Origin of the sequence: Arthrobacter sp. AK01 (assembly GCF_021109375.1) — a bacterium.
Lineage (GTDB): Bacteria > Actinomycetota > Actinomycetes > Actinomycetales > Micrococcaceae > Arthrobacter.
The window spans coordinates 1-57,671 of record NZ_JAJOHP010000021.1; the positions used below are offsets into that span (position 1 = coordinate 1).

The 57,671-nt window shown below is 62.0% G+C and carries 54 protein-coding genes (1 of these 54 running past the window's edge); 19 read left to right on the forward strand and 35 right to left on the reverse strand.

What is annotated here, in order from left to right; genetic code table 11:
• Positions 1–177: 177 nt before the first annotated feature.
• Complete coding sequence (locus LN996_RS09295) at positions 178–471, reverse strand: HPr family phosphocarrier protein (protein WP_231340109.1); 294 nt, start codon at positions 469–471, stop codon at positions 178–180.
• Between the two features lie 177 nt (positions 472–648).
• Here LN996_RS09295 and LN996_RS09300 point away from each other — a divergent pair, with 177 nt between their 5' ends.
• Positions 649–1,437 (forward strand): GntR family transcriptional regulator, encoded by a 789-nt coding sequence (locus tag LN996_RS09300; protein WP_231340110.1) that lies wholly within the window; start codon positions 649–651, stop codon positions 1,435–1,437.
• A gap of 123 nt (positions 1,438–1,560) precedes the next feature.
• Here LN996_RS09300 and LN996_RS09305 read toward each other — a convergent pair whose 3' ends face one another.
• The 4 genes from LN996_RS09305 to LN996_RS09320 form a co-directional block, all read right to left on the reverse strand.
• Positions 1,561–3,234 (reverse strand): ubiquinol-cytochrome c reductase cytochrome b subunit, encoded by a 1,674-nt coding sequence (locus LN996_RS09305; protein ID WP_231340111.1) that lies wholly within the window; start codon positions 3,232–3,234, stop codon positions 1,561–1,563.
• Positions 3,212–4,282: a ubiquinol-cytochrome c reductase iron-sulfur subunit gene (locus LN996_RS09310; protein ID WP_231340112.1), complete on the reverse strand. Its 1,071-nt coding sequence runs from the start codon at positions 4,280–4,282 to the stop codon at positions 3,212–3,214. Before LN996_RS09310 ends, LN996_RS09305 begins: the two co-directional genes overlap by 23 nt.
• A 97-nt stretch (positions 4,283–4,379) precedes the next feature.
• On the reverse strand, positions 4,380–5,168 hold the full coding sequence (locus tag LN996_RS09315) for a c-type cytochrome (protein ID WP_231340113.1): 789 nt from the start codon (positions 5,166–5,168) through the stop codon (positions 4,380–4,382).
• A gap of 88 nt (positions 5,169–5,256) precedes the next feature.
• Entirely contained in the window at positions 5,257–5,895 is a 639-nt protein-coding gene (locus LN996_RS09320; RefSeq protein WP_090821562.1) for a heme-copper oxidase subunit III, read from the reverse strand.
• A 148-nt stretch (positions 5,896–6,043) separates the two neighbouring features.
• Between LN996_RS09320 and trpD the strand changes: the two genes are divergently transcribed.
• Positions 6,044–7,102, forward strand: coding sequence for an anthranilate phosphoribosyltransferase (gene trpD / locus LN996_RS09325; RefSeq protein WP_231340114.1), 1,059 nt, complete (start codon positions 6,044–6,046; stop codon positions 7,100–7,102).
• Positions 7,103–7,138: 36 nt separating this feature from the next.
• Here the strand turns inward: trpD and LN996_RS09330 are convergent, their stop codons facing one another.
• Together LN996_RS09330 and LN996_RS09335 are read right to left on the reverse strand one after the other, a co-directional pair.
• A complete protein-coding gene (locus LN996_RS09330) occupies positions 7,139–7,417 on the reverse strand; it encodes an Lrp/AsnC family transcriptional regulator (protein WP_144648325.1) in 279 nt (92 codons plus the stop codon).
• Between the two features lie 72 nt (positions 7,418–7,489).
• Complete coding sequence (locus tag LN996_RS09335) at positions 7,490–7,879, reverse strand: DUF3054 domain-containing protein (protein WP_231340115.1); 390 nt, start codon at positions 7,877–7,879, stop codon at positions 7,490–7,492.
• 126 nt (positions 7,880–8,005) lie between these two features.
• Here LN996_RS09335 and LN996_RS09340 point away from each other — a divergent pair, with 126 nt between their 5' ends.
• The 3 genes from LN996_RS09340 to LN996_RS09350 all read left to right on the forward strand — a co-directional run bounded on the left by LN996_RS09340 (position 8,006) and on the right by LN996_RS09350 (position 9,484).
• Positions 8,006–8,383 (forward strand): VOC family protein, encoded by a 378-nt coding sequence (locus tag LN996_RS09340; RefSeq protein WP_231340116.1) that lies wholly within the window; start codon positions 8,006–8,008, stop codon positions 8,381–8,383.
• A gap of 142 nt (positions 8,384–8,525) precedes the next feature.
• A complete protein-coding gene (locus tag LN996_RS09345) occupies positions 8,526–8,981 on the forward strand; it encodes a VOC family protein (RefSeq protein WP_231340117.1) in 456 nt (151 codons plus the stop codon).
• A 74-nt stretch (positions 8,982–9,055) separates the two neighbouring features.
• Positions 9,056–9,484, forward strand: coding sequence for a VOC family protein (locus tag LN996_RS09350; protein ID WP_231340118.1), 429 nt, complete (start codon positions 9,056–9,058; stop codon positions 9,482–9,484).
• A gap of 137 nt (positions 9,485–9,621) precedes the next feature.
• On the opposite strand, the gene LN996_RS09355 is transcribed toward LN996_RS09350, so the two are convergent.
• Positions 9,622–10,104, reverse strand: a complete 483-nt coding sequence (locus tag LN996_RS09355; RefSeq protein WP_231340119.1) for a MarR family transcriptional regulator — start codon at positions 10,102–10,104, stop codon at positions 9,622–9,624.
• A 104-nt stretch (positions 10,105–10,208) separates the two neighbouring features.
• Here LN996_RS09355 and LN996_RS09360 point away from each other — a divergent pair, with 104 nt between their 5' ends.
• A complete protein-coding gene (locus LN996_RS09360; protein WP_231340120.1) occupies positions 10,209–11,417 on the forward strand; it encodes an NAD(P)/FAD-dependent oxidoreductase in 1,209 nt (402 codons plus the stop codon).
• A gap of 75 nt (positions 11,418–11,492) precedes the next feature.
• Here LN996_RS09360 and LN996_RS09365 read toward each other — a convergent pair whose 3' ends face one another.
• On the reverse strand, positions 11,493–13,886 hold the full coding sequence (locus tag LN996_RS09365; RefSeq protein WP_231340121.1) for an excinuclease ABC subunit UvrA: 2,394 nt from the start codon (positions 13,884–13,886) through the stop codon (positions 11,493–11,495).
• Between the two features lie 131 nt (positions 13,887–14,017).
• Here LN996_RS09365 and LN996_RS09370 point away from each other — a divergent pair, with 131 nt between their 5' ends.
• From LN996_RS09370 to LN996_RS09380, 3 genes are read left to right on the forward strand one after another with little or no spacing between them, the layout of a single operon-like run.
• A complete protein-coding gene (locus LN996_RS09370) occupies positions 14,018–15,154 on the forward strand; it encodes a type III polyketide synthase (RefSeq protein WP_231340122.1) in 1,137 nt (378 codons plus the stop codon).
• Positions 15,151–15,888, forward strand: coding sequence for a class I SAM-dependent methyltransferase (locus LN996_RS09375; protein WP_374202215.1), 738 nt, complete (start codon positions 15,151–15,153; stop codon positions 15,886–15,888). Before LN996_RS09370 ends, LN996_RS09375 begins: the two co-directional genes overlap by 4 nt.
• On the forward strand, positions 15,881–17,011 hold the full coding sequence (locus LN996_RS09380; RefSeq protein WP_231340124.1) for an NAD(P)/FAD-dependent oxidoreductase: 1,131 nt from the start codon (positions 15,881–15,883) through the stop codon (positions 17,009–17,011). The genes LN996_RS09375 and LN996_RS09380 overlap by 8 nt, the downstream gene beginning before the upstream one ends.
• Here LN996_RS09380 and LN996_RS09385 read toward each other — a convergent pair whose 3' ends face one another.
• Positions 17,012–17,419, reverse strand: coding sequence for a nuclear transport factor 2 family protein (locus tag LN996_RS09385; protein WP_231340125.1), 408 nt, complete (start codon positions 17,417–17,419; stop codon positions 17,012–17,014). It lies immediately after the preceding gene.
• Positions 17,420–17,470: 51 nt separating this feature from the next.
• Here LN996_RS09385 and LN996_RS09390 point away from each other — a divergent pair, with 51 nt between their 5' ends.
• Positions 17,471–18,145: a peptide deformylase gene (locus tag LN996_RS09390; RefSeq protein ID WP_231340126.1), complete on the forward strand. Its 675-nt coding sequence runs from the start codon at positions 17,471–17,473 to the stop codon at positions 18,143–18,145.
• 11 nt (positions 18,146–18,156) lie between these two features.
• On the opposite strand, the gene LN996_RS09395 is transcribed toward LN996_RS09390, so the two are convergent.
• On the reverse strand, positions 18,157–20,178 hold the full coding sequence (locus LN996_RS09395) for a S9 family peptidase (protein ID WP_231340127.1): 2,022 nt from the start codon (positions 20,176–20,178) through the stop codon (positions 18,157–18,159).
• Positions 20,179–20,247: 69 nt separating this feature from the next.
• Here LN996_RS09395 and LN996_RS09400 point away from each other — a divergent pair, with 69 nt between their 5' ends.
• From LN996_RS09400 to LN996_RS09415, 4 genes are all read left to right on the forward strand, one after another.
• Positions 20,248–21,090 carry a methyltransferase domain-containing protein gene (locus LN996_RS09400; RefSeq protein WP_231340128.1) on the forward strand — a complete coding sequence of 281 codons (843 nt, stop codon included), beginning with the start codon at positions 20,248–20,250 and terminating at the stop codon, positions 21,088–21,090.
• 80 nt (positions 21,091–21,170) lie between these two features.
• Positions 21,171–21,632 carry an NfeD family protein gene (locus LN996_RS09405; RefSeq protein ID WP_231340129.1) on the forward strand — a complete coding sequence of 154 codons (462 nt, stop codon included), beginning with the start codon at positions 21,171–21,173 and terminating at the stop codon, positions 21,630–21,632.
• Between the two features lie 92 nt (positions 21,633–21,724).
• Positions 21,725–22,702 (forward strand): SPFH domain-containing protein, encoded by a 978-nt coding sequence (locus LN996_RS09410; RefSeq protein WP_231340130.1) that lies wholly within the window; start codon positions 21,725–21,727, stop codon positions 22,700–22,702.
• Between the two features lie 255 nt (positions 22,703–22,957).
• Complete coding sequence (locus LN996_RS09415) at positions 22,958–23,305, forward strand: RNA polymerase-binding protein RbpA (protein ID WP_011774875.1); 348 nt, start codon at positions 22,958–22,960, stop codon at positions 23,303–23,305.
• Between the two features lie 278 nt (positions 23,306–23,583).
• Here LN996_RS09415 and LN996_RS09420 read toward each other — a convergent pair whose 3' ends face one another.
• The 18 genes from LN996_RS09420 to LN996_RS09505 form a co-directional block, all read right to left on the reverse strand.
• Entirely contained in the window at positions 23,584–24,327 is a 744-nt protein-coding gene (locus tag LN996_RS09420) for a polyprenol monophosphomannose synthase (protein WP_231340131.1), read from the reverse strand.
• 430 nt (positions 24,328–24,757) lie between these two features.
• Entirely contained in the window at positions 24,758–26,422 is a 1,665-nt protein-coding gene (locus tag LN996_RS09425; RefSeq protein ID WP_231340132.1) for an amidohydrolase, read from the reverse strand.
• A 50-nt stretch (positions 26,423–26,472) separates the two neighbouring features.
• Positions 26,473–29,448: an RNA helicase gene (locus LN996_RS09430; protein WP_231340133.1), complete on the reverse strand. Its 2,976-nt coding sequence runs from the start codon at positions 29,446–29,448 to the stop codon at positions 26,473–26,475.
• A 24-nt stretch (positions 29,449–29,472) separates the two neighbouring features.
• The gene (tatC, locus tag LN996_RS09435) at positions 29,473–30,309 is read right to left on the reverse strand and encodes a twin-arginine translocase subunit TatC (RefSeq protein ID WP_231340134.1); all 837 of its coding nucleotides are present in this window, start codon (positions 30,307–30,309) and stop codon (positions 29,473–29,475) included.
• A gap of 6 nt (positions 30,310–30,315) precedes the next feature.
• Entirely contained in the window at positions 30,316–30,585 is a 270-nt protein-coding gene (tatA, locus tag LN996_RS09440) for a Sec-independent protein translocase subunit TatA (RefSeq protein WP_231340135.1), read from the reverse strand.
• A 36-nt stretch (positions 30,586–30,621) separates the two neighbouring features.
• A complete protein-coding gene (locus tag LN996_RS09445; protein ID WP_231340136.1) occupies positions 30,622–30,972 on the reverse strand; it encodes a hypothetical protein in 351 nt (116 codons plus the stop codon).
• A 9-nt stretch (positions 30,973–30,981) separates the two neighbouring features.
• Entirely contained in the window at positions 30,982–33,000 is a 2,019-nt protein-coding gene (locus LN996_RS09450; RefSeq protein WP_231340137.1) for a YafY family protein, read from the reverse strand.
• A gap of 96 nt (positions 33,001–33,096) precedes the next feature.
• On the reverse strand, positions 33,097–33,492 hold the full coding sequence (locus LN996_RS09455; RefSeq protein WP_011774867.1) for an FKBP-type peptidyl-prolyl cis-trans isomerase: 396 nt from the start codon (positions 33,490–33,492) through the stop codon (positions 33,097–33,099).
• An 87-nt stretch (positions 33,493–33,579) separates the two neighbouring features.
• The gene (locus LN996_RS09460) at positions 33,580–34,500 is read right to left on the reverse strand and encodes an FKBP-type peptidyl-prolyl cis-trans isomerase (RefSeq protein ID WP_231340138.1); all 921 of its coding nucleotides are present in this window, start codon (positions 34,498–34,500) and stop codon (positions 33,580–33,582) included.
• A 129-nt stretch (positions 34,501–34,629) separates the two neighbouring features.
• Positions 34,630–35,994: a Pup--protein ligase gene (gene pafA / locus LN996_RS09465; RefSeq protein WP_231340139.1), complete on the reverse strand. Its 1,365-nt coding sequence runs from the start codon at positions 35,992–35,994 to the stop codon at positions 34,630–34,632.
• Position 35,995: 1 nt separating this feature from the next.
• Positions 35,996–36,703 (reverse strand): proteasome subunit alpha, encoded by a 708-nt coding sequence (gene prcA, locus LN996_RS09470; RefSeq protein ID WP_231340140.1) that lies wholly within the window; start codon positions 36,701–36,703, stop codon positions 35,996–35,998.
• A gap of 1 nt (position 36,704) precedes the next feature.
• Positions 36,705–37,514 carry a proteasome subunit beta gene (gene prcB / locus LN996_RS09475; RefSeq protein ID WP_231340141.1) on the reverse strand — a complete coding sequence of 270 codons (810 nt, stop codon included), beginning with the start codon at positions 37,512–37,514 and terminating at the stop codon, positions 36,705–36,707.
• 78 nt (positions 37,515–37,592) lie between these two features.
• Entirely contained in the window at positions 37,593–37,796 is a 204-nt protein-coding gene (locus LN996_RS09480; protein ID WP_043806102.1) for a ubiquitin-like protein Pup, read from the reverse strand.
• Between the two features lie 119 nt (positions 37,797–37,915).
• Positions 37,916–39,589, reverse strand: coding sequence for a depupylase/deamidase Dop (gene dop, locus LN996_RS09485; protein ID WP_231340142.1), 1,674 nt, complete (start codon positions 39,587–39,589; stop codon positions 37,916–37,918).
• Complete coding sequence (gene arc / locus LN996_RS09490; protein ID WP_231340143.1) at positions 39,586–41,394, reverse strand: proteasome ATPase; 1,809 nt, start codon at positions 41,392–41,394, stop codon at positions 39,586–39,588. Before arc ends, dop begins: the two co-directional genes overlap by 4 nt.
• Before the next feature lie 97 nt (positions 41,395–41,491).
• Positions 41,492–42,556 (reverse strand): tRNA (adenine-N1)-methyltransferase, encoded by a 1,065-nt coding sequence (locus tag LN996_RS09495; RefSeq protein ID WP_231340144.1) that lies wholly within the window; start codon positions 42,554–42,556, stop codon positions 41,492–41,494.
• 115 nt (positions 42,557–42,671) lie between these two features.
• On the reverse strand, positions 42,672–43,835 hold the full coding sequence (locus LN996_RS09500) for a site-2 protease family protein (RefSeq protein ID WP_231340145.1): 1,164 nt from the start codon (positions 43,833–43,835) through the stop codon (positions 42,672–42,674).
• On the reverse strand, positions 43,836–44,555 hold the full coding sequence (locus LN996_RS09505) for an HAD family phosphatase (protein WP_231340146.1): 720 nt from the start codon (positions 44,553–44,555) through the stop codon (positions 43,836–43,838).
• Positions 44,556–44,678: 123 nt separating this feature from the next.
• Between LN996_RS09505 and LN996_RS09510 the strand changes: the two genes are divergently transcribed.
• Positions 44,679–45,584, forward strand: coding sequence for a PAC2 family protein (locus tag LN996_RS09510; protein ID WP_231340147.1), 906 nt, complete (start codon positions 44,679–44,681; stop codon positions 45,582–45,584).
• 88 nt (positions 45,585–45,672) lie between these two features.
• Here LN996_RS09510 and mshC read toward each other — a convergent pair whose 3' ends face one another.
• Both mshC and LN996_RS09520 read right to left on the reverse strand, forming a co-directional pair.
• Entirely contained in the window at positions 45,673–46,950 is a 1,278-nt protein-coding gene (gene mshC, locus LN996_RS09515; RefSeq protein ID WP_231340148.1) for a cysteine--1-D-myo-inosityl 2-amino-2-deoxy-alpha-D-glucopyranoside ligase, read from the reverse strand.
• 15 nt (positions 46,951–46,965) lie between these two features.
• Positions 46,966–47,799: an undecaprenyl-diphosphate phosphatase gene (locus LN996_RS09520; protein ID WP_231340149.1), complete on the reverse strand. Its 834-nt coding sequence runs from the start codon at positions 47,797–47,799 to the stop codon at positions 46,966–46,968.
• Positions 47,800–47,851: 52 nt separating this feature from the next.
• On the opposite strand from LN996_RS09520, the gene LN996_RS09525 reads away from it, so the two are divergent.
• The gene (locus tag LN996_RS09525; protein WP_231340150.1) at positions 47,852–48,784 is read left to right on the forward strand and encodes an aldo/keto reductase; all 933 of its coding nucleotides are present in this window, start codon (positions 47,852–47,854) and stop codon (positions 48,782–48,784) included.
• A 7-nt stretch (positions 48,785–48,791) separates the two neighbouring features.
• Here LN996_RS09525 and rfbA read toward each other — a convergent pair whose 3' ends face one another.
• Positions 48,792–49,658, reverse strand: coding sequence for a glucose-1-phosphate thymidylyltransferase RfbA (gene rfbA / locus LN996_RS09530; protein WP_231340151.1), 867 nt, complete (start codon positions 49,656–49,658; stop codon positions 48,792–48,794).
• 53 nt (positions 49,659–49,711) lie between these two features.
• Here rfbA and rfbB point away from each other — a divergent pair, with 53 nt between their 5' ends.
• The 3 genes from rfbB to LN996_RS09545 all read left to right on the forward strand — a co-directional run bounded on the left by rfbB (position 49,712) and on the right by LN996_RS09545 (position 55,092).
• Positions 49,712–50,710 carry a dTDP-glucose 4,6-dehydratase gene (rfbB, locus tag LN996_RS09535; protein WP_231340152.1) on the forward strand — a complete coding sequence of 333 codons (999 nt, stop codon included), beginning with the start codon at positions 49,712–49,714 and terminating at the stop codon, positions 50,708–50,710.
• Positions 50,711–50,713: 3 nt separating this feature from the next.
• The gene (locus tag LN996_RS09540) at positions 50,714–52,123 is read left to right on the forward strand and encodes a bifunctional dTDP-4-dehydrorhamnose 3,5-epimerase family protein/NAD(P)-dependent oxidoreductase (protein WP_308102712.1); all 1,410 of its coding nucleotides are present in this window, start codon (positions 50,714–50,716) and stop codon (positions 52,121–52,123) included.
• 191 nt (positions 52,124–52,314) lie between these two features.
• Positions 52,315–55,092, forward strand: coding sequence for a WecB/TagA/CpsF family glycosyltransferase (locus tag LN996_RS09545; protein ID WP_231340154.1), 2,778 nt, complete (start codon positions 52,315–52,317; stop codon positions 55,090–55,092).
• Here the strand turns inward: LN996_RS09545 and LN996_RS09550 are convergent, their stop codons facing one another.
• The 3 genes in view from LN996_RS09550 to LN996_RS09560 are tightly spaced (at most 10 nt apart) and all read right to left on the reverse strand, a layout consistent with a single transcriptional unit that may run on beyond the window.
• Positions 55,093–56,436 (reverse strand): hypothetical protein, encoded by a 1,344-nt coding sequence (locus LN996_RS09550; RefSeq protein WP_231340155.1) that lies wholly within the window; start codon positions 56,434–56,436, stop codon positions 55,093–55,095.
• 10 nt (positions 56,437–56,446) lie between these two features.
• The gene (locus LN996_RS09555; RefSeq protein ID WP_231340156.1) at positions 56,447–57,310 is read right to left on the reverse strand and encodes a chain-length determining protein; all 864 of its coding nucleotides are present in this window, start codon (positions 57,308–57,310) and stop codon (positions 56,447–56,449) included.
• On the reverse strand, positions 57,298–57,671 hold the end of the coding sequence (locus tag LN996_RS09560; RefSeq protein WP_231340157.1) for an O-antigen ligase. The gene runs 1,078 nt beyond the window's last position; the window shows 374 of its 1,452 coding nt (coding positions 1,079–1,452); the start codon falls outside the window, past its right edge — the gene reads right to left on this strand; its stop codon occupies positions 57,298–57,300. Before LN996_RS09560 ends, LN996_RS09555 begins: the two co-directional genes overlap by 13 nt.

Sequence of the window (57,671 nt, forward strand, 5' to 3'; positions counted from 1 at the left end):
GCGGGGGGGGGTGCGGGGGGGGGGCGGCCGTCTCTACCCCCCCCCCCCCCCCACCCCCCCCCCTCCCCCCACACAACCACTCGCCCCCCCCCCCCCCGGCGGGGGCCCCCCCATTCTCTTTAAGCTCATGCCGAGGATCCGGCACGAGGTCGTTCAGCCTGGGGCGGGTAGTACCTCTCAGCGGGCCTCTATGGCCTCAAGAACGGCCGAGAGGGCGATCAGCGCATTCTCGGCTCCCGACAGCGTCTGTTCGGCGCTGAGGGCACCTGGTTGCACCTCTAGATAGACTTCACAGCCGTGACCGAAGTCTTCGGTCATGACCTCAAGTAGGGAGCGGGCGTCGACTGGTTGACCACCCTGCTTTCGAATGGTGACCGGCATACCGGTTTCGGTGACGGCGCGGACGAATACCGCGGCTGCCCGGGCGTGCAATCCGATTTCGGCGGCAACGAAGGCCTTCTGCTCCGGCAACCCAACTCCTTTGTTATGACGGTGTCCCGTCTTTGTTATGACGGTGTCCCGTCAGAAAATGATCCATACCAGCGTAGCCTCAGGGGTAGTGCCTGCTCCACATCGCGGTTCAGTGGTCTAGACCTGAAGCCTCACTGAATTATCCTTGATACATGACTCATTTGCTGGACAGCTGCCGTGCCTGAGGCGGCAAACATTGCCGGCGAGATCGACCGCAGCAGCGGCACGCCAATCTATGTTCAATTGCGTGAAATCCTCCGGGCCTTCATTGCGCAATCCTGCCCGCCTGGATCAGCGCTTCCGTCGGAGAGAGATCTTTCGGAACGCTTCGGTCTGGCGCGTATGACCGTTCGTCAGGCCATCGACGCCTTGGTGGGTGAAGAGGTGATCGAGCGCGTAGTAGGGCTTGGAACGTTCGTCAGAAAGCCAAAGCTTGATCTCCAAGTCAAGCTCACTTCCTATAGCGAGGAAATGCAGCGGCGAGGCATGGTCCCTGCGGCCAAGGTGCTGAGTTTCGAACAGATTGGTGCCAGTGCGTTCCTCGCCCGGGAGCTCCAGTTGGAGGAGGGTACCCCGTTGGTTCGCTTCCGACGACTTCTGCTGGCCGACAACGAGCCAATGAGCGTTGACGAGAACTTTATCCCGGCGCACAGGGTTCCGGGACTGCTGGATGAGGCACCACCTACCTCGCTGTACAACGTTTTGAGCGAACGCTTCGGCTTGGTCATGGAGTGGGGTGAGGACATGATTGAGGCCACAGCGGCCTCTCCCTCCACCGCGAGACTCCTCAACGTCGACGTCGGTGCCCCCTTGCTCAAGATTCAGCGCCACGCCTTCGTCGCCCGCGCCATGGTGGACTATTCAGTTTCCTACTATCGGGCAGACCGCTACAAACTTTGGGTTCCCCTGCAGCGACCAGGGGTTCGGCCTACGAGAAACTATTCGTCGGGATACCGAACCCAGTAGCACTCCAAGGGTCGCTCCCGGGCCAAACACCACGGGCTTGGCCCGGACAGTCCATTAAAGAAGACAAAAAAGCAGGGCCCGGTCGGATGGACCGGGCCCTACTTCAATGTTGAGTGCTAAGCGCTAGTGGCTCAGGCTCTTCTGGTCTTCGCCAGCTGCAATGGCCTCGTGGTGGCCGTGTGCGTGGGCGGCTTCGAGCTCTGCCGGAGTTGCCGGGGCAACGCGGTCCTCGAAGAACCACTTGGAAAGTGCCGCGCGGCGCTTTTCCTTGCGGGTGACAACGCCATGTTCGTTCGGTTCGGCTGGCAGGGGAGCCGGCGATTCGAACCCAACGAGCTTGTACCGCTTGTACTCGTCAAGCGGAGCGTGGACCTCAATGAACTCACCGTGGGGGAGCCGGACGATTCGTCCGGTTTCACGGCCGTGCAAGGCAATTTCGCGGTCCTTGCGCTGGAGTGCGAGAGCGATTCGCTTGGTCACGATGAAAGCAAGGATCGGGCCGATGAAGAACAGCGTCCGGAGCCAGTAGGTCACATCGTTCAGCGATACGTGGAAGTGTGTCGCAATAAGGTCGGATCCAGCTGCAGCCCACATCACGCAGTACCAGGTGAACCCTGCAACACCGATCGCCGTGCGGGTAGGAGCGTTGCGCGGACGATCGAGAACGTGGTGTTCGCGGTTGTCCTTGGTGATCCAGCGTTCGATCCACGGGTACATGAACAGCACAGTGAAGATGATTCCGGCGGGTACAAGTGCCGGAAGCAATACGTTCAACGTCAAGGTACGTCCGAAGATGACCCACTCGAAGTGGAAGTCGTTGATGACGCCGGGCATGAGGCGCAGCGCACCATCGACAAAGCCGATGTACCAGTCGGGCTGGGTACCAGCGGAAACCGGAGAGGGGTCGTAGGGCCCGTAGTTCCAGATCGGGTTGATCGTGAAAGCGGCTGCCATGAGCGCCAGGACGCCGAAGACGATGAAGAAGAATCCACCGGCCTTGGCTGCGTAGACCGGGCCGAGGGGGTAGCCGACGACGTTGCCGTCGTTGCGACCGGGGCCGGGGTACTGGGTGTGCTTGTGCACAACCACCATGAAGAGGTGGATCACGATCATCAGCAGGATGAGCGCGGGGACCAGCAGGATGTGCAGGACATAAAGGCGGCCAATGATGGCGGTACCCGGGAATTCTCCCCCGAAGAGGAAGAACGAGGTGTACGTGCCGATGACCGGGATCGACTTGATCACGCCGTCGATGATGCGCAGACCGTTACCGGAGAGCAGGTCATCGGGGAGCGAGTAGCCGGTGAAGCCTGCTGCCATTGCCAGGATGAGCAGGACGCCGCCCACCACCCAGTTCATTTCGCGGGGCTTACGGAACGCACCCGTGAAGAAGACGCGCAGCATGTGAACACCAAGGGATGCCACGAACAGCAGGGCTGCCCAGTGGTGTACCTGGCGCATGAACAGGCCGCCACGGACGTCGAACGAGATGTTCAGCGAAGAGCTGTAAGCAACGGACATTTCGACGTTATACAGCGGAGTGTATGAACCCTGGTAATGGGTTTCCGCCATCGACGGATCGAAGAAGAACGTCAGGAATGTACCTGACATCAGCAGGATGACGAAGGAGTACAGCGCCACCTCACCGAACATGAACGACCAGTGGTCGGGGAACACCTTCCGGCCGAACTCACGCAGGATGCCGGAGCCGCCCACACGCTCGTCCACGAAGTTGGTGAAACTACCAACCTTGGTCTTCGGAACGAAGGGGGCTTCAGCTGTTGATGAGGCGCTCATGCTCGTCACGCTCCCAGTAACTCGGTCCTACAGGTTCTCTGAAGTCGCTCGTGGCGACGAGGTAGCCCTCTGCGTCAACTGCGATGGGCAGCTGGGGGAGCGGACGGCTTGCCGGTCCGAAGATGACCTTGCATTCCTGCGTAAGGTCAAAAGTGGACTGGTGGCAGGGGCACAGAAGGTGGTGCGTCTGCTGCTCATAGAGAGCAACCGGGCAACCGACGTGCGTGCAGATCTTGGAGTAGGCAACGATTCCGTTGTAGCTCCAGCTTTCTCGGCCCTCGGAGGGGTTCAAAGAGTTGGGATCCAGGCGCATCAGCAGAACGACGGCTTTTGCCTTCTCGTTCAGCTTGCCTTCGTGGAGCTCGTTGAGGCCTTCGGGGATGACATGGAAGGCCGAGCCGATGGTGACGTCCGAGGCCTTGATGGGGGTGCCATCGGGGTCGCGGGTCAGGCGCTTGAGTTTTCCGTCCTGGGGAGCCCACATGGTGTGTGCCAAGGCATCGTCAGGACGCGGTCCCAGGTCGCCGAAGATGGCGAGAGCGGGCAGCGGGGCAAGCGCAACGGCACCAAGAAGGGTGTTGCGGATCAGCGGGCGGCGCTTGATGCCGGTCTCATCGACGATGTCGTCGACGATCCGGACTGCTGCCTGCCGATCTTCTTCGGTACGGATAGCGTGGCGCTCTTCAGACACTTCGTGATCGGGCATCAGGGCCTTGGCCCAGTGCACGATGCCGGTGCCGATACCAAGCATCGCGAAGGCCGTACCGAGTCCCAGAAGAAGGTTCTGGGTACGGATGGTCGCAATGGTGGTGTCGTCGCCAAGGTCGATGGCAAAGTATGCCACCAGGAAGACCAGCGTACCGATGACGGAGGTGCCAAACAGAATGGCTACCTGACGCTCGGCGCGCTTTGCGGCTACCGGGTCCGTGTCAGCCAGGCGCAAACGATGCGGAGGGAGTCCAGGATCCTGGAACTTCTCCACCTCATTCTGACCAGCCGTAGCTACGGTGCCCGAGTGGTTCGGACTGCCGTCACTATGGTTGCCCATAATTCGCCTCATCCTTCTCTCGTTGTCCCGGCCGGAGCCGAGTTATTTTCAGTTTCAAACTGCTGACCATGCAGCAGAAGTTTTTGTGGTGTCCGGATCAGGACGTACGGGACGTCAGCCAGATCGTGAATGCGATGATGACACCCAAGCCGGCAACCCAAACGAAGAGGCCTTCGGATACGGGTCCAAGTGAACCCAGGTCGGCGCCACCGGGTGAACCGTCGGCTTCGATGGTCTTCAGGAAGGTGATGATGTCGCGCTTGTCTTCAGGCGTGATGTTGGAATCATTGAAGACGGGCATGTTCTGCGGGCCGGTCGCCATGGCTTCGTAGATGTGCTCTGCGCTGACACCTGCCAACGCGGGGGCAAACTTACCGCGGGTCAGGGCGCCGCCGGCAGCGGCAGCGTTGTGGCACATGGCGCAGTTGACTCGGAAGAGTTCGCCACCGTTGGCTGCATCTCCCTTGCCGTCCAGGAGGTGTTCCTCGGGGATGGCCGGGCCTGCGCCGAGGGAAGCAACGTAAGCAGAGAGCTGCTTGGTCTGCTCCTCGTTGAACTGGGCGGGCTTCTGCTGGGCCTGCGGTCCGCTCATCTGCATGGGCATACGACCGGTACCAACTTGGAAGTCAACTGCAGCAGCACCCACGCCGACCAGCGAGGGGCCGTCCTGGGTTCCGGACGCACCCATGCCGTGGCAGGTGGCGCAGTTGGCGGCAAAGAGCTTGCCGCCTTCTTCTACGTCACTTGCGCTGAAGCTTGTGGTGTCGGCCTTGGCCTGGTTGACAGTTGTGGCAACGGCGTAGAGCCCACCAGTGAGGAGGAGGCCCATCAACAGCAGCGCTATGGCTGCCAGTGGGTGACGTCGCTTCTGCGAGAGTGCCTTCACGTGGTGGTTCCTTTATTCGATCCTGCGTCGGCTCCGCGAGCCGCTTCTTGAAATTCTGCCTCTTGTAGAAAAAGAGTCAAAGCCGGGCTTACTTGAGGACGTAGATGACCAGGAAGAGGCCGATCCACACAACGTCAACGAAGTGCCAGTAGTACGAGGTGACGATCGCCGACGTAGCTTCAAAGTGCCCGAACTTCTTAGCCGCAAACGCACGGCCGATGATGAACAGGAACGCGATCAGGCCGCCAATGACGTGCAGGCCGTGGAAGCCTGTTGTCATGTAGAAGGCGGAGCCGTAGGCGTTGGACGACAGGGACACGTGCTCCGAGACGAGCATGGCGTATTCCGTGGTCTGCCCGGCTACGAAGAAGGCACCCATGATGAAGGTAAGGACAAACCATTCAGTCATGCCCCAGCGGGTGAATTGGAGCGGGCCGCCCGTGCGGCGGGGTTCGAGCCGCTCGGCGGCAAAGACGCCCATCTGGCAAGTAAACGAACTTGCCACAAGGACGATGGTGTTGACGAGCGCAAACGGGAAGTTGAGCTTGGCCGTCTCCTCGGCCCACATCAATCCGGATGTGGAGCGCAGGGTGAAGTACATGGCAAAGAGGCCGGCGAAGAACATCAACTCACTGGACAGCCAAACAACGGTTCCAACAGAAACCAGGTTGGGGCGGTTCAGCGTCGGGTGCGCCGGGGTACTGGGGGCATGGGTCGCAGATGTCACAAGGACATTATGTCTGTAAAAGTCCAGACTTCCCAATGCAAACCACCGATTCGGGAGACTTTTTCTACAAAGACGCGAATTCGCGCGGAAAAGTTCCCGGCCGCGTTCACATTGGTCATCGGCGTGGCTGGCTCGATAGCATCAGGGAGTGACTTCTCCGGCATCGGCACCTGCAGCCAGCAATACCTGGCCAGGGCTCATCTCAGCACTGATCAACGGCGACGACCTTGCAGTGGGCAACACAGAGTGGGCCATGAACACCATCATGGCCGGCGAAGCGACTCCGGCGCAGATCGCGGGCTTCCTGGTAGCTCTGCGGGCCAAGGGCGAAACTGTCGAAGAGTTGGCCGGTTTGGTTGAAGCGATGGTGCAGCACGCCAACCCGATCGATATCTCCGGGCAGAAGTTGGACATCGTGGGAACCGGGGGAGACCGGTTGAACACCGTGAACATCTCCACCATGGCAGCGCTTGTGGCTGCCGGGGCCGGGGCCAAAGTGGTTAAGCATGGAAACAGGGCCGCTTCTTCGACCTCTGGCTCAGCGGACGTGCTGGAGGCCTTGGGCGTCCGCTTGGACCTTTCGATCGAACAGGTGGCCCGAAATGCGGAGGAGGCCGGAATCACGTTCTGTTTCGCGCAGGTCTTCCATCCCTCCTTCCGGCACACTGCTGTCCCGCGCCGGGAACTCGCCGTTCCAACGGCATTCAATTTCCTTGGTCCTATGACAAATCCGGCGCACGTACAGGCTTCCGCCGTCGGTGTAGCCAATGCCCGGATGGCACCGCTCGTGGCTGGAGTCCTGGCGCGCCGCGGCAGTCGTGGACTGGTTTTCCGGGGTGATGACGGCCTTGATGAACTCACGCCCACCGGGCCATCGACAGTTTGGGAAATCAGGGACGGAACGGTCACTGAGCAGGTGTTCTCGCCGTCGGAACTCGGAATCGTGCCATCAACGGTGGCCGACCTTCGAGGCGGCGATGCCGCCGCAAACGCAGGCGTGGTCCGGGACGTCCTTGACGGGAAGACCGGCCCGGTACGGGATGCAGTCCTCCTCAATGCCGCAGCCGGACTGGTGTCTTTTGATCTGCACGCCGACGGCAGCCTGATCTCGCGTATGCGTCATGCGTTTGCCCGCGCAGCAGAATCCGTTGATTCGGGCAAGGCTGCCCACGTGCTGGCGAAGTGGACCGAACTCAGCCGGAGCTGAGTTCGGGCATTCCTCCTGGTTCCAGAACGCGAACTGCTACTCGAACCCCAGTGCGAAGGCTGCGTCAAGGTCGTGTTGCGAGTAGGCGCGGAAGGCAATGTGGGTGGTGGTGTGGACCACCGAGTCAACCTTCGAAAGGCGGTCGGCGATCACGTCCGCAAGCTCGTCGTGCTTAGTGACCCTGGCTACCGCAATGAGGTCCCACTCGCCTGTGACGGAATAGACCTCGCTGATGCCTTGAATGGCAGAGATTTGCTCAGCTGTCTCCGGGATGCGTGAGGCATCGGTCTTGATCAGGACGAAAGCGGTGATCACGTGGGGCCTTTCCGGAAAAGCATCGTTGCGGACTGTTTCCAGCGTAGTGCATTCTCCGGCGACGCGACTTGATCAAACACCGCGTTGCCGTCCCTGCGCTGCACGCACCAGCACTGCAACCAGTGCACGGTACCCGAGCAGGAAAACCGCGAGGCTGATCGTCGCCACAATGACGAAGGGCAGCACTACCGTCTGGCCAGTGGCGGCCCTCAGCAGCATCCCAACAAGCACCGCGCCGATCCAGATGGCTACGCCGGACGGCCACAATGCAAACGGGGCCCGCCACGCGCGTGAGACGGTCCAGGAGATGACTGCTCCGGCGAGGAATGGCCACGCCGTGGAGAAGGCGCCGGAGACTATGTCGCCCCGTGCGTGCGCGTCCCGGCCGATAGCAGCGAATAAAAGGATCAACACGACGTCGGCAAGTACTGCCGGGATCCACGATCTGGATGATGAAAGCATGCTCCTGACACTATCCGGCATGGGCCAAAGGGGCGAAGTCCGGGCTGCGGCGCCTCCTTGCCTGTTGACGGGCGTGACAGCCATGATGACAGGAGCCAAAGGACCAAACCAGCGTAGGAGGACGCCTTGAGACTTATTCAAGTGGCCCAGCACGCCGAGGATCTGCAGCGCGCGGCAGCTTTCTACTCTGCGCTGCTGGACGCCCAACCGAGTGCCCTGTTCGAACCCCCTGGACTCCTGTTCTTTGATGTTGGCGGTGTCCGGCTCTTGCTGGAGAGGGGAGCGCCTTCGGCACTGATCTATTTGGAGGTGGGCGACCTTCACGGAACCGTGGCAGCACTTCGGAACCGGGGCGTGAGGATCATCGCGGAGCCACACATGATTTTTACCCATGACGACGACACCTTGGGACCCCGGGATTCAGAAGAGTGGATGGCGTTCATTGAGGACAGTGAGGCCAACACCGTGGGGCTGGTCAGCCGGGTCCGGACCGCGGGGGACTAGCGGTTTTCACTGTCAGCAGCCCGGTGGTTCGGTGGGACAACCGACGTCGGGTGGATTCTCCGTCGTGCATTGTGCGCGGTGACCGGCGGTACTAGCCTCGGTCGGGGGACCAGCGTTTCCCAAGATCCTTGAGGAGTGGTTGATGCAAAAGATTTCCACGTGTTTATGGTTCGACGGCCAGGCGGTTGAGGCCGCGGAGTTCTACACGTCTACCTTCGGAAACTCATCCATGGGGCAGGTTATGCCGGGGCCTGATGGCAGTGCCCTGACCGTCGAGTTCGAGATTGAGGGCAGGCAGTTCATGGGCCTCAACGGGGGACCGGCTTTCACATTCAACGAGGCAGTTTCGCTGGTAGTCAACTGCGATTCCCAGGAAGAAGTCGACCGGTATTGGGGCGCCCTCGTTGCCGGGGGTGAGGAGAGCATGTGCGGCTGGCTGAAGGACAAGTTTGGCCTGTCGTGGCAGATTGTCCCGACAGCAATGACCGGACTGCTGAACGGCCCGGATCCTGAAGGCTCACGGCGTGCAATGGAGGCAATGCTGAAGATGCGAAAACTGGACATCAACGCCTTGCAAAAGGCGTACGACGGCGACTGAAACTTTGTAAGACAGGCGCCTCGCGGCGCTGCTAGCACGGCCGCACACATCACAACCATGAGGAGAACCGACCAATGACAACCCGCCTCAATCCATACATCTCTTTCCAGGACAACGCCCGCGATGCCATTACCTTCTACGAATCAGTCTTCGGCGGCGAACTGAACATCAGCACATTCGGCGACTATCAGGCCAGTGAAGACCCGGCCGAGGCCAACAAGGTCATGCACGCCATGCTGGAGACACCGGGCGGGTTGACGCTGATGGCCGCTGATACCCCCAATGGCATGCAGTACAACCCCGGCGACAATATGTCCGTCTCCTTGAGTGGGGAATCCGCCGATGAAGCCGAGCTCCGTGGCTACTGGGACAAACTGGTCGACGGCGGAACCGTGACGGTGCCGCTGGAAATGGCACCCTGGGGCGACACCTTCGGGATGTGCGTCGACAAGTTCGGAATCGGGTGGCTTGTCAACATCGCCGGGGACCAACAAGGTCAATAAGGACTTCCGACAGGATTGGCCATTGCCGACGCATCGGTTGATTGGCCGAGCTCGGGGGAGACTCATTCCCTTTACTTTACATAATGTAGATTATCGGCGTTATGAACGAGTGCCCGGGAGGGGTGTCGGGCTGAGCGTCAGCCTGCTTCGTTTCCCAAGCGCGCTGCTGCGTTCTTCTGGATTTCCGCGGCCTTGGCGGAGTAATCGGCGATGACACGCAGGTCGTCGTTGCTGTAGCCCTCAAGTAAGCCCGTCAATCCACTCATGAAATCGACGAAGTATGGCGTAGCGGCAGTTACCTGGTCGCCGATCAGCTCTATCAATACCTTCCGTTTATCCTCGTCATGCCTGACCCTGCGGGCTATGCCTTTGCCTTCCAGCCGCTGCATCAGCCCGGTCACCGAGGCTGGCGCCAAGCCTGAATGCTGGCCGAATTCTCCTGCCGTCATGGGCCCGAACCGAAGAAGGATATCTATGGCTTTACCTTCGGTTGCGGACAACCCTCGGAGTTCGGAGAGTTTCGTGTGGAACATCACGGCCGCCGTCGATAGTTCCCGGCCGGAAGCGAAAACAGCTTCCAGCAGGGCCTTTCGAGCGTCCGCGTCGCCGTCTGAGTGCATCCTCAGAGGCTAGCAAGGTATTTCGCGATTCCGAAAGGATTGACGCACCCGAGTCTCAGCGATATATTTCGTTCGACCGAACGAAATAATAACTGGAGGCTCTGATGTTGAATTGCATGGTTGTGGGTGCTGGTATTGGCGGACTCTCCAGCGGCATAGCGCTGCACAAGGCCGGTCATCGACCTGTCATTTTCGAAGCCTACGGAGCGCCGTCGGATGGTATCGGCGGCTTCCTGACAGTGGCCGTCAACGGTTTCGATGCCTTGGAAACCCTCGGACTCAAAGCGGCAGCAGACAACTTGGGTTTCAGTACTCCACTCATGTCCATGTACTTGGGAAGTAACGGCAAACACCTCATGGACTTCGACTTCGGCGGGTCCCTGCCCGACGGAACCACTGCCCGCACGATGACCCGTTCCGAGCTGTACAGCTTGCTCAGGGAAGAAGTCGGTCGGCTCGGTATCCGCATCGTTTACAACAAGCGGCTGACCATGGTGGAAGAAGACCGCGACGGCGTGAGGGCAGTGTTCCACGACGGAACCACAGAACGTGGGGACATTGTGGTTGGTGCCGATGGCCTTCATTCACGCGTCAGAACGTTGATAGACCCCACGTCGCCGGCGCCCAGGATCATTCCGTTGCTCAACACGGGCGGCATAGTCCCTGCCGGGGTTCTGGAGCCCGGGCCGATGGACGTCGAAGCCGGGCGCATGAAGATGGTTTTCGGTAAGCGCTGCTTCTATTGCTACATGCAGGATCCCGACGGCCGGATCTGGTGGTTTGCCAATCCCCTGCAACGGTCCTCTGAAGATCCCGCCACCTTGGACGCCGGCGCCCGCAAAGCTTGGTTGACCAGGCTCGTCGCCGGGGACCGTACGATAATGGCGGCCATTATCGCCGCTACGGATGACATCATCAGGCCCTACACGACCTCGGATTTTCCAAGCATTCCCCGCTGGCACCGCGAGAGGCTTGTTCTGGTGGGCGATGCCGCCCATGCAGCGTCGCCGTCGTCCGGTCAGGGAGCTTCCATGGCAATCGAAGATGCGGTCACGTTGGGTCGTTCGCTCCAGGGGCTGGAGCCGGACGCAATTCCGGAGGCGCTGGGGCGTTATGAGAACGAACGCAGGACCCGGGCGGAATCGGTGGTCGAATGGGGGCGCAGAAATGCGGCGCCGAAGATCCGCGGCCAGTTCAAGCGCGTTTTCGAGGACCTGGTGCTGCCCGTGGTCTTCCGTGGGATCGCACGGACGTCCACGGACAACTTTGATTGGGTGTATCGGCATCACATTCAGTGGGACACTGCGAATTGAGGCTCCTACTGATGCAAGGGATCAGGAAGGCGCCGGGCCGGCATGGACTCTGCCGGCCCGCCACGCGAGGAAGTCTCAGGCGCTCACATAGGCGGCCAGGTGCTTGCCGGTGAGCGTCGACTTGCCAGCCACAAGCTCGGCGGGCGTGCCAGCGAAAACAATCTTGCCGCCGTCGTGTCCTGCGCCCGGACCAAGGTCAATGATCCAGTCGGCGTGAGCCATGACAGCCTGGTGATGTTCGATGACGATGACTGACTTGCCGGACTCCACCAATCGGTCCAGCATTCCCAGCAAGTTCTGGACATCGGCCAAGTGCAGGCCGGTGGTCGGTTCGTCCAGAATGTAGATATCGCCCTTTTCGGACATCTGCGTTGCCAGCTTGAGGCGCTGGCGCTCACCGCCGGACAATGTTGTGAGTGGCTGGCCGAGGGTCAGGTAGCCCAAGCCAACATCGGCAAGGCGGTCAAGGATCTTGTGGGCGGCAGGGGTGCGTGCCTCGCCCTCGCTGAAGAAGCCCTCTGCGTCATTGACAGACATTGCAAGCACCTCTGCAATATTTCGGTCCCCCAGTTTGTACTCCAGAACTGACGCCTGAAAGCGCTTTCCGTCACACTCTTCACAGGTGGATTCAACGGTCGCCATGACGCCGAGGTCCGTGTAGATAACGCCGGCGCCATTACAGGTGGGGCAGGCGCCTTCGGAGTTAGAGCTGAACAGCGCCGGCTTCACGCCATTGGCCTTGGCGAAGGCTTTGCGGATCGGCTCCAGGAGTCCCGTGTAGGTGGCAGGATTGCTCCTGCGGGACCCGCGGATGGCGCCCTGGTCGATCACGAGGACACCGTCGCGGGTTGCGACCGATCCATGAATCAAGGAGCTTTTTCCGGAGCCAGCCACGCCGGTCAGCACGCAGAGAACGCCGAGGGGGATGTCGACGTCGACGTCCTTCAAGTTGTTCGTTGATGCGCCGCGGACTTCAAGTTTGCCGGCCGCCGAACGGACGTCCTCCTTGATGGAGGCGCGATCGTCGAGATGGCGACCGGTAATGGTGTCGCTCCCCCGCAAACCGTCAAGATCGCCCTCAAAGCAGACGGTGCCGCCGCCGGTACCGGCGCCCGGTCCCAGGTCCACAACGTGATCGGCAATCGCGATCGTCTCGGGTTTGTGTTCCACCACCAGGACGGTGTTTCCTTTGTCCCGCAACTGCAGCAGGAGCTGGTTCATTCGCTCGATGTCGTGCGGGTGCAGCCCAATGGTGGGTTCGTCGAAGACGTACGTAATGTCTGTCAGGGACGAGCCAAGGTGCCGGATCATTTTGGTCCGCTGTGCCTCTCCCCCGGACAACGTGCCGGCGGGCCGATCAAGGGAAAGGTAGCCCAGTCCGATTTCGGCGAAGGAATCCAGGAGGTGCTGGAGTCCCTTCAGGAGCGGAGCAACGGAAGGCTCGTCGAGGTCGCGGATCCAAGCGGCAAGGTCGCTGATCTGCATGGTGCACACGTCTGCGATGCTCTTGCCCTTGATCTTCGACGATCTTGCCTCGGGGCTCAGGCGCGTTCCTTCGCACTCAGGGCACGTGGTGAACGTGATGGCCCGCTCAACGAACGCCCGGATGTGCGGCTGGAGCGCGTCGACGTCCTTGCTCAGCATGGACTTCTGGATCTTGGGGATCACGCCTTCGTAAGTAAGGTTGATGCCCTCTACCTTGATTTTGGTGGGCTCACGGTACAGGAGATCGTGGAGTTCTTTCTTGGTGAACTTGGCGATGGGCTTGTCCATGTTGAAGAAACCCGAACCGCTGAAGATGCGTCCGTACCAGCCATCCATGGTGTAGCCCGGGATGGTAAGTGCGCCTTCACTGAGGGACTTGCTGTCGTCGTACAGTGCGGTCAGATCGAAGTCGTTGACCGAACCCATGCCCTCACAGCGCGAACACATTCCACCCAAGCGGTTGAAGGAGGCCTTCTCAGTCTTGGTCTTGCCCTCGCCGCGCTCCACAGTGATGGCACCGCTGGCCTTCACTGTTGGGACGTTGAAGGAGTAGGCGTTGGGTGAGCCGATGTGGGGGTGTCCCAGGCGGCTGAACAGGATCCGCAACATCGCGTTGGCGTCGGTGGCCGTACCCACCGTTGACCGCGGGTTGGACCCCATTCGCTCCTGGTCCACGATGATCGCCGTCGTCAGCCCTTCGAGCATGTCAACGTCCGGTCGGGCCAGGGACGGCATGAAGCCTTGCACGAACGCGCTGTACGTTTCGTTGATCATGCGCTGCGATTCTGCAGCGATCGTGGCGAATACCAGCGAACTCTTCCCGGACCCGGAAACGCCCGTGAACACTGTGAGCCGACGCTTCGGAATCTCGATGCTGACGTCTTTCAGGTTGTTTTCACGCGCACCTTGAACCCGGATCAGGTCGTGGGTGTCAGCAACGTGCGAATCGGGAGATTGCGTGTCAGCGCCCGCGGCAAAAGTCATGATTTCTCCATCTGTTAGGCGGCGCTGCCCAACAGTTCCCCGTCGGCGTCGCCTGGCTCACCTTGACCAACCTCGGTCAGTACGTTTGATTCTGCCATTGTCTTCACAGGTTTACTCACTAAGAATGAAGCATGCCGGTATACGTGAGGTCCCTTGAAACCGCAGTTCCGCCAACCATCCTCGTCCAGCAACAAGCACGCGAAGTTTTTGCGTCCCAGCCAGGCCTGACCCGGCTGGGAACGCGTCTGGTCACCACCTGTTTTGATTCAGCAGCCATCGACACCCGCTACACCGCGGTCGAAGAGCTCAGCCTTGACGCCCATCCCGAGAATCCAAGGTTCTTCGATCCCGAAACCAACAGGGTCCTGAGCCCCAGCACCAAGGTCCGGAACGAAATCTTCGCCACCGAAGCCACCAAGCTTTTCGTGGAGGCAGGAAAGACGGCTGTGGCTCAAGCGTCCGGCATCGACCTGGACGACATCACCCACGTCATTACGGTCTCCTGCACTGGCTTCTTCAATCCAGGACCCGACTACAAGGTGGTCCGGGCCCTTGGGCTCAACCCTGCTGTGCAGCGGTACCACCTCGGATTCATGGGCTGCTATGCCGCCTTCCCGGCACTCAAGGCAGCCAAGCAGTTCTGCATGGCCGATCCCAAGGCTGTGGTTCTGGTGATCTGTGTTGAGCTCTGTTCCCTTCACGTCAGGACCTCGAATGATCCAGACACGATCATGGGCTCAGCCATTTTCGGCGACGGCGCGGCGGCAGCAATCGTCACCGCCCGTGAACCGGAGGGGCCGGATCCGGTGATCAGGCTGGACCATTTCGAAACTGTCCTCACCCCGGTGGGCGAGGAAGCCATGGCCTGGAACATCGGCGACGAAGGATTCGAAATGGTGCTGGGCTCGTACGTTCCGCACATCATCGAAGAACACATCACCGGAGCCTTGGAGCCGCTTCTCGCGAAGGAGCCTCAGCTGGCCGGGCTCCCTTATAGGGACATCACACATTGGGCCATCCACCCCGGTGGCCGCAGCATCCTGGACAAGGTGGAATCCAAGCTGGAGCTGACACAGGAACAGTTGGTGCCTGCCCGGGAGACACTGCGCGAGTACGGCAACATGAGCAGCGCCACGGTGTTGTTTGTCCTGAAGTACATGATGGAGAAGCCAGCCACGGACCGTGAGGAGCGCATCTGTTCCATGGCTTTCGGTCCGGGCCTGACGGTGGAGACTGGCCTCTTTACTCTGGTCTCCCCTGCCCTGTGAGTCCATGGGGATCCCTGCAGGACAGGGATCTGCACGCAATTGAGGAGATGGACAGGGCCGACTGCGACTCCGAACGCCTCAATAAGACCTACGCCAGGTTTCCGGTGGTCAACAGCCTGCTTTCGGGGTGGCGGGGCACCTACCACCAACGGATCCGGCCCCTGCTGACGGCAGGCACGAAAGGATCGCTGCTGGACATCGGATGCGGCAGCGGAGACGTTGCCCGGCGCCTTGCGCTGTGGGCTCAGCAGGATGGCTTCACCCTCGAGGTGACAGCCATCGATCCCGACGCTAGGGCGTATGCATTCGCGTCACAGGCTCGAGGCGTGGATGGAGTTACCTATCGTCAGGCCCATAGCTCCGAGCTCGTTCGGGAGGCACGGACCTACGACATCGTGATCTCGAACCATATCCTCCACCACCTCGACTCCGGGCAATTCGAAGGCGTACTGCGCGACTCTGAGTCGCTCAGTAAAAGCCTTGTCCTCCACAATGACCTCAATCGCAGCAATGTCGCTTACCTGTTGTTCGCTGCAGGCTTTTGGCCCTTGGGCCTGGGTTCCTACATTTGGGGTGATGGCCTGACGTCCATCAAGCGCAGCTATACAGCGGCGGAACTGGCATCAGCGGTGCCCGACGAATGGCGGGTCGAAAGAAACGGCCCGTGGCATAACTTGCTCGTCCATGAGCGGCGCCTTGCCGTGACCCAGGACCAAAGGCAAGAACATGCTTGACGTTGTGATTGTCGGTGCCGGTCCGGTGGGACTCTTCATGGGTGCGTTGTTGCTCCAGGGCGGGCACCAGGTCCGCATCCTGGAGCGCCGCATCACCAGGAGTGGCCGTTCACGGGCCATCGGCATCCACCCTCCAGCGCTGGCGGAGTTGGCGCGAGCCGGGGTCGCCGACGAGCTGATTGCGGCCGGGGTCCATATCCGCCAGGGCGTGGCCTACAGCCAACGGCAGAAGGTTGCCACCTTGGCGTTCGACGGCGACCCCGCATATCCGTTCATCCTTGCAGTGCCGCAAGCAATCACGGAGAACATCCTCGAGAAGACGGTGATGGCATTGGACCCGGGGGCCATTATCCGCGGCGCCGATGTTCAGGAGGTAGTGGACGATTTCAGGTCCGTCCACATCGTGGCGGACTCATCTTCAGGGAGACGTGAACTCCGTGCCAGCCTGGCGGTGGCTGCTGATGGAGCGCATTCGTTATTCCGTCAGCGGGTCCTGCCGCACCTTCCGTCCCGGAGCTATCCGGACTCTTACATCATGGGCGACTTCGCGGATACAACCGGGCATGGGAGCGACGCCGTCCTGTTTCTGGAGCCTGCGGGGATTGTGGAGTCGTTTCCGCTGCCAGGTGGCGTGCGCAGGTGGGTGGTAAGGCTGGGAGCGCCGGACAATGGCTCGACGGCGGCCGGGCTGGCTGAGTTGGTTGGGGTCAGGACGGGCGAGGTACTGGATGCCGGCACCAACACGATGGTGAGCGCCTTCGAAGTGCGTTCACGGCTGGCGAAGCGGATGGTTCACGGCCGTCTGGTCCTTCTCGGGGACGCTGCGCACGAAATAAGCCCTATCGGAGGGCAGGGCATGAACCTGGGATGGCTGGACGCCGCTGCACTCGCGCCCATCATGGGCACTTCGTTCCGGGGGGACGATGTGGGGCGAATTCTGAAGAACTTCGAAAAGTCACGCCGGAGTGCAGCTCTGCGGGCATCCAGACAGGCCGGGTTGAACATGGCTCTCGGCCGACCGCTGGCACCTCATGTCATGGACGCCAGAAACAAGCTCTTCGCCAGTGCTCTTCAGGTTCCCGCCGTCGCAGGCTTGGTGGAGCGACGCTTCACCATGCGCTAGCTATTCCGGCGTTGTGTAGTAGCAATCGTAGGTGTCCTGGCTGATGATCAAACCTTCGCGAAGCTCGAAAACGGCGGTGCTCCGGGCACGGATGGTGTCGCCGCGATCCCAATGGGGCAGGTCAAGGAGCAGCGTGGCAGACCAGTTCATTTCCAGCACTACCCGATTTTCCTGGCTGGTGGTGCGGACAACGTCAAACCGCTGATTGGCAACAATTTCCTTGCTGTGGTCGGCGCCGGCCAACGTTTCCGCGAGGGTCCTGGTGGAGCCTGTCTTGGACAAGGCATGCGGCCACTCGGTGAGTTTGAAGTCCTCGGCAAGGAAGGGCCGCAGCTCAGCAGCTCCGCCGCCGGCTTCAACTGTTTTGACGAAGCCCAGTACACGGTCCAAAGGGGTGGAATCGCTCATCCGTCGAGCCTAGTCCACCGGCGCGGGCAACTGCCGCGTTAGGCTCAACACATGACGCACCAACCTCATCCCGAGGCCAAGAGCCCTGCCACTGACTTCAATCCCACGCAGATCAGGGACACTGTCCGCCGACTGCTTGATTCGGAAGAGCTCCCGGTCATTGTCCAGGCGGGGCACCCGGTCCTGCGCCAGATGGCCGCCCCGTTCGATGGCCAGATCGACGACGTAGAGTTGATGGCCCTGGTGGATCGGATGCGCGATGTCATGCACGATGCTCCGGGGGTTGGCCTCGCTGCTCCGCAGCTGGGGATCCCCTTGCAAGTGGCCGTGCTTGAGGACAAGTACGAGGTTGACCCGGCATCTGCGGCCGTGCGCCACCGGGAACACCTGGAATTCTTCGCCATCATCAACCCGGAGTACAGGCCGCTCGGGATTGAGACAGCCTCGTTCTACGAAGGATGCCTCTCAGTCGCCGGCTACCAGGCTGTTGTGAAACGCCACCGCAACGTCGAGTTGCGCTTTACCAATACCGCCGGCGAGCCCATGGAAGAGTGGTTTTCAGGATGGCAGGCCCGTATCGTCCAGCACGAAACCGACCACCTCCACGGCTGCCTGTACTTGGACCGAGCCGAAATCCGGTCGCTGTCCAGCAACGAAGAGCACTCGGCGCGTTGGTCTGCTCCGGAGATTGAGGATGCCGCCCGGGCTCTCGGGTTCCAGCGCTGAAACCCGGGACGTCATTGCTGGGCGTGAGGCTGGTTTGACGCCGTGGGGAGGAACTTCGCCCACCAGCGAAGGATGTGTTCGAAGCGTTGCCTGCGATGATGCGGAGTCCCGGATCGGGACAGTTCGTGGTCCTCGCCGGGGAACACCAGCAGGGCAGTTTCCACGCCTTGGGCCTTCAACTGTGAATAGTAGCGCTGTCCCTGTTCAATGGGGCAGCGTAAGTCATTTTCGCTGTGAACCACCATGGTCGGAGTCTTGACGGAGCCCGCGACGGCCATAGGGCTCTGGGCTGCCATCTGCTCAGGCGTACCCCCGGTGTATTCTCCGCCAAAGAACCAGCCAATGTCAGATGAACCAGTGAAGCTGACGGGGTCCAGGAAGCCGCGTTCCACGATCGATGCCTTGAACCGGTGGTCATGGGCAATGGTCCATGCGGTCAAGTAGCCGCCATAGGAACCGCCCATGATGCCTACGCGGTCCCCGTCCAACGCATCCACCGCCGCCAGGGCGGAGTCCAGGAACGCAAGGACGTCTTGCATATCCAGTGTGCCCATGCGCTCCTTGATGGCCCGCCCGTGGGCCTGGCCATACCCGGAAGACCCGCGCGGATTACACATCACCACTGCGTATCCGGCAGCAGAGTAAACCTGTGCTTCGTCGAAGTAGGCGCCGGTGTACTGCGCGAACGGTCCGCCATGGATATTGAGCAGGACGGGGTGTGGGCCGGGCCCGTCAGGCAGCACCAGCCAACCGTGGATGGGGTGGCCGTCCTCAGCGGATGCCTCGAAGTCCACTGGTTCACTGACCCGTGAGTTGTTCCTGAGGCCTGCAGAGAAGTCCGTCAACAGGCGCAGCTCACCTCGTTCCAGCGACGCCACATCGCCCACGGTGGCGGCATCCGAATAACTGACCGCAATTTCTCCGTTGGCCGCCACGGTTGCCCCAATGACCACCCTGGCGCCATGGACAAGCGGTGTGATCCCGCCTTCCGCGGGAACATCCAGCAGTTCGACGCTTCCCAGGGCCGTGTTCAGGACCAGCACGCTTGCGGGACCACTCGGCTCCAATGGCCCGGAGACATCCAGGTATTCGACATCGGTCAGTCGTGTGGCCTCTCCCCCGCCGATGGGCATGGCATGGAGCGAGGTGTTGCGTGCCACGAAATCCTTGCCCGTTTCTCCCATGTCCTGGGCAAGGTAGAAGAGCCACTGACCGTCAGTTGATGTGCGGACCTCGGTGACGGTCTGCCGCTTTCCTGTGGATGGGTCGACGGCGATGGGCTGGCCTCCGGAAGCATCGACGCGGTAGATCGAGGTGACCAGGTCGTCGTCGTGTCCTTCCTGCAGGCCTGCCACGAAATAGAGCTGTGAACCGTCAGAAGAGAAGCACGCAGACTCATGGTCAGCATCGCCAAAGGTGATCTGCCTGGCTGCAGGAACGCCTGAGACCACGCGGGCTGGTTGTTCGTGTGCGGCCCGCCCCCTGAGGGCGACTGCCGGCTCGCCACCCAGTTCCGGGACCTCAACGACGAACAACTGCTGGCGTTGGTCGGAGGTATATCCCAGGCCGTTCGCCCTGTACTGATTGGTTGTGATGAGGCGGCCGTCCTCGCCGCCTGCCGTGACGCCGTCGACCGTTCCGTAGCGCCCCTGCTCCGGCACGCGGGCCGCGAAGGCGATTCGGTGGGAGTCGGGCGCCCATTCGAAACTACCCACTCCGGCATGCTGATCCGTGATTCGCTGCGGCTCGCCACCGGCCGCCTCCACGACGAACAACTGCGGCTTCCCGTCGGGCTCGCTGCGAAGGAAGGCAAGGACCAAGCCATCAGGTGAGAAAGCCGGGGAGGTGTCCTTGAAGCCCCGGGTGATGCGACGCGGATGTTTGGTGGTGTCCAAGGGGATGCTCCACAACTGGCCGACGTAACTGTCAGCATCAAAATCCGGCCTTGTGACAGATACCACCGCCTTGGTCCCATCGGGGTGGATGGCCGGGGCGGACACAGAGTTCAGCAGGGAAAGTTGCTCGGGTTTCACGAGGGTGAGCCTAGCCCGGCGGCCACGCGCGCGGCACCAGACACTCCGTCCCGCCGTAGGATTGAAGCCATGTTGTCCGACGCCGTCGCTGCCCTCCGTTGTCCTGTTTGCCAAGGGGCGTTCAATCTCACGGCGGACCCGCAGCGGACACTTGCCTGCCGGTCCGGACATACTTTCGACGCCGCGAAACAGGGCTACTTCAACATGCTGACTGGTAAGGGCACCGTGTTCGAAGCTGATACGGCGGACATGGTGGCGGCACGTTACCGGTTCCTCGATGGCGGGCACTACTCCGCCCTGGCTGATGCAGTTGCCGACATAGCCGCTGGCGTGCTTGAACAACCCGATGGGGTGGTTCTGGACGCGGGCACCGGTACCGGTCATTATCTCCACGCAGTAGTCCGGAAAACCGGAGCCACTGCCATCGGCTTGGATATCTCCAAGTTCGCTCTCCGCAGGGCGGCCCGCCTCAACCCGCAGTCCATCAACCTGGTATGGGACATTTGGCGCCCGTTGCCTGTGGCGGATAATTCCGTGGACGCCGTCATGGTGGTTTTTGCCCCGCGGAACCCCGCAGAATTCGCCCGCGTGCTCCGCCCCGGCGGAAAACTGGTCATCGTGACACCCCGGCCGGGCCACCTTGCCGAAATCGCTGCCCGGACAGGCATGTTGGGTATCGAAGAAGGCAAAGAAGAGCGACTGGCAGAGACCATGCGGGGGCACTTCGGTTCAGGGACCAGCGACAGCCTGGATATTCCCCTGGTGTTGAGTGGACCGGAGGTGGCCGACGTCGCCGTCATGGGCCCGGCCGGCCACCATCTCCGCCCGGGGCAGCTGTCCGAACTCGCCGAACTGGACGGTTTGGTGTCCACCACGGCGAAGTTCCGGATCAGCGTGTTCAACGTGTCCTGACGTGGGACGGTACGTCGGGCTAGGATGGAAGGACAGCGACTGTGATCCCGCCCGCGGGATCCGGGACCAAGGGGGAACGGATGTTTGAATGGCTCGGCGAGAATTGGTGGGCCCTCTGGCTCACGGTCTTCCTCGCGTTCGCAGTGGTGGAGATGCTGACTCTCGACCTCTTCTTCATCATGCTGGGCGGCGGAGCCCTCGCTGGGCTGATCGCTGACTTCGCCGGCGCCGATTTTTGGCTGCAGATCGTCATCTTCTCCGTAGTATCCCTCCTCATGATTGCCTTCGTGCGGCCCGTTGCGCTCAAGCACCTCCACAAGGGGCCCGAAGAACAACGATCCAACATCGACCGCCTGATTGGGCAGTCCGCTCTCGTCATAGAAGCCGTGAGCGGAACCAGCGGACTCGTCAAAATTGGTGGTGACGTCTGGAGTGCACGGAGCACCGCGGGAGTCCTCGACGCCGGTGCGACAGTCCAGGTCACCAAAATTGACGGCGCGACGGCGGTAGTCGCCTCGTCTGCCGACAACAGCCCGCGCTGAAGCGCGCCCATTGATTTAGTCGGTTGCCGGGTTGGGCAGCCCGCCCGCGCATAGCCGCATCAAACCACGCAATTGGGGAACGAAGGAGATGTATGGACGGCTTAGGAGGAACAGCAGCAGCAATTGTGCTGATTGTTCTCGTCATTTTTGTCATCATCGTGTTGGTCCGCTCGGTAAGGATCATCCCGCAGGCGCGTGCCGGCGTCGTTGAACGACTCGGCAAGTACCAGCGCACGCTCAACCCGGGACTTACCATCCTGATCCCGTTCGTCGACCGGCTGTTGCCGCTGCTCGACCTGCGTGAACAGGTAGTGTCATTCCCGCCGCAGCCGGTCATCACAGAAGACAACCTGGTGGTCTCCATCGACACCGTGGTCTACTTCCAGGTCACCGATCCAAGGGCAGCAACGTACGAGATCGCCAACTACATCCAGGCCGTGGAGCAGTTGACCACCACCACGCTTCGTAACGTGGTTGGTGGGCTTAACCTTGAAGAGGCCCTCACGTCCCGTGACCAGATCAACGGTCAGTTGCGCGGAGTCCTCGACGAAGCGACGGGCCGCTGGGGCATCCGCGTATCCCGCGTGGAGCTGAAGGCGATTGATCCGCCCCACTCCATCCAGGACTCGATGGAAAAGCAGATGCGCGCAGAGCGTGACCGCCGTGCAGCCATCCTGACCGCTGAAGGCACCAAGCAGTCCCAGATCCTCACCGCAGAAGGCCAGCGACAGGCCGCTATCCTCGCTGCTGAGGGCGACGCGAAAGCAGCCATCCTCCGTGCTGACGGTGAAGCCCAAGCCATCCAGAAGGTCTTCGACGCGATCCACAAGGGAAACCCGGACCAGAAGCTCCTTGCCTACCAGTACTTGCAGACACTCCCGAAGATCGCTGAGGGAAGCTCGAACAAACTCTGGATCATTCCGAGTGAAGTCGGCGAAGCGCTCAAGGGCATTGGTGGCGCCCTCGGTGGGAACGGCGGGGACTCCCCTGTTGGTCTCTTCGGTGGCAATGAGGAACCCAAGGCCTCTGCACCCACGGCATCCGGGGAACACGCGAAGCCCGCTGAATAACTACTATTGACGGCGTTGCGAGCGGTCAGCCATCCGGCTGGCCGCTCGTTGGCGATACCGCCTTTTGAGTAGTAGGACCTGTTCCGCGTATAATGGGATATTTGTCCGGCTGGTTCAGTGTGGATGGAACATAAAAGCTTTGCCAGGCGTTGCAATTAGTGATGCAAGGTGTGCAGAAGTAGTCCGTAAGGAACGTGAAAACGGCTTACGGCTAGCGCGGAGTTCCTGCTCCGCGAACAGACAGAGGGAGTAATCATGAGCGATCGCAGCCTGCGGGGTATGCGTCTTGGCGCCCAAAGCATGGAAACCGAGTCCGGCGTTGAACCGGCACCGCGCCAGCGGGTCGAGTACCGCTGCGAGGATGGCGAGCAGGTCTTCGTAACCTTCTCCTCCGAAGCCGAGATTCCCCCGGTTTGGGTCTCCAAGACGGGCAAGGAAGCGCTTCTGGTTGACGGCGAGCGTCCTGTGGATGCCAATGAGAAAGCTGTGCGTACCCACTGGGACATGCTCCTTGAACGTCGCAGCCTTCCCGAACTGGAGCAGATCCTTGAGGATCGTTTGAACATTCTGCGTGAACGCCGTGGAGAGCGTCGTTCCGCATAGCCTGCAACGCAGACACGAAAGGGGGGGGGGGGGGGGGGGCCGCGACCCGGCCCCGCGGGGGTGGGGTTGGGGAGGGAGTTGTGGGGGGGGGGGGGGTGGGGGGGGGGGGGGGGGGGGGGGGGGGGGGGCGCCCGGGGCCGGGGGGGGGTAGGGCCCCCCCCGGGGGGGGGCGGCCCCCGGGGGGGGGGGGGGGGGGGCCCCCAACCCCCCCCCCCCCCCCCCCCACCCCCCGGCCGGGGTCCCCCACGCACCCGGACCCGGCCTTTCTTCTGCTGCTACTACTTTGCGATGGCAGGTGACTTGCGGGTGAGCTTAGCCCAGCGTGCCGCCACTCCCCATTTGGTGACGTTGATCATGGCTTCCACCACGATGTTGCCGCTCATCTTGGAGGCACCAAGTTCACGTTCCACGAACGTGATGGGGCGTTCTTCGATACGGAGGCCAAGTTTGGCCACCCGCCACGCGAGGTCCACTTGGAAGCCGTAGCCAACCGACTCGACTTCGTCCAGGTTCAGGGCCTCAAGCGTGGTGCGCTTGAAGGCGCGGTAGCCGCCCGTTACGTCCTTGATTTTTACACCCAACATGATGCGCGCGTAGGTGCTGCCGATGCGGGAGATGGCTTGGCGGTACAGCGGCCAGTTAACGACACTTCCACCGGTAACCCAACGGGAGCCCATTGCGAGGTCTGCGCCGTCCTTGACGGCATCGAGAAGCAGTGGCAGTTGCTCCGGCTTGTGTGAACCGTCAGCATCCATCTCCACCAGGACGTCGTATCCTGCGGCCAGGCCCCACTTGAAACCGGCGATGTAGGCGGCGCCGAGTCCTTCCTTGCCCTTACGGTGCAGGACGTGCACCTGGGTATCCGCTGCGGCGAACTCGTCGGCAAGCTGTCCCGTGCCGTCAGGGCTGTTGTCGTCAACCACCAGAACATCAGACTCGGGAACAGCTGCGCGCAGCCGTCCCAGTGTCACGGGGAGCGATTCGAGCTCGTTGTAGGTGGGAATGATCGTCAGGACACGCAAGAAGAGGCCTTTCCTTGATGGAGCGGTCAGTGTGCCGGACCAGCCTGGCGGCTGGCATTCTGGCGCAACTCTCCATTATAGGACGCCGGCGGGCACTCCTTGAGCGGCTGTGGTGTCGGACACAGGCACTGGCGTGGAGAGGGACCGGAATGCCGCGGGCAGGTCCACAAGCCCAGGACCAGTGGCGCCGGGCATAGAATCCCTGACGAACTGTTTTCTGGGTCGCTGCGGACCTGCCCACCTGTTTGCCGCCACCATGAACGTGTTCCGGCCACGGCCGAACCCCCAAGCCCCGGCTTTTGCCGCTGCGTTGATTGTCCGTTGAGCCTCAATGCTACGGACTCCCCCCACACTGTCAACCGGCCGGTGACCTGCGGTTCCATGTGTCTGCCCAGTTCAGTGACCCTCCCGGGGCAGGAAAATGATCGGGCTAGGCGCGGAGGTTTTCGTGGGCGAACAGCTCTTGGCCCTCACGGACCGTCTGCAAGCAGCGGGGATCGCTGCCGGTGTCCAGCGCAGGCAACAGCGGCGTCCGCGCCCGGGGGTCCGTGCTCCAGGACTGTACGCGGCTGTCTGCCACCTGAACCATGAGTTCTTCGACTTCCCACACGGCGAAGCTGGCAGGTGCACCCGGCACCAGTTGGCCCATCAGGGGGTTTCGGTGCTTCGCAGCCCGCCACCCCGCCCGGGTGTGGCCCAGGAATGCAGCCCTGGCAGAAATCCGCTGCTCCGGGTTGTTGTGCTCCAGGCACGCCCGAACACTGGACCACGGCCTCAAGGACGTGACAGGGCTGTCGCTGCCAAACGCAATCGGCACTCCGCTTGCATAGAAGGAAGCGAAAGGATTCATGGCTTTGCTCCGGCCGCCCAGTCGCTGGTCATAGAGTCCGCCTGCAGCGCCCCATGCGGCATCAAAACCCGGCTGGACGCTGACTGTGATGGAGTACTTGGCCAATCTGTCGATGGCCGATTGATCGGCCATCTCAACGTGTTCAAGTCGGTGGCCCGCGGCTCGAATACGCTGCTCTCCCACCTCGGCCGCTGCTGCATCCAACGCTCCAAGGACCGCATCGAGGCCAGCATCGCCGATGACATGGAAGCCTGCCTGGATGCCCAGTTGGGACGTAGCGGCAAGGTGCCGGGCCGCATCATCCACTGAGAGATACAAGCTGCCCCGGTGCCCTGGCGCATCCGCATAGTCGTCCATGAGGGCCGCGGTCCGGGAGCCAATGGAACCATCCATGTTGAGGTCCCCCGCGAGGCCCAGGACCCTTGTACCCAAACCGTCGATGATGCTTTGGGCGTGCTCTGCCGATGAAGCCAGCTCACCCCAATACGGGAGGATCTCCGGGCTGCTTCCCTCGTCATTCCAAGAGGCAGCCATCCGGAGGTCATCTGGTCCGCAGATGTGGGGCGCCGACATTTCAGCCAATGCGACATAACCGTGGGAAGCCGCTTCCTGAAGGGCTCGTTGCTGGTAAGCACGTCGTTCCGACGCAGGGAAGTGCCGTGCTGCAAGCCGTGCGGCAGAATGTGCGGCACGCACCACCCGTGAGCTGCCGGAGAACCCGTCCATGCCGTCCAAGTCAGCTGCTACGGCCAGTGACGGGGAGACCAAGGCGGAGTGGACATCGATGCGTGAGAGGTAGACCAGCCGCCCGCCGGCTGCCCGCTCGAGCTCATCGAGGGTAGGCAAAGTGGAGTCGTCCCATGCTGTCTCGTCCCAGCCGTGTCCCAGGACGCTGCCGGAACCTCCGGCAGCGGCAGCAGCGACGGCGTCGAGGAGTTCCTTGGCCGAACGGGCGGCGGTGAGGTTCAGGCCCGACAACGCGAGGCCGGTTTCGGTCAGGTGCGCGTGGGAATCAACAAAACCCGGAGCCAGGAGGGCGCCTCGGAGATCGATAATCTCCATCGACGAGTCGGCGATGGAGGTAGCTGCCTGCTCGGAACCTACCCAGGCAACGGTATCGCCGTCCACCACCATGGCGGTGGCGAACGGATCAGCGGCGGTATAGATCGAACCGTTGCGGTACATGGTGACCCGGCGGTCCTTTGCGTTGCGGTTTCCGCCGGCAGGCGCGCCTGGCTGGTTCATTGGTTGGGCTCCTTGAGCATTGAAAGCAGTAAATCAGATAAAGACGTGGGCTAGGCCACCGTGGAGTAGGCCACGACGCCGCGGCGGACCAAGTCAATGGATTCCCGGCAGAGCCGTGCCACGCGGGGGTCCAGCTGCGGGATTTTGGCCAGCTGGTCGAGCAGATCCACCACCTGCTTGGCCCAACGGACGAAATCACCAGCAGCGAGATCAGTCCCGCTGAGGACATCCTGAAGATGACGGCCTTTGGCCCATTTATACATTGGCCACATCAGGCCGAGCTCCGGTTCGCCGGTCAAGGGAAGCCTGTTGTGCTCCTCGGTGTCCTCCAGCTGGGACCATTCGCGGATGATGATGTCCACAGCCGATTCCAGCGAAATGGTGGGCATCTTTGGCCGCAGCCCGCGGTCTTCGCGTTTGGCTTGGTACACCAAGGTGCTGGCCAGGGACGCCAGCTCAGCGGCATCGAGATCGTTGATGGCACCGCGGCGGACCGACTGGGAGATGAGCAGGTCCTTTTCGCCGTAGATCCTGCGCAGCCGCTGACCGTCGGGGCTGATGGTGACCTGGCCGGCGTCGTTCGTCTCCAGGTAGCCATATGCTGACAGGACATCACACACACGGTCGAACGTCTTGGCGATGGTGTTGGTGCGGCCTTGGATTTGGCGGACAAGCCCGTCGGTTTCCTTGCGAAGTTTCCACCACCGCTCCGACCACCGCGCGTGGTCTTCACGTTCGCTGCAGCCATGGCACGGGTGGGCCCGGAGCGCGCGCCTCAGATCGGCAATCTTCTTTTCCTGGTCCGGCAGGCGGGCTCCGAGGCCGAAGTCCTCATGCCTGCTGTTGCGGCGACTGTGTGGTGCGTCTTCGCTGATGGCGTGGCGCATGGACGAGGCAAGGTCCCGGCGGGCCTTCGGGACCTTGGCGTTGAAGGATTTCGGAATGCGGATCCGGGTCACCGGCGATACCGGGCCTTCAAGGTCGTGGACACCGATCCGACGGATCTGGTTGTCCGAAGTGAGGACCGACGGACGGGGCTCACGGGCGTTTCGGTCCACGTCAAGGACCACTGCATGCCCGGCCAGCCTGCCGCTGTAGATGCTGATGACGTCGCCGGGAATCAACCGGGCCAGGGAATCGGCAACATGGGACTTTCGGGCACGCTGGTGATCGCGTGCAGCGAAATTCTCGGCGTCACTGAGTTCGCGGCGGAGCTTCGCATATTCGGTGAAGTCGCCGAGATGGCACTGCATGGATTTGGCATAACCCGCCAGCGACTCTTCACGTCCACGAACCTGCCGGGCAAGACCCACTACGGAGCGGTCGGCCTGAAATTGCGCGAAGGAGGACTCCAGGATTTCGCGGGCGCGCCCACGGCCGAACTGGGCAATCAGGTTGATGCTCATGTTGTAGGTGGGCCTGAAGCTGGAGTTCAGGGGGTACGTGCGGCGTGAGGCCAGTCCGGCCACAGCGGCAGGGTCCGTTCCCGGTTGCCACAACACAACTGCATGGCCCTCGACGTCGATGCCCCGGCGTCCGGCGCGACCGGTAAGTTGGGTGTACTCCCCCGCGGTGATGTTGACGTGGGCTTCCCCGTTGAACTTTTCCAGTTTTTCCAGGACCACGCAACGGGCCGGCATGTTAACCCCAAGGGCCAGCGTTTCGGTGGCGAAGACGGCCTTGACCAGGCCGTCGGCAAAGAGCTTTTCCACCACTTCCTTGAACGTCGGAAGCATGCCTGCGTGATGGGCGGCAAAGCCCCTGACAAGTCCGTCGCGCCAACCCCAGAAACCGAGGACATCGAGATCATCGGCGGGAATTTCGTGGCTGGCCTCGTCCACTCGCTGGGCGATGATTTGCTGTTCCCGCTCTGTTGTCAGCCACAGTCCGGATGCAGCACACTGCGCCACTGCGGCGTCGCAGCCGGCCCTGGAGAAAATGAACGTGATGGCCGGCAGGAGATCCTGGCGCCTGAGGCTCTCGATGACCTGTGGGCGGCTGGCCTTCCTGACAGGGCTGCGCTGCTCTGACTGCTGCCGCTCATCGCGATAGCGGTCCTGGCGCCTACGGCTACGCCCACCATGGCCGAAGCGGCCGCCCATGTTCATGCGGCTCTCAGAACGGGCCATGGCCAACAGGTCCGGATTGACTTCGAACTCCGGGCCGGTGACTGCCTGGCGGACCTTGAGGGAAGACGAGCGGTTGGCGACGGCGTTCCTGCGGTCAGCGGCCACTGGTTCGTCCACCACTTCATCAGCCTCGGAAAGGTCCGGCACTTCGGTTTCCGGTGTGCCAGGGGCCTGGGGTGCGATCTCGTCAAAGGTGGTGTCGCCAGCGAAGAGATCCACTATTTCCCGACCCACCATGACGTGCTGCCACAGTGGCACCGGACGGTGCTCCGAAACGATGACGTCGGTGTCGCCCCTGACGGTATCCAGCCAGGCTCCGAACTCTTCGGCGTTGGAGACAGTGGCACTGAGCGAGGCGACCTGCACCTCGCTGGGCAAATGAATGATGACTTCTTCCCAGACGGCCCCGCGGAAGCGGTCGGCCAGGTAATGGACCTCGTCCATCACTACAAAACCAAGGTCACCCAGGGTCTCTGAATCGGCATACAGCATGTTCCGAAGGACTTCGGTGGTCATGACCACCACTGGAGCCTCGCCGTTGATGGTGGTGTCGCCTGTCAGCAGGCCGACATTCTCTGCCCCGTACTTGGCCGCCAGCTCCGAGAACTTCTGGTTGCTCAACGCTTTGATGGGGGTGGTGTAGAAGGCCTTAAGTCCCCGCTCCAAGGCCAGATAAATGGCAAACTCGCCAACTATCGTTTTACCTGCACCCGTCGGGGCTGCTACCAGGACGCCGCGGCCCTCCTGGAGCGACCTGCACGCCTCACGCTGGAAGTCGTCCAGGTCGAAGTCCAGGGACCGGGCAAAGGCGCCAAGGTACGTTTTCGACTCAGCTGCCCGCTGGGCTGCCGCTTGATAGCGGTCTGATGGAGATTGAGACCCGGAAATTGAGGACATACATCAAGCCTAGTGGCCCAACGTCTAGAGATTCTCCAGATCCGTTGCCGGGGTGGCGATGTCTGCGTTGGCTTCGGTCTCAGCTGCCCGTTTGAGGGCCCGACGTTCACGGCGCCGGTCGTTCCAGAGGCAGACGCCGATGGCCGCGAAGAACAGAAGCAGCATGGGAGCTGCGAGGTAGAACATGCTCATGGCATCGGCGCCGGGAGCAGCCATCGCAGCGAACAGGCACACCAGGAAGATGGTGATCCGCCAACTCTTGACCAGTTGCTTGCCCTTGACGATTCCAGCAAGGTTCAGGCCCACCAGAACCACCGGGACAAGGAACGCAATGCCGAAAGCCAGCAGGAGCCGAAGAACGAACGCCAGGTAGATCTCAGCACTGATGAAGTTTGACCCACCCGATGGAGTGAAATCGGTCAGCACACGAACAGCGTTGGGCAGCACCAGCCAGGCAAGGAGGACACCACCAACGAAAAGGGGAACCGCTGCTGCCACGAACGACAATGCCAAGCGCCGTTCCTTCTTGTGCAGCCCGGGCACAATAAAGGCCCAGAGCTGGTAGATCCATACAGGGCTTGACAAGATCACGCCAAGAAAGACCGAAACCTGGACCATAAGGTCGAATGAACTGGCAACGCCGTCAAAGTTCAGGGTCGCGGCGCGGCCCTCTTTCTCGTTGAGGTCCTTGATCGGCTTGATCAAGGCCTCCAAGAGCGGCTGGTAGACAATGAAGCCCACCACGGTACCCAGGATGATACCGATAGCAGCCTTGAAGAGCCGGTTCTTAAGCTCCTTGAGGTGGTCAAGGAGCGCCATCCGGGCTTCGGGGTTGGCCTTGCGCCCCTTCGTTTCTACCACTTCTCTTTAGACGCGGTTGGAGGGCGGAACGTCAGTCTCGCCGTTGTTCTTGGCCTTGGCGTCCGGGTGGCCTACTACCTTGCCTTCGACGGCGTCGGAAGCGTCCTGGGAGTCTTTCGTTTCGGAAGAACCATCCTTCTTCATTTCCCGGACTTCAGACTTGAAAATACGCATCGACTGCCCAATACTGCGCGCCATGGACGGCAGCTTCGGCGCTGCGAAGAGCACCAGAGCCAGGACGATGATGATGATGAGATGCCAGCCTTCGAGCCTCATGTGGGGAGGTCCTTTCCTTTTGGATACATCCTACGTCTATCTGAATTCAATGTCGTGCAGGGATTGGGGCTGACCCCGCTCTGCTTTGCGCTTGACGCGCTTCTGGCGACGAACTTCCTGGCGGAAGGCTTTGGCCGTCAGGTAATCATGACGCATCTGATCCGGGGAGGCAAAAATTGCGGAGCCTGGTTCGGCGCGCGCGTCCGTTGTTTCAACGTCGGAGGTTTCCACGTCGGGCCCACGTTTGCTGAAACGTTTACCCGCATCGCCCAATTCATGAACAGTTGACATGAATTTCCTGAACAGGCGGTACCCCAGTGTCAGGTGAAGCAGCAACGAAAGGGCTATGAGCGCGATCCACAACAGGATCCAGAACCACCAAGGCATCTGAACAGTCTAGCCAGCCGGGCGGTCGGAAGGATCGCCGTACTGGGAAAGGGCTGCGTCGAGATACGTGCGGGCTTCCCCACGCAGTGAATCCGGGGCGAGAATCCGCGCAGATCCACCATGCTGTGCCACGAACATCGGGAGCCAGCCCGCATCGCCAAACCGCACTTCGGCCAGAAGCCCGCCGTCGGGCAGTTGTGCTGTTCGCTCGGCGTAATAGTCATCCGCCAGTCCGGCGCCCTGGCGGGTGAGCTGCAGGAGGACCAGGACGTCATCGTCGCTGGGCGTGAACAGCCGGGCCGGAAAATCCAGTCCGGCCGTTGCCGTGCCGGACGCCGGACGGCCGTTGGGTTCCACTAGTTCCACCCTGTCCAGCCGGAAGTTCCTGATGCCGGCCTTACTGTGGCAGTAGGCTTCGAAGTACCAGGTGTTGTCCAGGGAATAGAGCCGCAAGGGATCCACGTCCCGCTCCGTCAGTTCGTCCCGCTGCCGGGAGAAGTACCGTAGCCGGAGTTGTTGGCTGTCCCTGATCGCCTGGGTAATGGTGGCGAAAGCATGGGACTGTTCGGGCGCCACTGATTGGCCGGCTACGGAGCCCGCCAAACGCCCGGCCTGTCCCGCTGCGCCGGTTAGCTTAATGGTCACCGATTCCAGGGCGCTGCCGGGCCCGTCCTCGGACATGCCGGCCAGGGCGGGCAGGTCTCCCAGCATTTCCAAGCCAGTCAGCAGCGCCGCGGCCTCCTCCTCGCTGAAGCGCACCGGCCGGTTCAGGTCCAGGTGCTCAGAGATATAGACGTGGTCGTTCTCCCACTGGATGTCCAGGAGATCGTCGGGATAACCCTCCGGGAGCCCCGAGCAGATAAGGATCTTGAGGTCGTCGATCAGGGCCTTGCGGGTGATGCCAAAATGGTCTGCGACTTCCTGGATGTGCAAGCCCTGGTGATGGACCAGGAAGGGAACCAACTGGAGCATCCGGGCCAGCTGATCCTCGGAAGTCCGCTTTCGGGCGCGTGGCAACCGCTCAGAGTCAGGGAACCCAACGGGTACGGACGGTTCGGCGTCGAAGTTCACCGCACCCTGGAGTCGACGCACGACGGCGGCGCGCAGCTCCTCCGGACCGCCCACCTTCACGTGGGGGCCGTAAGAGGCCAGTTCCTCCGCGAGGACCTCGGGATCCCGGAATTCCACGACGAGGCGATCACGGCTGTTTTCTCTTGCAGCCGGTTCGACGTGCGAGGCCCTTTTCCGCAGGGCCAGGAGCCGGTCGATGTCTACATCGAGGGTGGCGTTCTGAAGTGGCAGTTCATTAAGTGAATCCAGCTCGGCGCGGGCGTTGAAACCGTCCGGAGCATCGAAGCTGCTGCCGGGCACCAGGCCCACTGCGGTCGTCATCCGCGAAAGCCTGAAGAGTCGTTTTGCCTCCCTCCCCCGGTCAAAGCCCACGAGGTACCACTGGCCGAAACGGCTGCCGAGTCCCCAGGGCTCAACTTCCCGCACTTCCTCGCGCCCCGTGCTGACCGCAAGGTAGCCGAAGCGGACGGCATGCCTGCCATGCATGGCTGCCACGACGTCGTCGAAAGCCTGGCCCGCCGGCCTTATCCGCGGCTGCACTCCCGATGGGAGATCGACGTCGGTGAAACCACCGGCCGCCTGGAGCTTGCGGACGGCATTGGCGGCCGCCGTGCCAAGCGCAGCACGTTCCCATAGCTGGGCAGCCAGCAGAAGGACCGTGCACTCGGCCGGGGTCAGGCTGACGTCCGGAAGCCGGTTTGAGTCCTTACCGATGCGGTAACGGGTTGTCGCGGGATCCTCCGCGCCGAAGCTGCGCGGATCCGCCAATGTTTCGATCTCAAAGCCAAACTGCTTCAGGTCCACTTTGTCGCGCTCGAACATACGACCAAAGGCGACATCGTTGGCAGCGGAATCGCGGTAGACCTTCTCACGCAGGACAGAGCGTGGAAGCCCCACTCTGGTATTGAGCAAAGCCAGGAGAAGGTTCAGAAGTCGTTCAGTGCGGGATGCGGACACCCTTGCTACGTTACTAAAGACCAGCGGGAAAGCAGCAAGGCGCGTCACCGACCGGTGGAACCGGAAGGTAACGCGCCTTGCTCAGGGCTATCTGCCTTAGCGAACTGCTACGAGGTCGACCACAAAGATCAGGGCTTCGTTGGGCTTGATCGCTCCACCGGCACCCCGGGAGCCATAGGCGAGCTCGGAAGGGATTTCCAGGCGGCGACGGCCGCCGACCTTCATGCCCAGCAGGCCCTGGTCCCAGCCCTGGATGACCTGGCCGACGCCGACCCTGAAGTCCAGCGGAGCGCCGCGGCCCCACGAGGCGTCAAATTCTTCACCAGTGGACCAGGCGACGCCCACGTAGTGGGTGGACACGGTGTCTCCGGCCTTGGCTTCTGTGCCGGTGCCCTCGATGAGGTCCGTGATGACGAGGTCCGTGGGGACGTCGCCTTCGGGGAAGTCGATTTCGGGCTTGGTGCGGTCGAAATCACGCTGGCCAAATGACATGGAGGCTCCTTGGTGTGAGGGGACGGATGAGTGTCAGGAACAAGCTTAAGCCAGTGCCCAACGGTCTTGTCGAAATTTCAGTGCCGGTTACTTGACGCCAAGAATGTCAACGACGAACACGAGGTCGCCCTTGGCTTCACCCTGGCCGGCTTCGCCGTAGGCCAGATCCTGCGGAATGACCAGCAGGACGCGGGAGCCGACGGTCTTGCCTTCGAGGCCCTGGGTCCAGCCCTTGATGACCCCGGTGAGCGGGAAGCTGGTGGACTCTCCACGGTCGTAGCTGGAATCGAACTTGGTTCCACCTGCGAGGGTGACGCCGACGTAATTGACCGTCAGGGTGTCGGAGGCCTTCACGGCAGCACCTGTGCCCTTGATGAGGTCCTGGGCGATGAGTTCCTTCGGAGCCGCAACGCCTTCAACGGAAATCTGGGGAATGCCCTTGTCGTCTTCCTTCACGGTGGGGAGCCCTGCCGGAGGAGTAACTGTCTCGCCTTCGGGCTTCTCCAGTACCGGTGCGGGGTCCTTCGCTGAGACCAGCTTAAAGACGACCAACTGCGTGGAGGCGGGGGCAGATGCTGTGGCATTGCCAGGTGCCGCAAAAGCGATTTGGGACCCAACCTTGGCTCCGACAATCGCGTTATAGATTTGCTCGTTGCCGGTCTTCAATTCGTCGGTCAGTTCGATTGGCTGGGGGCCGTTGGCGTAGGCATCTTCCACTGTCTTGCCGTCATTGCCGTCCACGGCAAGGTACATCAGCTCGGCCGTTTGTCCGGCCTTCACGCGCTCACCATCGCCTTCGACAACCATCTTGATGGTTGGTTCAGTCACGGTGAGGGGCTTGGAGAATTCAACGCCGGGTGCTTTGTCGCCGTTGTCCGTCACTTTCACGGAGTCGAGCTTTGAGGTGTCACCGGCAGACTGGCTGGTGGGCTCGGCGGCCGGAGTGCTTCCTCCGCACGCGGTGATGAGCAACAGGGCAGGAAGGAGAATTGCTAGGAGTCGGCGCACAAAAAAGACACTTTCGTCGGGGCAAGGGACACTCGGAAAGGCGCGTTGCGCATCCAAGCAGTGCGGCTCTTGGAAAGAGACCACTATCCAGAATAGCCCGCGAAGCTGGGAGCCAGCTTATAGAGCCGGTCAGCCCATGGAGTCCAGCAGTGCATCCACCCGCTCGTCAACGCTACGGAACGGATCCTTGCAGAGAATGGTCTGGTGCGCCCGGTCGTTGAGCTTCAGGTGCACCCAGTCAACGGTGTAGTCGCGGCCCAGCTCCTGGGCGCGGCGAACAAAGTCACCCCGCAACTTTGCCCTGGTTGTCTGGGGTGGCGCGTCCACGGCGTCTTTGACGTCCGTTTCCGTAACCAGGCGTCGTGCTGCCCCCCGCGCTTGCAGAAGGAAGAAAATCCCACGTTGACGCGAGATGTCGTGATACGTGAGGTCGAGCTGGGCGATGCGTGGTGAGTCAAGGCTAAGGTCATGGCGGTTCATGTAGCCGTCCATGAGCTTCTTCTTGATGGCCCAGTCCACTTCGGTATCAATGGTGCTCGTATCGCCGCTTTCGATGGCATCGAGCGTTCGTTTCCACAGATCCAGGATGAGCGGCACATGGGCGTTGTGTGCGCCGTTCGTGGCGACGAACTCAGTGACCTTGGTCAGGTACTCGCGCTGGATATCCAGGGCGGTGAGCTGCCTGCCGTTGGCAAGCCTGACCAGTGCGCGGCCCGTCAGGTCATGCGAGATCTCACGGATGCTGCGGATAGGGTTTTCCATCCGCATATCCCGCATGATGACGCCTGCCTCGATCATGCGGAGGATAAGGTCCACGGTTCCCACCTTTAGGAGCGCGGAAGTTTCAGACATGTTGGAGTCCCCCACAATCACGTGGAGGCGACGGTAGAACTCGGCGTCCGCATGTGGCTCATCGCGGGTGTTGATGATGGGGCGGGACCTGGTGGTGGCCGAGGACACGCCCTCCCAGATGTGATCGGCACGCTGGGAGAAGGCAAACGTGGCGCCGTGGGGCGTCTTCAGCACTTTCCCCGCTCCCGCGATCAACTGGCGGGTCACCAGGAAGGGAATGAGGATCTCGGCCAAGCGGGAGAATTCCCCCCGCCGCGGAATGAGGTAGTTTTCGTGGCTGCCGTAGGAGTTTCCGGCGGAGTCGGTGTTGTTCTTGAAGAGATACACCGTGCCGTTGAATCCCTCCGCCGCCAGCCGCGCCTGGGCCTCGTCCACGAGGTCGTCCAGGATGAGTTCGCCAGCCCTGTCATGGGCGATCAGCTGTGCAAGGTCGTCACATTCGGCCGTGGCGTACTCTGGATGCGAACCCACATCCAGGTAAAGCCGTGAGCCGTTGGTCAGGAAGACATTGGACGACCGGCCCCAACTGACGACCTTGCGAAAAAGGTATCTGGCCACTTCCTCAGGGGCCAGAGGACGCGAATCCGGGCTGGAATAGGAGATTCCAAATTCCGTTTCGATGCCAAATATTCTCTTATCCATCTCAAGCCTCCTCGGCGAGCAACAGGGTCATATCCTCAGGCAACAGCCGCCGGAACGCCCTACGGGAACCGCGGTGGCTTTCGGACGCGCGGTACAGGACTGCAGCCTCGACGGCGGTAGCCGGCAGCGCGTCAGCCTCCTTATCGGCAGCCAGGGCGCGCAGTGCCAAACGCATGGCCCCGGCCAAACTGAGCTCGGGATCCCAATCCCCACTGACGACGTCGGAAATCTGGTCAGCGAGACCGCCCATGACAACAAAGCCGTTCTCATCGGCAATCGAGCCATCGAAGGTCAGCCGGTAAAGGTGGTCCTGCTCCTGTGCCAGGCCCACTTCGGCGACTGCCAGCTCCACTTCGAAAGGTTTCTGTTCCGCAGTGAACACCGCGCCAAGACTCTGGGCATACACGCTGGCCAGACCGCGGGCGGTGACGTCCTCGCGATCGTAGGAGTATCCGCGGACGTCGGCGTAACGGACACCGGCTTGCCGGAGGCTTTCGAACTCGTTGTACTTGCCCACTGCTGCGAAGGCGATTTTGTCGTAGATCTCGCCGATCTTGTGCAGCGAGGGCGACGGATTCTCCGCGATCAAGGCAATGCCGTCGGCGCAACTGATGACCACCACGGAGCGTCCGCGGGCGATGCCTTTCCGTGCAAAGTCAGCACGGTCCTTCATCAGCTGTTCGGGAGAGACGTAGAACTGCTGCGTCATCTCAGGCCTCCCGTCCGGCGATGGCCCGTGATTCGACGATGGCGCCGGCTATGGCGGCCAGGTCGCGTTCCGGAACACGGCGGTTTCCGGTGCGGTTGACGGTATAGACAACAGGCCACAGTTGACGGACCGGGTCGGGGCCACCGGTGGCGGAGTCGTCGTCCGCGGCATCGTAGAGCGCCTCAACGGCCACTGCCACCGCGGATTCTTCAGTGAGATTCGGCTTCCACAGCTTCTTCAGGGCGCCCCGGGCGAACACCGAACCGGAACCAACCGAGTGGTGTTCCTGCTCTTCGTAGCGGCCGCCGGTGACGTCGTAGGAGAACAACCGCCCGACGCCGGACACTTGGTCGAACCCCGCGAACAACGGAATGACCGCCATCCCCTGCATTGCCATGGGAAGGTTCCCGCGGATCATTGCCCCCAGCCGGTTGGCCTTGCCCACCAGGCTCAGGAGCGTGCCCTCGATTTTCTCGTAGTGCTCCAACTCAACCTGGAAAAGCCGTGTGATGTCGATGGCCAGGCCGGCCGTGCCGGCGATACCCAGCACGGAATACTCGTCGGCGGGAAACACTTTCTCGATGTGCCTGCTGGCGATGACGTTGCCCATCGTGGCCCGGCGGTCTCCCGCCATCAGGACACCTCCCGCATATGTCAGGGCAACGATGGTGGTGGCATGAGGCGACGACGGAACCATGCCGGCCGGTAATGATTGGCTGAAGGGAAGTAATTCGGGACGCGAGCGTTGGAGATGCTCCGTAAAGGAAGACGTTGCCTGGGTGGCCAGGGGGCCGGTTGATGGGTCCTGCATTGCTGCACTCCTTCGACTCTGCGTTCCGATGCCCGGCGGCCTCACGCCGACCGGGCAGTACTGACGGTGTGGGTCCGGTTACTGGCCGCCCTTTTGCACGAACGCCCGGACGAACTCTTCGGCGTTTGATTCCAGGACGCCGTCGATTTCATCGAGGAGGTCATCCACGCCCTGGGTTGCCTCCGACGCCTGTGCCTCGGGCGCTGCGGGCGGGGCCTCCGGTACGTCCACTTCAGTTTCGGTTTCCCTCGACTGCGGTTGTTGCTGCTCCTGAGCTGCCATTTTCTTTCTCCCTACTGTCAGTCCCCTGATGCCGGAGACTTCCTAATGCCATATTGCCACGCCGTGGGCTGCTGCGTACGGCTTTGGAAGGGCACGAATGTTGGTGTGCCGTTCCAGCCTCAGCTCCTGGCCGGCGGCGGGTTTCGGCCCATCAAATCGGCAAGGAATGAACCTGCATCCTGGTGACGGTCGAACAATGCTCCGGTCAACGCCCGGGTTCCACGCAGCGGTTCACGGGTGGGTACCCTCTGCAGTTTCCCCAACCCCGGTACATCGAAAATTACCGAGTCCCAACTGGCGCCGACCACGTCCTTGCCAAACCTGGAAACACACCGTCCGCGGAAGTACGCGCGAGTGTCCGACGGCGGTTCGGTCACCGCCCTGGCGATGTCGGCGTCGTCGACGATCCGCATCATGCGGTCCCTGGACAGCAGCCTGTAGTACAAGCCCTTTTCGGGCCGGATATCCGACCATTGCAGGTCCACTAATCCGAGCCTGGCGTCGTTCCACTCAAGGCCGTCACGGTTCCGGTAGCCTTCCAGAAGTGATTTCTTGGCCACCCATTCAACGGACGAGGAGGCCGCAGCAAGGTCGCTTCCCAGCGTTGTCAACGTGGTTTCCCAGTGTGACAAGACATCGTGGGTGTGGCCATCGCCGGTAACCGAGTCCGCCACGCCAGTCTCCTGGGCAAGTTTGGCCGCTGCCTCGTAATACATCCACTGGATGTCCAGGGCCGTCACCCTTCGGCCGTCGAGCAACCGTACTGTGGCTGTGAGCGTTGTGTCGTGGCTGATGGTTTGAAGAGCCTGAACAGGCTCGTGGACTTCAATCCTCGGAGCCTGTCCGGCTTCGATGAGGCTCAGGACCATGGCGGTGGTACCGAACTTGAGGTAGTTCGAGGCCTGGCTGAGGTTGGCGTCACCGATGATCACGTGAAGGCGGCGGTACTTGTCGGCCGTTGCGTGGGGCTCGTCCCTGGTGTTGATGATGGGACGTCGGATGGTTGTTTCCAGCCCCACCTCGGCCTCGAAGAAGTCCGCACGTTGGCTGATCTGGTATCCGGGTGTGGAGCTGTCCTGTCCCAAGCCGACCCGTCCGGCACCGCACACCACCTGGCGGGAGACAAAAAATGGCGTCAGGCCACGAATAATGTCACCGAACGGAACGGAGCGGGGCATGAGGTAGTTCTCGTGCGAGCCATAAGACACTGACTTGTTGTCAGTGTTGTTCTTGTAAAGATTGATGGGGGGCAGGGTGGTGTCCGCCGCGACCTTCCTCACAGTGGCCAAGGCAACCAGGTCACCGGCAGCATCCCACGCCACAGCATCGCGCGGATTCGTCACTTCCGGGCTCGAATACTCGGGGTGTGCATGGTCCACGTAGAGACGCGCCCCGTTTCCGAGGACCATGTTCATCAGCAGGGAACCGGATTCGTCGGCTCCATCGAGCTCCAACTCCTGGCGACCGTACGCCAACGCAACCGCTTCGGCGTCGAGCACTGGCGGCTGGTCTGTGAGTTGGCTGGGATCCGCGGCTGACCTGTCCAAGGTCCAGCCGCGTGCATCGTGTAACGGTTCTTCGTCCGTGTAGTCCCAGCGTGTCTCTGCTCCCCCGGCTGCCCGTTGCCGGGTAACTGTGGCGTACGCCTGGATGATCCTTGCGGACATCATGGTGGCATTCGCCCCGGGCGCCGACGGCGCGTGGATTCCGTATTCAGTTTCCGAGCCCATGACGCGCATGGCGCCGCCGGCGGGCAACTTTTCAGCAGGCGTACCTTCGGGTCTTGCTGTCATAGGTATTGGCCCGTGTTGGCGGTGGTTTCAATCGACTTGCCTGGTTCCTGGCCGGCCTTGCCCTGGACAATCGTGCGGATGTACGTGATCCGTTCACCCTTCTTGCCCGAAATCCTGGCCCAGTCGTCCGGGTTGGTGGTGTTCGGCATGTCCTCATGCTCGCGGAACTCGTCAACCACGGCCCGCAGCAGGTGCTCGATCCGGAGGCCCTTTTGGTGATTGGTCAGGAGGTCCTTGATGGCGTATTTCTTGGCCCGGTCCACGACGTTCTGCACCACGGCGCCGGAGTTGAAGTCCTTGAAGTAGAGCATTTCCGTATCGCCGTTGGCGTAGGTGACTTCGAGGTACTCGTTGGATTTCTCCGTGGAATACATGGCTTCGACGGTGCGCTGGACCATGGCGTCCACCGTGGCCTGCACGTCTCCGCCATACTCGGCAAGGTCCTGGGCGTGGAAGGGCAGGTCCGTGGTGATGTACTTGGCAAAAATGTCCGCCGCGGCCTCGGCATCGGGGCGCTGGATCTTCACTTTTACGTCGAGGCGACCGGGTCGAAGAATGGCGGGATCGATCATGTCCTCACGGTTGGAGGCGCCGATGACAATGACGTTGTCCAGACGCTCGACGCCGTCGATCTCGCTCAGCAACTGGGGCACGATAGTGGTTTCGACGTCGGACGAAACGCCGGTACCGCGGGTGCGGAACAGCGAGTCCATTTCGTCGAAGAAGACGACGACAGGGCTGCCATCGGATGCCTTTTCACGGGCACGCGAGAAAATGAGGCGGATGTGGCGCTCGGTCTCGCCCACATACTTGTCCAGGAGCTCGGGTCCCTTGATGTTCAGGAAGTAGCTCTTGAGATCGGTGTTGCCGGCGCGTTCTGCGGCACGGGCTGCAAGGGAATTTGCCACAGCCTTGGCGATGAGCGTCTTGCCGCAACCCGGAGGGCCGTACAGCAGTATGCCTTTGGGGGCCTTGAGCCCATGTTCGCGGTAGAGGTCCGGGTGCAGGAACGGCAGCTCCACGGCATCGCGGATCTGTTCGATTTGGGGGCCGAGACCGCCAATGTCCTGATAGGTGATATCCGGAACTTCTTCGAGGACAAGGTTCTCCACCTCGGCCCTCGGCACCTTCTCAAGGGCGTAGCCAGTCCGTGAGTCCAGGGACAGTGCATCGCCGACCTTCAGGTGGACACTTTGAAGGGCGCCTGACAGCCGGACTACGCGTTCCTCGTCGGCCCGGCCCACCACCAGGGCGCGGTCCTTGCCCAACATTTCCTTGAGGGTGACCAGTTCGCCGGCGCGTTCGTAGCCCAGCCCGGCCACCACCAGGAGGGCCTCGTTCAAGAGGACTTCCTGCCCGACTGCCAGCTGGTTCAGGTTGACCAGTGGGCTGACGCCTACACGCATTTTGCGGCCGGCATTGAAGATATCCACGGACTCTTCGGTAGCGGCCTGGCCGGAACTGCCTGCGGCTGCCTGCTTTCGCGGGTTGATCTGCACTACGGTTCCGAAGCTATAGGGCGGCTGGCCCTCCTGCTCCAAAGCACCCTTCAAACGGAGAATCTCGGCCTTGGCCGTTTCCAGCATGCTCACAAGCTTGCCGTTGTTCTGGGTAGCAGCTGCCAACTGGCGGTCAATGTGGCGAAGCTTGTCCCGGAGGATATTGATTTGCCGTTCGGCAACCGTCAGTTCACTCGAGGGCTCCGGCGGTTGGACAGCTGCAAGCCCCCGGCTCGCCGCTTCTTCCGCTGCGTTATGTGCTTCTTCCGGCGTCGGCCGTCCAAGGTCGTTGTTTGACGTATCCACGATTCATCAGCCCCTTCCTGCGCTTAACAAGACCTTAGTCCCGAAAAGCGCAGGGTGCTTGGTGACATCCGGAATGCGGACCCTATTGTGACCTTTGTCAGTTTGTGACTGGGGGATCATCCTGGACGTTGGTTCCTGCGATGGCGTCGCGGGCTGCCCGGCGGAGTTTCTTGTCCGAGACAGAGCGCTCTCCCACAGCGCCGGGCGTCCACGCGTTGAGGTCCTCTTCGCTGAACTCGGTCTTGGACGGGCGGCGCTTGACGGAGATTCCAGTGACGCCATCGGCGAGGCGGCGTGTGACGAGGAGGAATCCGGTGTGGGCCACCATGCGGTGGTCCGGCCGTACGGCCAGTCCCTCAAGGTGCCATCCGCGAACCATGGACTCCCAGGCGGCAGGCTCAGTGAAGCGCCCGTCGGCGCGAATGGCCTCAGCCGTGCGCGACAACTGGGTGACGGTTGCCACGTAGTTGATCCACACACCACCGGGCGCCAGGACAGTGGCAACAGCGTCCAAGCACTCCCAGGGAGCCAGCATGTCCAGCACGACGCGGTCCACGGAGCCAGGAGCCTCAGCCTTGACCACTTCTTCCTGGAAGTCGCCCAGGGAGATCTGCCATGCGGGGTGCGGTCCGCCGAAGATGGTCTCCACGTTTCCGCGGGCGATGTCGGCGAACTCTTCGCGACGCTCAAAGGAGTGGAGGTAGCCGCCGTCGCCCACGGCGCGCAGCAGCGAAATGGAGAGGGCGCCGGACCCGACGCCGGCCTCAACGACACGTGCGCCGGGGAAGATGTCAGCCATGGTGACGATCTGGCCTGCATCCTTCGGATACACAACAGCGGCGCCACGGGGCATGGACAAGACGAAATCGGAGAGCAACGGACGCAGGGTCTGGTACTGCTGGCCAACGTTGTTGCTGACTACGGAGCCATCCACCTTGCCGATGATCTCATCATGGTTCAGGAAGCCGCGGTGGGTGTGGAAAGCGCCACCTACCTCCAAGCTGATGGTGTTCATGCGGCCGCGTTCATCAGTGAGCTGGACCCGTTCGCCAACGCGGAAAGGCCCGCGGCGGCGCGCAGCACCCGTCGGCTGCACGGTTGTGCCATCGGCCGGCCTGTCGGTGCCTGCGTTTGCTTCGGGGGCGGCGGTTTCGCTGCTCATGTACTGTTCCTCGCTCCTGTACGGCTGGGCCGCAACGTCTTGCTGGCGGGTGGGCGCCAAAAATCCATGGGTTCTTCGGTATAACCGCCGGCATGCAACTCTACCGGCAAGGGTGTCAGGCGCGCCCGCTCCGGCGGGCTTCCTTGCCTGTAATGGCCGTCACTACTGCTTGCTGGCGGAGAAGGCCAGTGACGATTCCGTTGTGATCCACCACAGCGTATTCGCCGCCCTCCAGCCGTGCCAAGTACTGGATCAATTCCTGGCCCTTGGACCATTCCGGGACGTACGCCCCAGCGCCCAGGGCGTGCGCTACTGCGGTGACGGGCGTCGTCGCCGTTGATTGCGGAGGCACAGCGGCCGCTGCTCCGAAGTCCACCACACCCTGCGGCTTGCCATCCGGTCCGCAAATCACGACGGCGGGACTCCCGGCCGGGGAAAGGTCCAGGACGTCCGCAACAGTGGCCGAGTTCGGCACGCCTACCGCGGATTCTGCCAGTCCAGCGGCACTCACGAGGTAGAGGCGGCTGCGGAGCTTGGCGTGGTGGATCGAGCTCGAAGCGCCCATCCAGAGGAAGCCGCAGACGAGGAAGGTGATAAGCATCAGGCTGATATCCAGCGGCGTGCCGCTGATGAGCGGCAGCCCGATGAACCAGATGACCAATGCGGCAACGATGATGCGGCCAGACCACCCTGCGGCGATCGTGCCCTTGTCCTGGCTTCCGGTCGCTTTCCAAACCGCCGATTCAACCAAGCGGCCGCCGTCCAGGGGCAAACCGGGAAGGACATTGAACAAGCCGATCAGGAGGTTGGCCCACATCAGGATGTTGGCCAGGATGTCCGATACGCCGCTTAAGGCACCGGAAGAAAGAACGGCCCACATTCCGGCCGCCAGGACGAAGTTGGAGGCCGGTCCGGCCAAGGCGACCACCACCGAACGTCCAGGGGAAGCCGTGAAATTCTCGAATTGGGTATGTCCGCCCCAGAGGTTCAGCACGATCTTTTCCGTTGGCCAGCTGAAGGCCTTTGCGCTGAGCGCGTGCGCCAATTCATGGACCAGAACCGAGACGGCGAGCAGCAGGGCATAACCCAAGGCCACGAAATACGCTCCGATGCCGAGCTCCGGCATCCGTATCAGCAGTGCCGGGCCATAGACAATCACCGTGAAGCCGGCGATGACAAACCACGAGTAAGCGAGGTATACCGGAATACCGGCGATCTTTCCCAGGGGAATGCCGTCTTTTTTGGTGGCGGCGTGATGGGGCGTGGAGGAACTGCTCACCTAGTTGGCCCCTTCAAGCAGGTCCACTGCTGCGAGGCGGTCATGAACCAGGCGGCTGACGTCGGAGGCAGTCCTGCCAACCAACGTGTCCCACATGATCATGCGGCGGTCCTCGGGCAACGGAACCTGGTGGGGTATTCCTACCGTCACCACACCCGAGGCAATGGCGGCCGTTGCCCCCGGTACGGAGTCCTCCAGGGCGACACAGTGGTGAATGCTGAGTGAGGGGTCGTCCAGCCGGAGCCGTTCGACAGCAGTGAGGTAAGCCTCGGGGTGCGGTTTTCCGTTGGCTACCGTATCCCCGGTGACCATGAATTCGAAGTAGGGCTTGGGAAGGCTTTCCACTACCACGCCGGCCAAAGGGCCCTCGGACATGGTTACCAGGGCACAGCGGATGCCCGCCTGATGAAGTTCGTCCAGGAGTTCACGCGCGCCCGGACGCCACGGGACTTCCTCGCGGACCTGCGCGATGACCTGGGCGCTGAGGGTGTCCACGATTTCGCGGGCTTCAAGCCGGACACCCGCGGCTTGGAGGACGGCGGCCGAGTGAAGCAGCGACTGGCCTACCAATTGCATGGCCTGCTGGTGCGACCAGCTTCCGCCATGGGACTCCACAAGCTCACGCTCGGCAGCGATCCAGTAGGGCTCGGTGTCCACGAGTGTGCCATCCATATCCCAGAGCACGGCTTTGAGGAGGGGCTGGCTGGGTAACGAATGCATGGTTTCAAGTCTACGTGGAACCTGGCCGGCGGCTGTCCGGGCTTTGCGCTGTGGGCGAATCGGTGACACGCGTTGACGTCAAATGCCATGCATCGGCACGGGTCTTGGACGTAGGGTGAGTGGATGAACAGTGTGGACGGGACCCCCGAAGGGCAGGACATCACCGCGGAGCCCGAGCGTTTCCTCAAGGAACCGGCGGAAGGCCAGCGTGTCACCGTCATGCTCGCCGCATTCGAGGGCTGGAACGATGCCGGCGAGGCCGCCAGCGATGCGCTGCACTATTTGAACAAGCTCTGGGACGGCAAAAAGGTTGCCACGGTGGACGCCGAAGAGTACTACGACTTCCAGTTCACCCGCCCCACCGTGCGCCGCACATCCTCGGGTGCCCGCAAGGTCAAGTGGCCCTCTACCCGGATCTACAAGGCAGCAGTTCCGGACAGCAACGTGGACGTGGTCTTCGTACTAGGCACGGAACCTTCCTACCGTTGGCGTGCCTACACCACCGAATTGTTGGTCCACGCCGAAGCACTCAAGGTGGACTCCGTGATCCTGATTGGCGCATTGCTTGCCGATGTACCCCATAGCCGGCCCATTCCGGTAAGCACCACCAGCGAGGACAGTTCGCTGCGTGAGCGCCTGAACCTCGAGGCATCCCAATACGAGGGACCGGTAGGGATTGTTGGCGTGCTTGCGGAGTTCGCCATGCTGGCGGGGTTGCCGACGGTGTCCCTGTGGGCGGCTGTTCCGCACTACGTTGCCCAGCCCCCCTCCCCCAAGGCTCAGCTGGCGATCCTGCACAAAGTGGAAGACCTGCTCCAGGTTCCCCTCGACAGCCAGGCGTTGGCCGAAGAGTCCGAGGCCTGGGAACGCGGAGTGGACGAACTCGCCACTGAGGACCCCGAAATTGCTGCCTACGTGCGCCAGCTTGAGGAAGCGAAGGATACGGCGGACCTCCCGGAAGCCTCCGGTGAATCCATTGCCCGCGAATTCGAGCGCTACCTGAAGCGGCGTGGCAAAGAGCGGCCGTAAGAACCAATCCTGAAAACAGCAACGGCCCTGACATTGCGTCAGGGCCGTTGGTGTTTCGGGCCGTTGGTGTTTCGTGCTGATTCGCGCCCTAGAGTTCCACCCCAAGCAAAGCGTCGATGGCATCCGTCACCAGGGCAGAGTCCTGTGCGGACTTCTCCGCGCCGGAGCGCAGCGCTTCCCCTGCCCAGTAATCGACGGCGGCGATGGCTCCGGGAGCGTTGAGGTCGTTGGCCAACTCATTGCGCATGGCTGCCACCAAGGGTCCCGCCGATCCGGTAGGTGCATGCTCCGCGGCCTCACGCCACTGTGCCAGCCGGTCTTTGGCGGCCGAGAACTCCGCATCGGTCCATGACCAATCAGAACGGTAGTGGTTGGCAAGAATGGCCAGTCGGATGGCTGCTGGTTCCTCACCGGCCGCGCGGAGCTTGGAGACAAGGACCAGGTTGCCCTTGGATTTGCTCATCTTCTCGCCGTCCAGGCCCACCATGCCAGCATGCGAGTAGTGCCGTGCCAGCGGGACACCGGAGAGGGAGTAGGCGTGCCCGGCTCCCATTTCGTGGTGCGGGAAGATGAGGTCCGATCCGCCGCCTTGGACGGTGAAGGGTGCCGGGAGGTACTTCTGCGCGATGACCGTACATTCAATGTGCCAACCGGGCCGGCCGTCGCCAAGAGTCGCGCCGGGCCAGTTGGGTTCGCCGTCGCGGGCCACGCGCCAGAGCAAGGGGTCCAGAGCATTGCGTTTGCCCGGCCTGGCAGGGTCTCCTCCGCGTTCAGCGAACAAGGTCAGCATCTCTGCTTCGCCAAGTCCTGACACGTCGCCCAGGGTCCAGGCGTCGGTTGCGTCGGAACGTTTGCCGGCCATTTCGACGTCGTAATAGACATCGCCGTCGGGTTCACCGTCGGATCCTTGAACGCGGTAGGCCACGCCGTCGGCAATGAGGCGCTCGATGGCGGGCACAATGTCCGGGATCGCCTCCACGGCACCGATGTAGTGGTTTGGTGCCAGTACGTTGAGTGCGTCCATGTCCGTCTGGAACAACTCAATCTGGCTCTGCGCCAAGTCGCGCCAGTCCACACCAGTGGCGGTGGCGCGCTCCAGCAGGGGGTCATCGACATCCGTGACGTTCTGGACGTAAGACACCCGGATGCCGGCGTCGCGCCATGCCCGGTTCAGGAGATCGAATGCCACATAACTGGCCGCATGTCCCATGTGGGTAGCGTCATATGGCGTGATGCCGCAGACGTACATGGATTGTTCCGGTTGCCGTTCAACCTCCACGACGCGGCCAAGGGCTGTGTCGAACAGTCGTAGTTGCGGCATGCTGCCGGGCAGCTCAGGAACAGGGCGGGAGGTCCACGATTTCACGACTCAACCTTAGTGCTAGGCGCTGATCACATTGAAACCGAGCAGGACATACAACGCCAGGCCGAGGAGGATGCGGTACCAAACGAAGAGCCGGTAACTCCGTGTGGAGACGAACTTCAGGAACCAGCCGATGATGATGTAGCCCACGACAAAGGCGATGACGGTGGCCAAGGCGGTCTCAGGAAGCCCGTACGGTCCGGAAAGGCCGTCATTCGAAACGGTCTTGTAGAGCTGGTAGAGGCCACTGCCGAACACAGCCGGAATGGCCAGAAGGAACGAATACCTCGCAGCAGCCTCACGGGTGTAGCCCATGAGCAGGCCCGCCGTGATGGTGCCGCCGGACCGGGAGACACCGGGAATCAGTGCCATGGCTTGAGCGAAGCCGTACAGGATGCCGTGCTTGTAACTCAGCTGCGTGAGGTCTCTGTCCTGCCGGCCGATGGCGTCGGCGACAGCCAGGATCATGCCGAACACAATCAGCATGGTGGCAACGATCCACATACTGCGCAGAACGGATTCAATCTGGTCCTGGAACAACAGGCCCAGGACGATGATGGGCAGGCTGCCCAAAATGACCAACCAGCCCATGCGGGCATCCGGGTTGCTGCGTTCGACTTTCCCGGTCAGGGAACCAAACCATGCGCGAACGATTCTGACGATGTCGCGCCAGAAGTACACAATGACCGCGGTTTCGGTTCCCAGCTGGGTGATCGCAGTAAAAGCGGCACCCGGATCAGCGGCACCCGGAAGGAATGAGCCGACAATCCGCAGGTGCGCACTTGAAGAGATCGGGAGGAATTCGGTGAGGCCCTGCACCAGGCCCAGCAAGGCTGCTTCTATCCAGTTCACGTGAATAGACCCTACGTCATGAAGACTGGGAACTGCCCGTAAGCTAGCAGCTATGCAGCAGCGTTATGTCGGAAACAGCGGGTTCCGTGTGTCCTCTTTGTCCCTCGGAACCATGTCCTGGGCCCAGGAAACAGATGAACAGGACGCGGCCGAAGTGCTGCACGCCTTCGTAGCTGCCGGAGGCACTGTTGTTGACACCGCAGCCTCGTACGCCCAGGGCCAGGCCGAAGCGATGCTGGGGTCCATGCTGGGCGATGTGGTGGCCCGCTCCGAACTGGTCATCTCCACCAAAGCCGGGGTGTCGTCGTCGGACTCCAGGCGCAGCATCAACGCCTCCCGCGGGGCGATGCTGTCCGCCCTGGACGCCAGCCTGGCCAGGCTGGGAACCGACTACATCGACATCTGGTTCGCCCACGAGTGGGACCCGAATGTTCCCTTGGATGAAACCCTTTCAGCGTTGGAACTCGCCCAACGCAGCGGCCGGGCCCGCTACGTCGGAATTTCCAACTACAACGGATGGCAGACAGCCAAAGCCGCCGCCGTGGCCGGATTCACACTGGTGGCAAACCAGTCGGAATACTCCCTGGTTCAGCGCCGGGCCGAGGAGGAACTGATCCCTGCCGTGGAAGACGCGGGGCTGGGGCTCATGGCCTGGGCGCCGCTGGGTCGGGGCGTCCTGAGCGGAAAATACCGCGGGCAGATTCCGGCCGATTCCAGGGCAGCGCAGAGCCGTCTCGCAGCCTATGTGGAGCCTTACCTCGAGCCGAAAGCCTCACGGGTGGTGGAGGCGGTGGCAATGGCTGCCCGCGGACTGGGGCGGTCTCCCCTGGACGTTTCCCTGAGCTGGCTGCTCTCGCGCCCGGGCGTTGCGACAGCTGTTGTCGGCGCCAGGAACGCCGTGCAACTCAAAGAACTACTGGACGCGCAATTGAGCGTTCTTCCCGCAGAAATTGCCCGCGCACTCGAAGACGTGTCCGCCACGTAATTCGGTGCTATTGGCGGTCCAGGATGTCCAGAAGGTAGTTCCCGTACCCGCTTTTGGCGAGCTTGGCGGCCTGTTGGCGAAGTTCGTCGTCGTTCAGGTAGCCCATCCGCCACGCCACTTCTTCAGGGGCGCCGATCTTCAAGCCCTGCCGGTTCTCCGTGGTGCGGACGTAGTTTGAGGCGTCGTTCAGGTCGCTGAAGGTTCCCGTGTCCAGCCAGGCGGTACCCCGTGGAAATTTCTGCACGTGCAACTGGCCGAGTTCCATGTACTTGCGGTTGATGTCCGTGATCTCCAGTTCCCCACGCGGGGATGGTTGGAGGTCTTTCGCCATGGCAACCACGTTGTTGTCGTAAAAGTACAGGCCGGGGACGGCGTAATTGCTCTTCGGCACGGCCGGCTTCTCCTCGATGGAAACGGCCAGGCCGTCGTCGTCGAATTCCACCACTCCGTAGGCGGACGGGTCCTTGACCCAGTAACCGAAGATGGCGCCGCCGTCGACGTCGGCGTAGTGGCGCAATTGGTTGCCCATGCCGGGGCCGTTGAAAATGTTGTCCCCGAGGATCAGCGCCACTTTACCGCTGCCAATGTGGTCCTCCCCGAGGATGAACGCCTGGGCGAGGCCGTCCGGCGTCGGCTGCTCCGCATAGCTGAGGTTGATACCGAACTGCGATCCATCGCCAAGGAGCCGCTGGAACTGGGCTGCGTCCCCTGGCGTCGTGATGACCAGGATGTCTCGGATCCCTGCGAGCATCAGCGTGCACAGGGGGTAATAGATCATGGGCTTATCGAACACGGGAACCAGCTGCTTGCTGATTCCGAGCGTGATGGGGTGGAGCCGCGAACCCGTTCCACCTGCAAGAACAATTCCTCGCAAACCAGCCGTCCTCACCTGTGCCCAGTCTCGCCGCGGGCGGCTACTCTAGGGCCATGCAGAGAATCCTTGTCACCGGCGGGGCCGGATTCATTGGATGCAACTTTGTCCACTACATCATGGAGCACACCGGCCTGCATGTCACGGTCCTGGACAAACTGACCTATGCGGGCAGCATCGAATCGCTCGCCGGGCTGCCTCCCGAACGCTTCCACTTCGTCCAGGGCGACATCTGCGACGCCGACAGCGTGGACACGTTGACTGCCGCCGTGGACGCTGTAGTGCATTTTGCGGCCGAGTCACACAATGACAACTCGTTGGAGGAACCCCGTCCGTTTGTTGACACGAACTTGCTGGGTACCTTCACGCTCATTGAGGCCGCACGCAAACACGGCAAGCGTTTCCATCACATCTCCACGGACGAGGTCTACGGAGACCTGGCCCTGGATGATCCGCATCGCTTCACTGAAGATTCCGTGTATCGGCCGACCAGCCCGTATTCGGCTACGAAGGCAGGCTCGGACTTGTTGGTTCGCGCTTGGGTCAGGTCATTCGGCCTCCAGGCGACCATCAGCAATTGCTCCAACAATTACGGCCCTTACCAACACGTGGAGAAGTTCATTCCCCGGCAGGTCACCAACATCCTGGAAGGTGCCCGGCCGCGCCTTTACGGCAATGGGCTCAACGTCCGGGACTGGATTCACGTAGAGGACCACTCTTCGGCCGTGGTGGCGATTCTCGAACGCGGCCGCGTGGGTGAAACGTACCTGATAGGAGCCGACGGTGAACGATCCAACCGCGAGGTTGTGGAAATGATTCTTTCGCTGATGGGCCAGCCGCGCGATGCCTATGACCTGGTGGGTGACCGTCCTGGCCACGACCTTCGCTACGCCATCGATTCGAGCAAACTGAGGCGGGAACTTGGTTGGTCGCCGCGGTACTCGGATTTCGACGCCGGCATCGCCGACACCGTGAAGTGGTACAGGGACAACGAAGATTGGTGGCGTCCGCAGAAAGCTGGGACAGAATCCAAGTACGCGGGTCAGGGCCACTGAACAGTGGAGCCGGCACAGCAATTGCGGACAAGGGCTACACCCATCCCGGGCTTGATGCTTTTTGAGCTGCCGGTTCATGGGGATGACCGGGGCTGGTTCAAAGAGAACTGGCACCGGAAGAAAATGGCGGACCTTGGGCTGCCGGATTTCGGCCCGGTGCAGAACAATATTTCCTTCAATGCCGCCCGCGGCACCACTCGTGGCATTCACGCCGAACCATGGGACAAGTTCATTTCCCTCGCCTCCGGACGAATCTTCGGCGCGTGGGTGGACCTGCGGGAAGGAACCACCTTTGGGACACTGTTTTATGCGGAGCTGACAGCCAAGGACGCGATCTACGTCCCTCGGGGTGTAGGCAACGCTTTCCAGACGCTCGAGGACGGCACCGCCTACACCTACCTGGTCAACGACCATTGGAGCGCGGAGGCGCAGAAGGATTACACCTTCCTGAATTTGGCCGACGAAGCAGTGGCTGTCCCGTGGCCGATTTCCCTGGACAAGGCGGTCGTGTCCCCGCAGGACCGTAATCATCCGCGATTACCTGGAGTGGAACCCATGAAACGGCGGCGCACCCTGGTCCTTGGATCAAATGGCCAGCTGGGAAACGCACTGCGGACCGCATTTGCAGGTGACGAAACTGTGGAATTTGCGGACAGGGAGCAGTTCGACATCACGTTGGAAGCATCGTATGTGGCAACTGACTGGCGGAAGTATTCCACCATCATCAACGCAGCAGCATTCACGGGAGTGGACGCTGCAGAGACCGCCGACGGCCGGGCAGCTGCCTGGAGAATCAACGCAACCGCCGTGTCCCTGTTGGCGAGGACCGCCGTCGAACATTCGCTGACGCTGGTTCATATCTCCAGCGACTATGTGTTCGACGGCACGGCGGACATTCACCGGGAAGATGAAGACCCCACGCCGCTGGGGGTCTATGGCCAGAGCAAAGCGGCCGGGGACGCTGCTGTGGCGTCGGTGCCGCGACACTTTATTGTGCGGACCAGCTGGGTTGTGGGCGAGGGCCGAAACTTTGTGCGCACCATGGCGGCGCTGGCCGCACGCGGAACGTCACCGTCGGTGGTCGATGACCAATGGGGCCGTCTGACCTTCGCCACGGACATCGCGGCGGGCATCCGGCATTTGCTCGAAACCAACGCCCCCTACGGGACGTACAACCTCAGCAACAGCGGCGAACGGCAGTCGTGGGCGGACATTGCACGGGAGGTATACCGTTTGTGCGGGGCCGACCCCGGTTTGGTGCAGTCCGTCAGTACCGCAGCGTATTCCGGGCCAGGCACGGCTCCCCGTCCCCGGAGCAGCATGCTGGATCTGTCGGGAATTCGAGCCAGCGGTTTTGATCCACCTGCAGCCGCTCCACGGCTTGCTGACTATGTGGCGGCACTGGAGCCCTAGCGGAGTCCGCCAAAACGGCCTAAAGTTGCCCTACGGCAGCCCACAACGTGGCAGGGCCGGGAGACAACTCAAGTGAACAAGTTGGTTGGGCAGCATTTGCTGTCCACGGCGATCCAAGCAGTGCAGCAGCATTGGATCGCCGGCTCAATTATTGTGCCCTGAGCTGGACCCCGAAGCCTGGAGAGCCGAGAATGCTGCTGCCAAAGATAGCGCCCCGACGAGGCGCACTCCCCCACCGTTCCACCGCCATCGATGCCGACGATACAGCGCTGCTGCTCACGGCGCCCAAGGGACCGGTTGCCAGCGACCAAGCCACTGCCAGTGACCAATTCGCGGAACAATCCGGGGCAGAGCAATGGGTGAACCTGGGCGGAGCACCAGTGAAACTCATGGACTTCGACAAGGCAGTGAGTGAAATCCTGGGCCGTGCGCATAACGGTGAAGCCAAGCCCTTGGGAGTCTGCTCGGCAAACTTGGACCACATCCAGCATTTCGGCCGTGGCAGCCGGTGGAGCGGCACGCTGGACCAGCCAGGACCAGTGGAATGGTTGACGTTGCTCGATGGTGCGCCGTTGGTTGCCGAAGCCGGGCGGATCACCGGCTCTGCTTGGCCCCGCCTGGCCGGCAGCGACCTCGTGGGACCATTGCTGGACCAGGCCGTACGCCGTGGTCTCCGCGTGGGATTCCTGGGCGGAAGCCCCCAGTCGCAGGAACTCATCCGGAACAGGTTCAGCCAGGAGCGTCCCGGTCTGGCAGTTGCAGGTTGGTGGGCACCTGAGCGTTCAGTGCTTGGTGATGTGAGCGCATCCTCGCGTTTGGCAGCCGAGATTGCCGCCTCCGAGGCGGACATTCTGGTGGTGGGCTTGGGCAAACCACGGCAGGAGCTCTGGATTGCCGAGTACGGGCAGCTGACGGGGGCCAAGGTGTTGCTCGCGTTCGGTGCCGTTGTCGACTTCCTCGCGGGCCGGATCACGCGCGCCCCGGTATGGGTCAGTACCCACGGCATGGAATGGGCCTGGCGATTGATGCTTGAACCACGACGCCTGGCCCGGCGATACCTGGTGGACGGACCGCAGGCGTACTTCACCCTGCGGATGTCCAGTACTGCAGCGTTGCCCTCTTCGGTGCCCGGTTCGAGGGACGTGATCCCGGGGACCAAAGCCCCAGCCGTCCCGGAGCACGGGCCCAGCCGTGGTCCGGGATCGTTCCTGCCGGCAGCGTCAATGGCCGACGTCGCCGTGATTGTAGTGACCTACAACAATGCCGACGACGTCCAGGCCTTGGTCTCCAGCCTGCGCGGGGAAACAAAGGAGCAGTCACTGAAAGTGGTGGTGGCCGATAATTCCCCCGATGACCTCACCATGGCCGAACTGGCCCGGCATCCTGACGTCGTCGCCGTGAGCACCGGAGGGAACCTTGGATACGCCGGCGGAATCAATGCCGCTATGCGAATGGCCGGAGCAGCGGATGCCTACCTCATCCTCAACCCGGACCTGCGCGTGGAGCCCGGAGCGGTTGCTGCCCTGCGCCGAAGAATGGCACTCTCCGGCGCAGGAATGGTAGTTCCGGTCCTTCTGGACGACGACGGCAGCGTGTACCCGTCGCTGCGCCGCGAACCGGGCGTTCTGCGAGCGCTGGGGGATGCGGCCCTGGGCGGCCGGGTGCAGGGCAGGCCCGGGTGGTTGTCCGAGATGGATTTTGATCCTGGGAGTTACCACCATGCGCACTGTGTTGATTGGGCGACGGGTGCGGCGCTGTTGATCCGTGCGGATGCGACAAGGGACGTGGGTGACTGGGACGAGCAGTTTTTCCTGTATTCGGAGGAGACGGACTATTGCAGGCGGGTTCGGGAGACGGGACGTTCGATCTGGTTTGAGCCTTCCGCCCGGATGTGGCATGAACGCGGGGGCTCCGGGACGTCGCCGCAGTTGACGGCGCTGATGTCTGTCAATCGGGTTCGGTATGCGGCGAAGTATTGCGGTCGACGCACGCTGGCGGCGTTCACTGCGGCGGTGTTGGTTTCGGAACTTGTCCGTCTCCATAAGCCTGGGCACCGTGGGGCTGCCCTGGCTGTGCTTGACCGGAGGCGGTGGCAGGGGTTGCCTCATGCCACCCGCGGTGGGCAGTCCCCCATGTCGGACGAGCCGCCACCATCGGGCGCCGTCATCATTCCCGCGCATAATGAGGCCGCTGTAATCGCCAGGACCCTTGAGTCGTTGAAGGGCGTGATGGCGTGGGGCTCTGTTGAGGTCATTGTGGCGTGTAATGGCTGTACCGATGGGACGGAGGCCATTGCGTCGACGTTCCCGGGCGTGCGGGTCCTGTCCCTGGATGCTGCTTCCAAGACCGAGGCTTTGAATGCCGCAGATCAGGCGACGAACCGTTGGCCCCGCCTATACCTGGACGCGGACATCGAGGTCAGCACCGGGGCCCTCGACTCGGTCCTTAAGGCTCTTGACGGCGGGCCGCTGCTGGCTGCCCGCCCGGCCTTCCGGTATGACACCAGAGGTGCTTCTGCGCTGGTGCGGTCCTATTACAGGGCCAGGAGCCGGGTACCCGGCAACGCCCAAGGCCTTTGGGGTGCGGGGGCGTACGCCCTCAGCAGGGACGGGCATGATCGGCTGGGCGCGTTTCCGGCCCTGACCGGGGATGACTACTACGTGGACCGGCTCTTCGCAGCGGAGGAGAAGGCAGTCCTGCCCACTGAGCCTGTGGTGGTGAGGACGCCGCGGACCAGGGTGTCCCTGCTTGCTGTCCTGCGGCGGAGCTATCGGGGAAATGCGCAGCAGGACGGGCAGGATTCGGCGACGACGTCCCGGACTGTGCGTGAACTGCTGTCCTCCGTCAGGGGTCCGTTTTCTGCAGTTGACGCCGCCGTTTACGCCGTCTTCGCTGCTGCGGGCCGCCGTCGTCCGCTGTTGGTTCGCAAGCCTGCTGCCGCCTGGGAGCGGGACGACAGCAGCCGCTAGTCAGAAGCCGCAGCTCCCGCCGCCTTCGACACGGTAGAGGTGCACGGCGTTTCCGTCGGAGAAGGTGTCTGTGAAACTGCCGTCCACCACGGGAATGGTCCGGTTCTCGTCGAGGACGACGGCGGTGCTCCCGCCGCACTGGACGTGGAAGGTTGCCTGCCCGCCGGCCTCCTTGTTGGCGCCGGCAAAGATGTAGACCTTGTGGTCGTGCAGTTTGGTGGTGAAGTCCACTGGGCCGGTGGCCGTGGTGGCGCCGTCGAGGAAGGGCCCGTTGAGGACGGGTGCAAGCTCTGAGATTTGTTTGTTCAGTGCCGTTACTGTTGGCCTGACCAGCGCGCCGCAGTCACGGAGTACGTGCTGGGAGATGCAGTCGCCCCCGAAGTTGTGGTTGAAGTAGATCACGCCGCGGGCGCCGTGGATCAGGCTGCTCCATACCGCTGCACGGATTTCGGGAGCGGTGATGGTTGTGGCGTTGGGCGAGTCCTTGAAGGGGTGTCCGGCCTCCACGAAGGCCCAGATGGGCGTAGCGTTTCCGCCTGCCTGCAGTTTTCGGATGCGTTCGATGGTCCAGCCGTAGTTAGCGGCGAGCCTGCATTCTTCCTGTGTGAGGTCTCGTGTGTACCCGACGATCGCGCCGCCTTCACCTTTGGCACAGATACTGGGGTCGGTGAACCAGTAGGTATCAGCCGAGACAACGTCCTGGATGCCTTTGAAGAACTCCACGGACTCCTCATCGGAAAGCCAGAAGGCCACGCCCTTGCCGTAGTTGGCATACAGCATGGCTCCTTGTGGTGCTACTGCGCGGCGTTCCTTCTGGACGGTGTAGCCGCATTTGCTTGCCTCCGGCACGCAGAGGGGCCCTTCGCCGGGATATTTGCCTGTCCACGGGGCGTTGCCCGGTCCTGCCCACATGTCCACTTCGTCGCTGAGGGCAAAGCCTGAGGCATCTGCGGAACTGAAGGTGGGGATGGCGTACATGCCAGACGCCTTGACCAGTTGGAGGTCGGAATTGGCGGTTAGCTCGACGTAGGTGTTGAGCCCGGCTTCCTTGTCCAAGGCGATATTCCCTTGGTCCAGGACACTTTCGAACCATACGGCGATGGGGAAATACGCTGGATCGGCGGGGAGGCTGCCGCTGAACTGTGCGTAATAGTCCGCGCCGCCATCGACGGGGCGCAACACCACTCCGTCAAAACCCGATGGAGTGCTTGCTGGAGTGGTGGGTGGACCGCCATTGGGTGTGTCCGGCCCAGTGAAGGGTGGAACGCCGCTTGCGGCAGCGACCGCTATGACAAGGCTGGCGAGGACAGTTCCCCCCAGGATGCCTGCTGTCCTTGGTTTCACTGGTTGCCTTTCAGGCGGATGTTTCCTTTATGGGCGACTTGCCGTTGCTGTGGGACCGCAGGGATTCACTCAACGGCCCATTGGCGGCGAAGAACTGATCTGCTGGCGCGGGTTTCAGGACGTCACGGACTGTGAGCTCTTCGAGGCCGGGGAGGGTGGGCCGGCCGTTGGGGTCCTCGTCCTTGTGGTCCTGCGGGCGGCGGGACTTCTTGCGCCGCTCCCCTGCCGGCGCCGCAGAACGGGCCCGCGAACGTGACGACTCCAGGCCCCTGGCTATGGACACAGCGCCGAAGGTGAGCACGATCCCGGCCACGAGTACAACGATCAGCGAGCGGAGGCGGCTGGAAAACTGCTCGGTGGCGTTGTCGGGAGCGGCAACCATCAGCGATGTGTACAGGAAGCGTTCATTGGCTCCATTGATTGACTGGATGGCCAGGAGGTCCGCTTCCAGCCTGGAGCCGAGGGCCTTTACCGTGGCAACAGCCTTGTCCTTGCTCTCTGAAGCCGCCGAAATTTCGATCAGGAACGAGGCCGGCGGGCGCTGGACGGTGAAGTCCGTGCTCAGTCCGTCCCGAAGGAGGGCATCCCCGGTTGTATCGTCGTTCAGCCGTGTGCCCACTACTTGGGCAATCAGTGATGAATCCGCTGATCGAAGGTACGGGTTGTCCGAATTGAGGGAATTCAGCTCGGGATTCTTCTCCAACTCGGCAGCAGTAGGGATCTTTGGGTTGACGATCGCATACGTTGCCTTCGCCTCATACGATCGCGGGGCAAAGGAGTACACGTAGATGGCTGCCAGTGCCGTCACCAGCAGGACAGGCAGCACTATGAATTTGTGGTGCCACAACGTCTTGATGACTGCTACCGGGTCCATGTGATCGCCTCGACATTCGGAGTGGAAGGTTTTCGGTTGAGTCTGTACAGGGGCGGGCCGCTGTTGTTCTTCTCTGGAGCAGTGGTTTCCCGTAGCTCGATTTCACGGCGGATCATGATCCATGCGCCTCCTCCGAGGCCAATGATGAAGGGGTACATCAGGGCAAACACGGGAAATGCCATCGAGTCGAAGGTCAGCGAGCAACCGGCGGCCACCGCACCTGCAGCTGCCACTGCCCCGGCGAGGCAGCGGAGGGGTGGGATCCGGGAAGCGCGCGCTGCGATGAACGATGACATGGCCGGCAGGACGAGATAGGCCACCATGCCGATGAAGCCCACCAGGCCCAGGGTGACCAGGGAGT

Excerpts from the sequence above, each read along its gene's own strand:
- LN996_RS09380 (WP_231340124.1), top strand. The coding sequence starts at position 15,881 with ATGCTTGACGTTGTGATTGTCGGTGCCGGTCCGGTGGGACTCTTCATG.
- LN996_RS09430 (WP_231340133.1), bottom strand. The coding sequence starts at position 29,448 with ATGTCCTCAATTTCCGGGTCTCAATCTCCATCAGACCGCTATCAAGCG.
- LN996_RS09510 (WP_231340147.1), top strand. The coding sequence starts at position 44,679 with ATGAACAGTGTGGACGGGACCCCCGAAGGGCAGGACATCACCGCGGAG.
- LN996_RS09505 (WP_231340146.1), bottom strand. The coding sequence starts at position 44,555 with ATGCATTCGTTACCCAGCCAGCCCCTCCTCAAAGCCGTGCTCTGGGAT.
- LN996_RS09310 (WP_231340112.1), bottom strand. The coding sequence starts at position 4,282 with ATGGGCAACCATAGTGACGGCAGTCCGAACCACTCGGGCACCGTAGCT.
- LN996_RS09410 (WP_231340130.1), top strand. The coding sequence starts at position 21,725 with ATGGACGGCTTAGGAGGAACAGCAGCAGCAATTGTGCTGATTGTTCTC.
- LN996_RS09355 (WP_231340119.1), bottom strand. The coding sequence starts at position 10,104 with ATGCACTCAGACGGCGACGCGGACGCTCGAAAGGCCCTGCTGGAAGCT.
- LN996_RS09350 (WP_231340118.1), top strand. The coding sequence starts at position 9,056 with ATGACAACCCGCCTCAATCCATACATCTCTTTCCAGGACAACGCCCGC.
- LN996_RS09305 (WP_231340111.1), bottom strand. The coding sequence starts at position 3,234 with ATGAGCGCCTCATCAACAGCTGAAGCCCCCTTCGTTCCGAAGACCAAG.
- LN996_RS09345 (WP_231340117.1), top strand. The coding sequence starts at position 8,526 with ATGCAAAAGATTTCCACGTGTTTATGGTTCGACGGCCAGGCGGTTGAG.
- LN996_RS09390 (WP_231340126.1), top strand. The coding sequence starts at position 17,471 with ATGACGCACCAACCTCATCCCGAGGCCAAGAGCCCTGCCACTGACTTC.
- LN996_RS09555 (WP_231340156.1), bottom strand. The coding sequence starts at position 57,310 with ATGGACCCGGTAGCAGTCATCAAGACGTTGTGGCACCACAAATTCATA.
- pafA (WP_231340139.1), bottom strand. The coding sequence starts at position 35,994 with ATGGATAAGAGAATATTTGGCATCGAAACGGAATTTGGAATCTCCTAT.
- LN996_RS09360 (WP_231340120.1), top strand. The coding sequence starts at position 10,209 with ATGTTGAATTGCATGGTTGTGGGTGCTGGTATTGGCGGACTCTCCAGC.
- LN996_RS09545 (WP_231340154.1), top strand. The coding sequence starts at position 52,315 with ATGCTGCTGCCAAAGATAGCGCCCCGACGAGGCGCACTCCCCCACCGT.
- LN996_RS09480 (WP_043806102.1), bottom strand. The coding sequence starts at position 37,796 with ATGGCAGCTCAGGAGCAGCAACAACCGCAGTCGAGGGAAACCGAAACT.
- rfbB (WP_231340152.1), top strand. The coding sequence starts at position 49,712 with ATGCAGAGAATCCTTGTCACCGGCGGGGCCGGATTCATTGGATGCAAC.
- LN996_RS09400 (WP_231340128.1), top strand. The coding sequence starts at position 20,248 with ATGTTGTCCGACGCCGTCGCTGCCCTCCGTTGTCCTGTTTGCCAAGGG.
- dop (WP_231340142.1), bottom strand. The coding sequence starts at position 39,589 with ATGACAGCAAGACCCGAAGGTACGCCTGCTGAAAAGTTGCCCGCCGGC.
- LN996_RS09445 (WP_231340136.1), bottom strand. The coding sequence starts at position 30,972 with ATGCCTTGGTGGTTCTGGATCCTGTTGTGGATCGCGCTCATAGCCCTT.
- LN996_RS09495 (WP_231340144.1), bottom strand. The coding sequence starts at position 42,556 with ATGAGCAGCGAAACCGCCGCCCCCGAAGCAAACGCAGGCACCGACAGG.
- LN996_RS09525 (WP_231340150.1), top strand. The coding sequence starts at position 47,852 with ATGCAGCAGCGTTATGTCGGAAACAGCGGGTTCCGTGTGTCCTCTTTG.
- LN996_RS09455 (WP_011774867.1), bottom strand. The coding sequence starts at position 33,492 with ATGTCATTTGGCCAGCGTGATTTCGACCGCACCAAGCCCGAAATCGAC.
- LN996_RS09415 (WP_011774875.1), top strand. The coding sequence starts at position 22,958 with ATGAGCGATCGCAGCCTGCGGGGTATGCGTCTTGGCGCCCAAAGCATG.
- LN996_RS09425 (WP_231340132.1), bottom strand. The coding sequence starts at position 26,422 with ATGAACCAGCCAGGCGCGCCTGCCGGCGGAAACCGCAACGCAAAGGAC.
- prcA (WP_231340140.1), bottom strand. The coding sequence starts at position 36,703 with ATGACGCAGCAGTTCTACGTCTCTCCCGAACAGCTGATGAAGGACCGT.
- LN996_RS09335 (WP_231340115.1), bottom strand. The coding sequence starts at position 7,879 with ATGCTTTCATCATCCAGATCGTGGATCCCGGCAGTACTTGCCGACGTC.
- LN996_RS09405 (WP_231340129.1), top strand. The coding sequence starts at position 21,171 with ATGTTTGAATGGCTCGGCGAGAATTGGTGGGCCCTCTGGCTCACGGTC.
- LN996_RS09385 (WP_231340125.1), bottom strand. The coding sequence starts at position 17,419 with ATGAGCGATTCCACCCCTTTGGACCGTGTACTGGGCTTCGTCAAAACA.
- LN996_RS09370 (WP_231340122.1), top strand. The coding sequence starts at position 14,018 with ATGCCGGTATACGTGAGGTCCCTTGAAACCGCAGTTCCGCCAACCATC.
- tatA (WP_231340135.1), bottom strand. The coding sequence starts at position 30,585 with ATGAGGCTCGAAGGCTGGCATCTCATCATCATCATCGTCCTGGCTCTG.
- LN996_RS09365 (WP_231340121.1), bottom strand. The coding sequence starts at position 13,886 with ATGACTTTTGCCGCGGGCGCTGACACGCAATCTCCCGATTCGCACGTT.
- prcB (WP_231340141.1), bottom strand. The coding sequence starts at position 37,514 with ATGCAGGACCCATCAACCGGCCCCCTGGCCACCCAGGCAACGTCTTCC.